The 57,671-nt window shown below is 62.7% G+C and carries 46 protein-coding genes and 2 pseudogenes (1 of these 48 cut by a window edge); 29 read left to right on the top strand and 19 right to left on the bottom strand.

What is annotated here, in order from left to right:
* The 4 genes from FS777_RS12205 to gap form a co-directional block, all read right to left on the bottom strand.
* On the bottom strand, positions 1-1,570 hold the 5' portion of the coding sequence (locus FS777_RS12205; RefSeq protein WP_058637533.1) for a TonB-dependent receptor. 1,019 nt of this gene lie to the left of the window's left edge; the window shows 1,570 of its 2,589 coding nt (coding positions 1-1,570); the start codon lies at positions 1,568-1,570; its stop codon lies beyond the left edge, outside the window.
* Positions 1,571-1,738: 168 nt separating this feature from the next.
* On the bottom strand, positions 1,739-2,701 hold the full coding sequence (locus FS777_RS12200) for a FecR domain-containing protein (protein ID WP_145255701.1): 963 nt from the start codon (positions 2,699-2,701) through the stop codon (positions 1,739-1,741).
* A gap of 79 nt (positions 2,702-2,780) precedes the next feature.
* Complete coding sequence (locus tag FS777_RS12195) at positions 2,781-3,296, bottom strand: RNA polymerase sigma factor (RefSeq protein ID WP_058637535.1); 516 nt, start codon at positions 3,294-3,296, stop codon at positions 2,781-2,783.
* Between the two features lie 203 nt (positions 3,297-3,499).
* The gene (gene gap / locus FS777_RS12190) at positions 3,500-4,501 is read right to left on the bottom strand and encodes a type I glyceraldehyde-3-phosphate dehydrogenase (RefSeq protein ID WP_027913781.1); all 1,002 of its coding nucleotides are present in this window, start codon (positions 4,499-4,501) and stop codon (positions 3,500-3,502) included.
* 263 nt (positions 4,502-4,764) lie between these two features.
* Here gap and edd point away from each other — a divergent pair, with 263 nt between their 5' ends.
* From edd to FS777_RS12135, 11 genes are all read left to right on the top strand, one after another.
* Positions 4,765-6,591: a phosphogluconate dehydratase gene (gene edd / locus FS777_RS12185; protein WP_145255698.1), complete on the top strand. Its 1,827-nt coding sequence runs from the start codon at positions 4,765-4,767 to the stop codon at positions 6,589-6,591.
* Positions 6,588-7,550, top strand: a complete 963-nt coding sequence (locus FS777_RS12180; RefSeq protein ID WP_145255695.1) for a glucokinase — start codon at positions 6,588-6,590, stop codon at positions 7,548-7,550. Before edd ends, FS777_RS12180 begins: the two co-directional genes overlap by 4 nt.
* Positions 7,551-7,622: 72 nt before the next feature.
* Entirely contained in the window at positions 7,623-8,348 is a 726-nt protein-coding gene (gene gltR / locus FS777_RS12175; protein WP_058604449.1) for a two-component system response regulator GltR, read from the top strand.
* Complete coding sequence (locus tag FS777_RS12170) at positions 8,329-9,783, top strand: ATP-binding protein (RefSeq protein WP_058637539.1); 1,455 nt, start codon at positions 8,329-8,331, stop codon at positions 9,781-9,783. The genes gltR and FS777_RS12170 overlap by 20 nt, the downstream gene beginning before the upstream one ends.
* A 141-nt stretch (positions 9,784-9,924) precedes the next feature.
* On the top strand, positions 9,925-11,175 hold the full coding sequence (locus FS777_RS12165; RefSeq protein ID WP_078479031.1) for an AGE family epimerase/isomerase: 1,251 nt from the start codon (positions 9,925-9,927) through the stop codon (positions 11,173-11,175).
* 103 nt (positions 11,176-11,278) lie between these two features.
* Positions 11,279-12,565: an ABC transporter substrate-binding protein gene (locus tag FS777_RS12160; RefSeq protein WP_078479030.1), complete on the top strand. Its 1,287-nt coding sequence runs from the start codon at positions 11,279-11,281 to the stop codon at positions 12,563-12,565.
* A 219-nt stretch (positions 12,566-12,784) separates the two neighbouring features.
* Positions 12,785-13,693: a carbohydrate ABC transporter permease gene (locus FS777_RS12155; RefSeq protein ID WP_058604453.1), complete on the top strand. Its 909-nt coding sequence runs from the start codon at positions 12,785-12,787 to the stop codon at positions 13,691-13,693.
* Complete coding sequence (locus FS777_RS12150) at positions 13,686-14,531, top strand: carbohydrate ABC transporter permease (protein WP_023533435.1); 846 nt, start codon at positions 13,686-13,688, stop codon at positions 14,529-14,531. Before FS777_RS12155 ends, FS777_RS12150 begins: the two co-directional genes overlap by 8 nt.
* 3 nt (positions 14,532-14,534) lie before the next feature.
* Positions 14,535-15,689 (top strand): ABC transporter ATP-binding protein, encoded by a 1,155-nt coding sequence (locus FS777_RS12145; protein ID WP_058637543.1) that lies wholly within the window; start codon positions 14,535-14,537, stop codon positions 15,687-15,689.
* 100 nt (positions 15,690-15,789) lie between these two features.
* Positions 15,790-17,082, top strand: coding sequence for a carbohydrate porin (locus tag FS777_RS12140; RefSeq protein ID WP_228385197.1), 1,293 nt, complete (start codon positions 15,790-15,792; stop codon positions 17,080-17,082).
* Between the two features lie 116 nt (positions 17,083-17,198).
* The gene (locus tag FS777_RS12135) at positions 17,199-18,053 is read left to right on the top strand and encodes a D-hexose-6-phosphate mutarotase (protein WP_058637544.1); all 855 of its coding nucleotides are present in this window, start codon (positions 17,199-17,201) and stop codon (positions 18,051-18,053) included.
* Here FS777_RS12135 and hexR read toward each other — a convergent pair.
* Complete coding sequence (hexR, locus tag FS777_RS12130; RefSeq protein ID WP_178091267.1) at positions 18,046-18,909, bottom strand: DNA-binding transcriptional regulator HexR; 864 nt, start codon at positions 18,907-18,909, stop codon at positions 18,046-18,048. The genes FS777_RS12135 and hexR overlap by 8 nt on opposite strands.
* Positions 18,910-19,120: 211 nt before the next feature.
* On the opposite strand from hexR, the gene zwf reads away from it, so the two are divergent.
* The 3 genes from zwf to FS777_RS12115 are packed head-to-tail and all read left to right on the top strand — an operon-like array spanning position 19,121 to position 22,000.
* On the top strand, positions 19,121-20,590 hold the full coding sequence (gene zwf, locus FS777_RS12125) for a glucose-6-phosphate dehydrogenase (RefSeq protein WP_058637545.1): 1,470 nt from the start codon (positions 19,121-19,123) through the stop codon (positions 20,588-20,590).
* A complete protein-coding gene (gene pgl, locus FS777_RS12120; protein ID WP_058637546.1) occupies positions 20,562-21,302 on the top strand; it encodes a 6-phosphogluconolactonase in 741 nt (246 codons plus the stop codon). Before zwf ends, pgl begins: the two co-directional genes overlap by 29 nt.
* A 17-nt stretch (positions 21,303-21,319) precedes the next feature.
* On the top strand, positions 21,320-22,000 hold the full coding sequence (locus FS777_RS12115) for a bifunctional 4-hydroxy-2-oxoglutarate aldolase/2-dehydro-3-deoxy-phosphogluconate aldolase (RefSeq protein ID WP_058637547.1): 681 nt from the start codon (positions 21,320-21,322) through the stop codon (positions 21,998-22,000).
* Positions 22,001-22,299: 299 nt separating this feature from the next.
* Here FS777_RS12115 and leuA read toward each other — a convergent pair whose 3' ends face one another.
* From leuA to FS777_RS12095, 4 genes are all read right to left on the bottom strand, one after another.
* Entirely contained in the window at positions 22,300-23,973 is a 1,674-nt protein-coding gene (gene leuA, locus FS777_RS12110; RefSeq protein WP_058638595.1) for a 2-isopropylmalate synthase, read from the bottom strand.
* A gap of 404 nt (positions 23,974-24,377) precedes the next feature.
* Positions 24,378-25,205, bottom strand: a complete 828-nt coding sequence (locus FS777_RS12105; RefSeq protein ID WP_145255692.1) for a M23 family metallopeptidase — start codon at positions 25,203-25,205, stop codon at positions 24,378-24,380.
* A gap of 3 nt (positions 25,206-25,208) precedes the next feature.
* The gene (gene xseA / locus FS777_RS12100) at positions 25,209-26,588 is read right to left on the bottom strand and encodes an exodeoxyribonuclease VII large subunit (protein WP_145255689.1); all 1,380 of its coding nucleotides are present in this window, start codon (positions 26,586-26,588) and stop codon (positions 25,209-25,211) included.
* A gap of 48 nt (positions 26,589-26,636) precedes the next feature.
* Positions 26,637-27,572 carry a LysR family transcriptional regulator gene (locus tag FS777_RS12095; protein ID WP_145255686.1) on the bottom strand — a complete coding sequence of 312 codons (936 nt, stop codon included), beginning with the start codon at positions 27,570-27,572 and terminating at the stop codon, positions 26,637-26,639.
* 100 nt (positions 27,573-27,672) lie between these two features.
* On the opposite strand from FS777_RS12095, the gene FS777_RS12090 reads away from it, so the two are divergent.
* The 4 genes from FS777_RS12090 (at position 27,673) to guaA (ending at position 32,325) form a co-directional block, all read left to right on the top strand.
* On the top strand, positions 27,673-28,434 hold the full coding sequence (locus FS777_RS12090) for a sulfite exporter TauE/SafE family protein (protein WP_058638593.1): 762 nt from the start codon (positions 27,673-27,675) through the stop codon (positions 28,432-28,434).
* Between the two features lie 47 nt (positions 28,435-28,481).
* A complete protein-coding gene (locus tag FS777_RS12085; protein WP_078479025.1) occupies positions 28,482-29,033 on the top strand; it encodes a sugar ABC transporter ATPase in 552 nt (183 codons plus the stop codon).
* Between the two features lie 134 nt (positions 29,034-29,167).
* Positions 29,168-30,637: an IMP dehydrogenase gene (guaB, locus tag FS777_RS12080; protein ID WP_058604466.1), complete on the top strand. Its 1,470-nt coding sequence runs from the start codon at positions 29,168-29,170 to the stop codon at positions 30,635-30,637.
* 110 nt (positions 30,638-30,747) lie between these two features.
* Positions 30,748-32,325, top strand: a complete 1,578-nt coding sequence (gene guaA / locus FS777_RS12075; protein ID WP_145255683.1) for a glutamine-hydrolyzing GMP synthase — start codon at positions 30,748-30,750, stop codon at positions 32,323-32,325.
* 169 nt (positions 32,326-32,494) lie between these two features.
* On the opposite strand, the gene FS777_RS12070 is transcribed toward guaA, so the two are convergent.
* Both FS777_RS12070 and FS777_RS12065 read right to left on the bottom strand, forming a co-directional pair.
* Positions 32,495-32,968: a DMT family transporter gene (locus FS777_RS12070; protein ID WP_058638591.1), complete on the bottom strand. Its 474-nt coding sequence runs from the start codon at positions 32,966-32,968 to the stop codon at positions 32,495-32,497.
* An 11-nt stretch (positions 32,969-32,979) separates the two neighbouring features.
* The gene (locus FS777_RS12065) at positions 32,980-34,380 is read right to left on the bottom strand and encodes an amidohydrolase family protein (protein WP_145255680.1); all 1,401 of its coding nucleotides are present in this window, start codon (positions 34,378-34,380) and stop codon (positions 32,980-32,982) included.
* 142 nt (positions 34,381-34,522) lie between these two features.
* On the opposite strand from FS777_RS12065, the gene FS777_RS12060 reads away from it, so the two are divergent.
* Positions 34,523-35,416 (top strand): LysR family transcriptional regulator, encoded by an 894-nt coding sequence (locus FS777_RS12060; protein WP_058638589.1) that lies wholly within the window; start codon positions 34,523-34,525, stop codon positions 35,414-35,416.
* A gap of 296 nt (positions 35,417-35,712) precedes the next feature.
* Here FS777_RS12060 and FS777_RS21920 read toward each other — a convergent pair whose 3' ends face one another.
* From FS777_RS21920 to FS777_RS12050, 3 genes and pseudogenes are all read right to left on the bottom strand, one after another.
* Positions 35,713-36,414 (bottom strand): methyl-accepting chemotaxis protein, encoded by a 702-nt coding sequence (locus tag FS777_RS21920; protein WP_371921573.1) that lies wholly within the window; start codon positions 36,412-36,414, stop codon positions 35,713-35,715.
* Between the two features lie 417 nt (positions 36,415-36,831).
* Positions 36,832-37,623 (bottom strand): annotated as a pseudogene (locus tag FS777_RS21915) (cache domain-containing protein); the annotation flags it as partial.
* A gap of 264 nt (positions 37,624-37,887) precedes the next feature.
* Positions 37,888-39,117, bottom strand: coding sequence for an FAD-dependent oxidoreductase (locus FS777_RS12050; RefSeq protein ID WP_058638597.1), 1,230 nt, complete (start codon positions 39,115-39,117; stop codon positions 37,888-37,890).
* Positions 39,118-39,255: 138 nt separating this feature from the next.
* On the opposite strand from FS777_RS12050, the gene FS777_RS12045 reads away from it, so the two are divergent.
* Entirely contained in the window at positions 39,256-40,188 is a 933-nt protein-coding gene (locus tag FS777_RS12045; RefSeq protein WP_078479021.1) for a LysR family transcriptional regulator, read from the top strand.
* Positions 40,189-40,244: 56 nt separating this feature from the next.
* On the opposite strand, the gene FS777_RS12040 is transcribed toward FS777_RS12045, so the two are convergent.
* Positions 40,245-42,191 carry a bifunctional diguanylate cyclase/phosphodiesterase gene (locus FS777_RS12040; protein ID WP_058638586.1) on the bottom strand — a complete coding sequence of 649 codons (1,947 nt, stop codon included), beginning with the start codon at positions 42,189-42,191 and terminating at the stop codon, positions 40,245-40,247.
* Positions 42,192-42,378: 187 nt separating this feature from the next.
* A complete protein-coding gene (locus FS777_RS12035) occupies positions 42,379-43,326 on the bottom strand; it encodes an AraC family transcriptional regulator (RefSeq protein ID WP_058638585.1) in 948 nt (315 codons plus the stop codon).
* A 175-nt stretch (positions 43,327-43,501) separates the two neighbouring features.
* Here FS777_RS12035 and FS777_RS12030 point away from each other — a divergent pair, with 175 nt between their 5' ends.
* The 6 genes from FS777_RS12030 to tadA all read left to right on the top strand — a co-directional run bounded on the left by FS777_RS12030 (position 43,502) and on the right by tadA (position 48,727).
* Positions 43,502-43,936, top strand: coding sequence for a hypothetical protein (locus tag FS777_RS12030; protein ID WP_145255673.1), 435 nt, complete (start codon positions 43,502-43,504; stop codon positions 43,934-43,936).
* 16 nt (positions 43,937-43,952) lie between these two features.
* Positions 43,953-44,612 (top strand): hypothetical protein, encoded by a 660-nt coding sequence (locus FS777_RS12025; protein ID WP_078479018.1) that lies wholly within the window; start codon positions 43,953-43,955, stop codon positions 44,610-44,612.
* Positions 44,605-45,282 carry a hypothetical protein gene (locus tag FS777_RS12020; RefSeq protein WP_145255670.1) on the top strand — a complete coding sequence of 226 codons (678 nt, stop codon included), beginning with the start codon at positions 44,605-44,607 and terminating at the stop codon, positions 45,280-45,282. The genes FS777_RS12025 and FS777_RS12020 overlap by 8 nt, the downstream gene beginning before the upstream one ends.
* Positions 45,279-46,739, top strand: coding sequence for a M48 family metallopeptidase (locus FS777_RS12015; RefSeq protein ID WP_145255669.1), 1,461 nt, complete (start codon positions 45,279-45,281; stop codon positions 46,737-46,739). The genes FS777_RS12020 and FS777_RS12015 overlap by 4 nt, the downstream gene beginning before the upstream one ends.
* A gap of 126 nt (positions 46,740-46,865) precedes the next feature.
* Entirely contained in the window at positions 46,866-48,248 is a 1,383-nt protein-coding gene (locus FS777_RS12010; RefSeq protein WP_145255665.1) for a multicopper oxidase family protein, read from the top strand.
* Positions 48,248-48,727, top strand: coding sequence for a tRNA adenosine(34) deaminase TadA (tadA, locus tag FS777_RS12005; protein WP_100852136.1), 480 nt, complete (start codon positions 48,248-48,250; stop codon positions 48,725-48,727). Before FS777_RS12010 ends, tadA begins: the two co-directional genes overlap by 1 nt.
* Positions 48,728-48,736: 9 nt before the next feature.
* Here tadA and mltF read toward each other — a convergent pair whose 3' ends face one another.
* On the bottom strand, positions 48,737-50,194 hold the full coding sequence (mltF, locus tag FS777_RS12000) for a membrane-bound lytic murein transglycosylase MltF (protein ID WP_058604478.1): 1,458 nt from the start codon (positions 50,192-50,194) through the stop codon (positions 48,737-48,739).
* Positions 50,195-50,550: 356 nt separating this feature from the next.
* Between mltF and purL the strand changes: the two genes are divergently transcribed.
* Together purL and FS777_RS11990 are read left to right on the top strand one after the other, a co-directional pair.
* Positions 50,551-54,450 (top strand): phosphoribosylformylglycinamidine synthase, encoded by a 3,900-nt coding sequence (purL, locus tag FS777_RS11995; protein ID WP_145255662.1) that lies wholly within the window; start codon positions 50,551-50,553, stop codon positions 54,448-54,450.
* Positions 54,451-54,453: 3 nt separating this feature from the next.
* Positions 54,454-54,765: a hypothetical protein gene (locus FS777_RS11990; protein WP_058638579.1), complete on the top strand. Its 312-nt coding sequence runs from the start codon at positions 54,454-54,456 to the stop codon at positions 54,763-54,765.
* Between the two features lie 151 nt (positions 54,766-54,916).
* Here FS777_RS11990 and FS777_RS11985 read toward each other — a convergent pair.
* Together FS777_RS11985 and FS777_RS11980 are read right to left on the bottom strand one after the other, a co-directional pair.
* A pseudogene (locus tag FS777_RS11985) lies at positions 54,917-55,186 on the bottom strand (alkaline phosphatase PhoX); the annotation flags it as partial.
* 134 nt (positions 55,187-55,320) lie between these two features.
* Positions 55,321-56,229, bottom strand: coding sequence for an RHS repeat-associated core domain-containing protein (locus tag FS777_RS11980; RefSeq protein ID WP_145255660.1), 909 nt, complete (start codon positions 56,227-56,229; stop codon positions 55,321-55,323).
* 322 nt (positions 56,230-56,551) lie between these two features.
* On the opposite strand from FS777_RS11980, the gene FS777_RS11975 reads away from it, so the two are divergent.
* Positions 56,552-57,505, top strand: coding sequence for an IS110 family transposase (locus tag FS777_RS11975; RefSeq protein ID WP_058638577.1), 954 nt, complete (start codon positions 56,552-56,554; stop codon positions 57,503-57,505).
* Positions 57,506-57,671 lie beyond the last annotated feature (166 nt).

The raw sequence follows: 57,671 nt of genomic DNA, 5'->3' as shown, positions 1-57,671 counted from the left end.
GGAAGTCGCTGACCAGCGCCTGGCCGTCGCGCGGGCTGTCCTGGCCGATACCCCGGCAAGTGCCGCCGATGTTCACGCACGTGCCAGTACCGCTGCGCGCCCCGGTGACGTTCTGGTGCTTGAGGGTGGTGCCATAGGTCAGCGAGTGATCGGTCTGGCCAAGGCTGAAGGCCTTCTCCAGCTGGGCATCGAAGATCCACTGGCGATCCTTGTAGGTGGTCTGGCGGTCGCGCAGTACCTGACGCCCCGACGCGACGTACAGCTCGTCGGTGCGCTGATCGGTCTTGGCGATCTGGTAGTTCAGGCTCCACTTGACCTCGTCCGCGAAAAGGCTGTCCAGGCCGAAACGGTGGTTCAGGCCGAAGCGCTCGCGGGTGATGGTGTCGTTGCCCTGGCGCATGCGGTACGAATTCCTGGCACCAAAACCCGGGATGAACGGCCCGCCTACTGCGCTGAGCAGGTTCTGGTCGCGGTCGTCCTTGAAGCGTTCGTAGGTCACGCCCAGCCGGGCGTCGTCGGCGTAGTCCCAGCCCAGCTTGGCCAGCACGTTGGTGGTGCGCGCATCCACCGGGTTGGCGCGGGTGCGTGCAAGGCCTACGCCGCCGTGATCGGCATGGCTCTGGGTTTCGTGACCGTTGCGCTGGCTCAGGTGCAGCAGGCCGTCCAGGCTGCCCTCACGACCAGCTACGGTGGCGGACGTCAGCCAACTGTCATCGGCTGAGCTGTAGCCGGTTTTCAGTCGTGCACCAGCGTCTCGGCCGGGCTTGATGATGTCTTCAGGATCAAGGGTGAAATAGCTCACCGCACCGCCGATGGCATTGCTACCGTAGAGCACCGAGGCTGGGCCGCGCAGGATTTCCACACGCTTGATGATTTCCGGGTCGACGTAATTGCGCTGGGTCTGGGCGTAGGGCCCGTAGAAGAAGCTGTCCGGGATGGCCACACCGTCGATTTGGGTGAGTATCCGTTCGCCGTCGATGCCGCGAATGTTGTAGCCGTTCAGGCCGCTACGCTGCCCGGTCCCCGCCACCGAGACGCCCGGCTCGTAGCGCACCAGGTCCTGGAGGGTGTTGACGTTCTGCCGGTCGAGTTGTTCTCGGGTCTGCACGCTGACCGTACTGGGGACCTGGCTCACGTCCTGGGCGCTGCGGGTAGCGCTGACGGTCACCTGTTGCAGGGCTATGGCCCCGCGACCTGACTGGCGCTCGAGCACCACGTTGCCGCGGCTGATGGTGCGCGGGACCAGGCCAGTACCCTGTAGCAGGTGTTTGAGTGCCTGCTCCGGGGGCAGTGCACCTTGTATGCCGGGGGAGGCGACCCCTTCGGCCAGGCGGGCGTCGAAGCCCACCTGCCAGCCCGTGACCTGGCTGAACGCATTGATGGCCGATACCAGCGGCTGTTGGGCGATGCCGAAGTGGTAAGCGCCCACGCGCGAGGTGCTCACCGACGCTGGCTCGGCCGCCAGCGTGGGGAGGGAGTAGGCGCCTGTGGTGAGCAAGGCGAGTGATAACAGGGACAGTTGCCCCTTCAGGCGGGGACGTAGGGTCGAACGGATAGGACTGGTGGGCATCGAAAGCGCTCCCTGACGCGCGAACTGTTCATAGGGTGTGCGTTCTTGATTGAACAAGAATCAATTGCATTGGCTATGACGAGACGGACAGGGGGGCGCTATCGCGTAAAAATAAATCGCCTGCGCCCAGCTGGGCGTGTGGCGCGCTGCCGCGCGTGGGCAGGCGCCTTAGTTCAGGATGACCAGCGCCGGATACTCATGCAGTTGTGCCGAGGTGATGTGGGCCAACGCACGTAGCGCCTCAAGCGGCTGGTCGAGGCGGTAGTTGCCGGTGACGGCGATCTTCTCCAGCCGCTCATTGCGATTGATGATCCAGCCGGGGTAATAGCGGCGCAGCTCGGCCAGCACCTGGCTCAAGGGGCAGTTTTCGAAGACCAGGCGCCCATCGACCCAGGCCAGGTCCTTGCGCATGTCCAGTTGCCTGCGTGCACCGAACCCGTCGGGCCCGACGCGAATACTCTCGCCGGCCTGCAAACGGATACGCTGATCGCGACCTCCTTGTACGTCGACGTCGCCGCGCTGCACCTTGACCCAAGCTTGGCCATCGAGCAGGCGGACGGCAAAATCAGTGTCGCGTGCCTGGGCGCGCAGTGGGCCGGCCTGCACCTCAAGCGGGGCCGGCGCGCCCTTGGCGACCTGGAAGTATGCCTCGCCTTGCAGCAGGCGGGCGATCTGTTGCCCGTCGCTGCGCTCGCTGGCTAACGCTGATTGGGTATTGAGCAGCACCCGGGCATCGTCCTGCAGTTCCACCCGGTGACGTTCACCCACGACCGTCAGGTGATCAGCTTGTAGGCGCACTGGCACGTTGCCGAACATGAACAGGCCTACCAGCAGCGCGGCGGCGGTGGCCAGCGGTTTCCAATGGCGACGCAGACGACCGGCGCGAGGGCGTAGTGGGTGGCCCTGCAGCTGTGCAGCGGCCTGCTTGAGCGCTGCACCGTTCCACAAGGCCTCGGCCTGCACGAACGCTTCAGCATTCTCAGGATTGGCGTGCAGCCAGGTTTCGAAGGCAAGGTGGTCGGCAGGCTCGGCGGTTTCAAGACGCACCAGCCATGCCAAGGCCTCGTCCGTGGCGCGACGACGCGCATCGGGCGTGGCAGGTGATGGAGGATGTTCGGGGCTGTCGGTCACGGTGAATCCTTGAGCGGGCGTGCGCAGATGATCAGGGCGCTGGCGTGATGTGGCAAGCAGGCCTCATCGCGGCGGCCCGTCAATCGTCCAGGCGCTGGGCAACACCCAGGCAGATACCCATGATCAACTTCAGTTCCTTTTGCACCGTGCTCGCAGAAACCCCCAGCTGCTGGGCGATTTCAAGATAGGTGGCGCCGTGCAGCCGGCTTAGCGTGAAGATCCTTTGCTGGCGCTGGGTCAGTTGCTTCAGGCTTTCGCTCAGGTGACGGAGCAGGTGCTCGGCATGCGCAGCCTCTTCGTTGCTGCTGGCGGGCACGGCGACATTGTTTACCACCTCGTCAGAGACGTCTTCGACCAGGGTTCGGGCCTGTACGCGGCGGGCACGCAAATGGTCGAGCGCAAGATTGCGCGCGGTCTGAAAGACGAAGGGTTCGATGTGCTGGACCGAGCGCTCGCCCAGTGCGCGTGAGACGCGCAGGTAGGTTTCCTGGAGCAGGTCTTCGGCGGTACAGCGGTTGCCGACCATGCGCTGGAGCGTGCGCAGCAAGATGGGCCTCTGGCTGAGGAATACGGAGTTGAACCGGGACTGACTCACGGAGCGACCTGACCTGACAAGCGGCCAATGATAATGCTTATCATCCCTGCTTGAGGTCAAGCTGCATTATGTAGGCAAATCGTAACGGCGCCGCGGGCCTCGCCGAAGCCGCGAAGCGGCTACGACGATACGGGCTATATACCCCAGCACTGAGTGCCAGCCGTGTGGCCCATTTCAGTGGCCAGCGCGTGCTGGCACAGCCGTTACTGAGCGCGACAGAGCGCCAGGCAGTTGTCCAGCATGCGGTTGGAGAAGCCCCACTCGTTGTCGTACCAGGCCAGCACCTTGAGCATGCGCCCGTTGGCCCGCGTGTGATTGGCATCGAAGATAGACGACAGCGGGTTGTGGTTGAAGTCGCACGAGACCAGGGGCAGGGCGTTGTAGCCCAGTACCCGCGAATGCTTGCTGGCCTCTAGGAACAGCTGGTTGACCTGTTCGGCCGTGGCTTCGCGCTTGAGGTTGACGGTGAGGTCCACCAGCGACACGTTGATCACCGGTACCCGCACGGCCATGCCAGTGAGCTTGCCAGCCAGTTCCGGCAATACCAGGCCCACGGCTTCGGCGGCGCCGGTCTTGCTCGGGATCATCGATTGGGTGGCCGAACGGGCGCGATAAGGGTCGCTGTGGTACACGTCGGTCAGCACCTGATCGTTGGTGTAGGCGTGGATGGTGGTCATCAGGCCTTGCTCGATACCGAACTCGCGGTGCAGCACCTGGGCGATGGGCGCCAGGCAGTTGGTGGTGCAGGAAGCGTTGGAGATGACCTGGTGCGAGGCGCGCAGCACGTCGTGGTTGACGCCATACACCACGGTAGCATCAGCGCCCTTGGCTGGCGCGGAGACGATCACCTTGCCAGCCCCGGCGGCGATGTGCGCAGCAGCCTTGTCGCGCTCGGTGAACAGCCCCGTGCATTCGAAGACCACATCGATCGCCAGGGCTTTCCAGGGCAGTTCGGCCGGGTTGCGAATGGCGCTGACCGCGATGCGGTCGCCGTTGACGGTGAGGCTTTCGTGGTCGGCTTCGACGCTGGCCTCGAAGGTACCGTGCACGCTGTCGTACTTGAGCAGGTGGGCGTTCATGGTGCTGTCGCCCAGGTCGTTGATGGCGACGACCTGCATGTCCTGGCGGTAGCCCTGGGTATAGAGTGCGCGCAGGACATTGCGCCCGATGCGGCCGAATCCGTTGATGGCGATGCGAAGGGTCATGGCGATACCTCTGGCAGTCCGAGTCAAACCTGTGGCACAAAGGTGCTTCACTGAAACGGTTTTGTTGTTGGAATTACAAGATTATTCAGTTGCAGATAGAAAACAAGCCTTTTTAGTGGCAGTATTTTGTTTAAACCTACAACGAGCGGTTCGATCGTGAGCCTTCCGAAGCAGTGCGCGCCTGTCCCTTTGAGCCTAGGCGGCAATCGGCAGGGCGCGGTCACTTGGTAAACCGCCCTTACAATTAGCCTGGAGTCCAGTACATGCACCCGCGCATCCTTGAGGTCACCCAACGGCTGGTCGAGCGTAGTCGCGCCACCCGCGAACGCTACCTGCAGCTGATCCGCGGGGCCGCCAGCGAGGGCCCGATGCGTGCCAGCCTGCAATGCGCCAACTTCGCCCATGGCGTGGCCGGTTGCGGCAGCGAGGACAAACAGACCCTGCGCCTGATGAACGCGGCCAACGTGGCCATCGTCTCGGCCTACAACGACATGCTGTCGGCCCATCAGCCCTACCTGCATTTTCCCGAACAGATCAAGCATGCCCTGCGCGAAGTCGGCTCGGTGGGCCAGTTCGCTGGCGGTGTGCCGGCCATGTGCGATGGCGTCACCCAGGGCGAGCCGGGCATGGAACTGGCCATCGCCAGCCGTGAAGTGATCGCCATGTCCACTGCCGTGGCGTTGTCCCACAACATGTTCGATGCGGCCCTGATGCTGGGCATTTGCGACAAGATCGTGCCAGGCCTGATGATGGGGGCCTTGCGCTTTGGCCACTTGCCCACGGTGTTCGTACCGGGCGGGCCGATGGTCTCGGGTATTTCCAACAAGCAGAAAGCCGATGTGCGCCAGCGTTATGCCGAAGGCAAGGCCAGCCGGGAGGAACTGCTGGAATCGGAAATGCAGTCCTACCACGGCCCTGGCACCTGCACCTTCTACGGCACGGCCAACACCAACCAGCTGGTGATGGAAGTGATGGGGCTGCACCTGCCGGGTGCCTCCTTCGTCAACCCCTACACGCCGCTGCGCGACGCACTGACCGCCGAGGCTGCACAACAGGTCACGCGCATGACGAAGGCCAGCGGCACCTTCATGCCCCTGGGCGAGATCGTCGACGAGAAGGCGCTGGTCAACTCGATCGTGGCCCTGCATGCCACAGGCGGCTCCACCAACCATACCCTGCACATTCCGGCCATCGCCCAGGCCGCCGGTATCCAACTGACCTGGCAGGACATGGCCGATCTGTCCGACGTGGTGCCGACCCTGTCCCACGTCTACCCCAACGGCAAGGCCGACATCAACCACTTCCAGGCCGCCGGCGGCATGGCCTTCCTGATCCGCGAGCTGCTCGATGCCGGCTTGCTGCACGAGGACGTCAACACCGTCGCCGGCCGCGGCCTGCGTCGTTATACCCAGGAGCCGTTCCTGGAGGACGGCAAGCTGGTCTGGCGCGAAGGGCCGCAGCAGAGCCTGGACGAAAGCATCCTGCGGCCCGTGGCGCGGCCATTCTCCGCCGAAGGGGGATTGCGGGTGATGGAAGGCAACCTGGGGCGTGGCGTGATGAAAGTCTCCGCCGTGGCACCGGAGCACCGTGTGGTCGAGGCGCCGACGCGCATCTTCCACGATCAGCAGTCATTGGCCGATGCCTTCAAGGCAGGCGAGCTGGAGCGGGACTTCGTCGCGGTGGTGCGCTTCCAGGGCCCGCGCTGCAACGGCATGCCTGAACTGCACAAACTCACCCCATTCCTTGGCGTGTTGCAGGATCGCGGTTACAAGGTAGCCCTGGTGACCGATGGGCGCATGTCCGGTGCATCGGGCAAGATACCCGCCGCCATTCATGTGTGCCCCGAAGCCTATGATGGCGGCCCGCTGGCACGGCTGCGCGATGGTGATATCGTGCGGGTCGATGGCGCTGAAGGTACGTTGCGGGTGATGGTACCGGCCGACGAGCTGACCCAGCGTGACCTGGCGACCGCGCCCCAGGGCAATGACCTGGGTTGCGGGCGCGAGCTGTTCGGTTTCATGCGCATGGCGTTCAGCCCGGCAGAGCAGGGCGCCAGCGCCTTTACCTCTGCCCTGGAGAACCTGAAATGAATGACCTGCTGGTTGGCGACATCGGCGGCACCAATGCCCGTTTTGCGTTATGGCGTGACAACCAGCTGCACGAGGTGAAGGTTTTCGCCACCGAGGACTACACAAGCCCCGAACAGGCCATCGAGGCGTATCTAGAAGCCCTGGCCATCCCCCGTGGTGGTATAGCCGCCGCTTGCCTGGCCGTAGCCGGCCCGGTCGATGGCGATGAGTTTCGCTTCACCAACAACCACTGGCGCCTGAGCCGGACCGCCTTTTGCCAGCGGTTACAGATCGGGCACCTGTTGCTGATCAATGACTTCACCGCAATGGCCCTTGGCATGACCCGCCTGCGCGAAGGTGAGTTTCGGGAAGTATGCCCAGGGCAGGCCGATCCGCTGCGCCCGGCGCTGGTCATCGGCCCGGGTACAGGCCTGGGTGTCGGCTCGCTGTTGCGCCTGGGGGGCAAGCACTGGCATGCCTTGCCAGGCGAGGGCGGGCACGTCGATCTGCCCGTGGGCAATGCCCGAGAGGCGGCGATCCACCAATACATCCATGGCCAGATCGGCCACGTCAGTGCCGAGACCGTGCTCAGCGGCGGCGGGCTCGTGCGCCTGTACCAGGCCATCTGCGCCCTGGATGGCGAAAACCCGCGGCACACTTCACCGGCGCAGATCACCGATGCAGCCCTGGGCGGCGAGCCGCGGGCGCGAGCGGTGATCGAGCAGTTCTGCCGGTTCCTGGGGCGGGTGGCGGGCAACAACGTGCTTACCCTGGGCGCGCGCGGTGGGGTATATATCGTCGGCGGCGTGATCCCGCGTTTTGCCGAGCTGTTCCTGCGCAGCGGTTTCACCGCCAGCTTCGGCGACAAAGGCTGCATGAGCGGTTACTTCGAAGGCGTGCCCGTGTGGCTGGTGACGGCCGAGTTTTCCGGGCTGCTGGGCGCTGGCGTGGCCTTGCAGCAAGCCTTGGATCAAGGCTAACCGCACGGGTACCCCTGCAAGGCGACACAGATCAGCGGGCAACAAGACCCGCCAGCACAAAAGGACATACCCTTGAGCACTGCCGGCAAATCCATCCTGATGGTTGACGACGATCAGGAAATTCGCGAATTGTTGCAAACCTACCTCAGCCGTTCGGGCTTTCAGGTCAATGCCCAGGCCGATGGCGCCGGGTTTCGTCATGCCCTTGACACCACAGCGTGTGACCTGGTGATCCTGGACGTCATGCTGCCGGACGAGGACGGTTTCAGCCTGTGCCGCTGGGTACGCCAGCACCCGCGCCAGGCGAGGGTACCCATCATCATGTTGACGGCAAGCTCGGACGAGACCGATCGGGTCATCGGGCTTGAGCTTGGCGCCGATGACTACCTGGGCAAGCCGTTCAGCCCGCGCGAGTTGCAGGCCCGCATCAAAGCCTTGCTACGCCGCGCCGAGTTCGGGCAGGCAGCGCCGGGCGGGGCGGTGCTGGCATTCGACGACTGGCGGCTCGACACGGTCAGCCATCGCCTGTTCCACCGCGATGGAGAGGAGGTGATTCTTTCGGGTGCGGACTTTGCGCTGCTCAAGCTATTCTTGGACCACCCCCAGCAGATTCTCGACCGCGATACCATCGGCAACGCCACCCGAGGGCGAGAGCCGATGCCGCTGGACCGCATCGTGGACATGGCCGTCAGCCGTCTGCGCCAGCGCTTGCGCGACACCGAAAAGCCACCCCGGCTGATCCGCACCGTGCGCGGCAGCGGCTACCTGCTGGCGACCCATGTCTGCACTGCACCCTGAGCGGCGCTGGCGCCTGCTGCCACGCTCGCTGCTGGGGCGCATGCTGCTGCTGACCTTGCTGGTGGTTCTGCTGGCGCAAGGATTGTCGAGCATCATCTGGGTGGCCCAGCTGCGCGCCAGCCAGTTGCAAGGGCTGCGTGCCAGTGCCAGCAGCCTGGCCCACTCCATGAGCGCCAGCGTCAGTTACTTTCGTTCACTGCCCGTGGCTTACCGGCCGATGGTGCTCGACCAGTTGCGCAGCATGGGGGGCACGCGGTTTTTTGTTTCGCTGAACGCCAAGCCGTTGGATATGCAGGTACTGCCTGTCACGCCGCGCAAGCAGGCCGTGGTGGAGGTGTTCCAGCAGGTGCTGCATGAGCGTCTCGGGCCGCAGATGGACATCTCCGTCGAATTCGTCGACCCCGATGAACTGCGCATCTTCAACAGTGGGCTCAAGCTCGACGAGTTGCCAAGGTCATGGGCGCATTACTCACTCACCCTCGAACCGCTCAACCCGCCGGTGCTGGTCACCCAGATTCGTCTGGCCGAAGGCGAATGGCTGTACATCGCCTCGTTGTTGCCCGAGCCCTACACCAGCCTGGAAGCCGAGCGTCTGCCGCGTCAGCAGATCGGCTTCATCGTCCTGACCACGGCGTTGTTGTTGCTGTTCATCGGGCTGCTGGTGCATTGGCAAAGCTGGCCGCTCAAGCGCCTGGCCCGTGCAGCGCGCGAGCTGTCACTGGGCGCCGATGTAGCGCCAGTGGCCGAAGGCGGCGGCAGCGAGGTGGTGGAGGTGGGCCGGGCCTTCAACAGCATGCGCGAACGCATCAGCCGTTACCTCACCGAGCGTAGCCAACTGTTCAGCGCCATCTCCCATGATCTGCGCACGCCCATCACCCGGCTTCGCCTGCGTGTCGAGCTGCTTGAAGACGAACACCTGCAAGCCAAGTTCAGCCAGGACCTGGACGAACTGGAGCTGCTGGTAAAGGGCGCGCTGCAATGCGTGAAGGACACCGACATTCACGAGAACATCGAGCCGGTGGACCTCAATCAGGTCCTCGAACTGCTGGCTGAGCCGTACCTGCGAGACGGTCGAATCACCCTCGAAGGGCATGCCCTGGCGCCGTATCCCGGCAAGCCGCTGGCATTGCGGCGCTGCATCGGCAACCTGATCGACAACGCCATCAAGTACGGCGAGCGGGCGCGGCTGCGCATCATCGACGGTGCGGCAGGCTTCGTGCTGCAGGTCGATGATCAAGGGCCGGGGGTGCCGCAACAGCAGATGGAGCAGGTGTTCGAGCCCCATGTGCGGCTGGCTGGTCATCAGCAAGGCTACGGGCTGGGGTTGGGCATTGCCCGCAATATCGCCCACAGCCACGGCGGCGAGGTCAGCCTGCTCAACCTGCGCGAAGGCGGCTTGCGGGTGACCTTGTACCTGCCACGGGGCGTGGATTGACGCACCTGCACGCGTTGAACGTGCAGCTGCGCGCAGATGGTCGAACGTCACAGGCACGTGACAATCATACCCGCGTTCGTGACATCCCCCGTGGCCTGGCTGGCTAGAATCGCCACACGACTGGCAAGGACCTCGCTGGCGATGAACAATGATCTTTCTTCACAGGTGTCCTGGCTCCAAGCGCCTGGGCACACTGCATGGCGCCTGGCCGAGGGGCAGCGGTTACTGGCCTTCGCCAGGGCTGCAAAGCTGGCAGAAGGGTTTGGTGACCTGGATGCGGCAGGCAGGCTTGCCGATGATGCAAGCGCCCAGACCCTGACCACTGCCCGGATGACCCACTGTTTCGCCCTGGCTCACCTTCAGGGCATACCGGGTTGTCTGGGGCTGGCTGCCCACGGTGTGACTGCCCTGCGTGGCCCCCTGAGGGATGCGCGCTACGGCGGCTGGTTTGCCCAGGCGGGCGGCTGCGAGGGAAGCGGCAAGGCAGCGTATCTGCATGCTTTCGTCGCCTTGGCGGCCAGCTCCGCCGTCGTGGCGGGCGTCGAGGGCGCCGAGGCATTGCTGACCGACGCCATCGGCGTCATCGAGCGGCATTTCTGGAGCGAAGAGGAAGGTGCGCTTCGCGAAGCCTATGATCGCGTCTGGCAGACGCCTGAGCCCTACCGCGGCGCCAACAGCAACATGCACGCGACCGAGGCGTTCCTGGCCCTGGCCGATGTAACCGGCAACCCTGTGTGGCTGCAACGCGCCCTGCGCATTGCCGAGCGCATCATCCATACCCACGCCGCTGCCAACGGCTATCGAGTGGTGGAACACTTCGACGTCGCCTGGCAGCCGCTCAAGGATTACAACCAAGCACACCCGGCCGACCACTTTCGCCCCTATGGCACGACGCCAGGGCATGCCTTCGAGTGGGCGAGGCTTTTGCTTCACCTGGAGGCCAGCCTGGCCCGCTGCGGGCACGCGCCCCCGCCCTGGCTGGTCGACAGTGCCCGCACCCTGTTCGACACCGCCTGCGAACAGGCGTGGGGCGTTGATGGCCAGCCTGGCCTCGTCTACACCCTTGGCTGGGATGACCGGCCGCGGGTTCGCGCGCGGCTGCACTGGGTTCACGCTGAAGCCTGCGCATGCGCAGCGGCCCTGTTGCAGCGCACGGGGCAGGCGCGCTTCGAGCAGTGGTACCGGCGCTGCTGGGACTTCATATCCGAGCATTTCATCGACCTTGCAGGCGGCAGCTGGCACCACGAACTCGATGTCGACAACCGTCCAGCCGGCACGATCTGGCCCGGCAAGCCCGACCTGTACCATGCCTACCAGGCCCTGGTGCTACCCGGCCTGCCCTTGGCACGCAGCCTGGCGACCGGTGTGGCCTTGAATGTAACCAAACGATGACATTCGCGCATCGCTTCGTTACCTGGCGGTGCGCGCACGCTGTTTAGACTCCATGCAACGCAAGCGCACGACTTGCACGGCATAACAACAATAAGGTGTAGAAATGACTTCCTACCTTCGTCTCGCTGCCGCGATCTCCCTGGCTTCCCTGTTCCCCCTGACTGCGCACGCTGCCGATGCCAAGGGCACCGTCGAAGTGGTGCACTGGTGGACGTCCGGTGGTGAAAAAGCGGCCGTCGATGTGCTCAAGGCCCAGGTCGAGAAAGACGGTTTCACCTGGAAGGACGGGGCCGTGGCCGGCGGTGGCGGCGCTACCGCCATGACCGTGCTCAAAAGCCGAGCGGTGGCTGGCAATCCGCCAGGCGTCGCACAGATCAAAGGCCCCGATATCCAGGACTGGGCCGCGACCGGCCTGCTCGACAGCGACGTGCTCAAGGAGGTGGCCAAGCAGGAAAAGTGGGATGCACTGCTGGATAAGAAAGTCGCCGACACCGTGAAGTACGACGGCGACTATGTAGCCGTTCCCGTCAACATCCACCGTACCAACTGGCTGTGGATCAACCCGGAAGCCTTCAAGAAGGCCGGGATCGACAAGGCGCCCGCCACCCTCGATGAGTTCTATGCCGCTGCCGACAAGCTCAAGGCCGCAGGCATCATCCCGCTCGCCCACGGTGGCCAGCCGTGGCAGGACAGCACGGTCTTTGAAAGCGTCGTGCTGTCGGTGATGGGTGTCGACGGTTACAAGAAAGCCCTGGTCGACCTGGACAACGACGCCCTGACCGGCCCCAACATGATCAGGGCCCTGACCGAACTCAAGCGAGTCGCCACGTACATGGACCCTGATGGCAAAGGCCAGGACTGGAACCTGGAAGCTGCCAAGGTCATCAACGGCAAGGCCGGCATGCAGATCATGGGCGACTGGGCCAAGAGCGAATGGACCTTGGCCAAGAAAACCGCCGGCAAGGACTACCAGTGCGTGCCGTTCCCCGGCACCGAGAAGGCCTTCCTGTACAACATCGATTCGCTGGTGGTGTTCAAGCAGAGCAATGAGGGCACTGCTGCCGGCCAGCAGGATATCGCCCGCAAGGTGCTGGGTGAGGAGTTCCAGAAGGTGTTCAGCACCAATAAGGGCTCGATCCCGGTGCGCAACGACATGCTCGCCGACATGGGCAAGTATGGGTTCGATGCGTGTGCCCAGACCTCGGCCAAGGACTTCCTCGCCGACGCCAAGACCGGCGGCCTGCAACCGAGCATGGCGCACAACATGGCCACGACGCTGGCCGTGCAGGGCGCTTTCTTCGATGTGGTGACCAACTACATCAACGACCCCAAGGCCGATCCGGCTGACGCTGCGAAGAAGCTGGCAGCCGCCATCCGAGCAGCCAAGTAGCCCACGGGCGGGCTAGTGCGGCTCGGTGCCGGGCGTGCCTGACGGGGTGCTGCGCCATCGGGCCCGACGTGAAAAGCAGGCTGCGGGGCCCTCCAAACGTTGGCTGCGTCACTCTCCCGCTGCCACCGACACGGCACCACGCAGCGCCCGAGGCGACCTTCAAACCTGAGCAAGACAGTCGCTGCCGCGCCATGCGCAGCAGCGCCTTCGAGGTGAACCATGACCACTACCACCGCCCGTCTGCGGGCCTCTCCCATGGATGCGCTACAGCGTTGGCTGCCCAAGCTGGTGCTGGCGCCGAGCATGTTCATCGTGTTGGTGGGCTTCTACGGCTACATCCTCTGGACCTTTGTGCTGTCCTTCACCACGTCCACGTTCCTGCCCACCTACAAATGGGCGGGGCTGGCGCAGTACATGCGTTTGTTCGACAACGACCGCTGGTGGGTGGCGAGCAAGAACCTGCTGGTGTTCGGCGGGCTGTTCATCACCATCAGCCTGGCGATCGGCGTGTTGCTGGCGGTGCTGCTGGACCAGCGCATTCGTCGCGAGGGGTTCATCCGCACCATCTACCTGTATCCCATGGCCCTGTCGATGATCGTGACCGGCACGGCCTGGAAGTGGCTGCTCAACCCAGGCATGGGGCTGGACAAACTGCTGCGTGACTGGGGCTGGGAGGGCTTTCGCCTGGACTGGCTGCTGGACCCGGACCGGGTGGTGTACTGCCTGGTGATCGCGGCGGTGTGGCAAGCATCGGGGTTCATCATGGCGATGTTCCTCGCCGGCCTGCGGGGCGTCGATCCATCGATCATCCGTGCCGCCCAGATCGACGGTGCCAGCCTGCCGCGCATCTACTGGCGCGTGGTGCTGCCCAGCTTGCGCCCGGTGTTCTTCAGCTCGGTGATGATCCTTTCGCACATTGCCATCAAGAGCTTCGACCTGGTCGCCGCGATGACGGCAGGCGGGCCTGGTTACTCCTCCGACCTGCCGGCGATGTTCATGTATGCCTTCACCTTCAGCCGGGGGCAAATGGGCATGGGCTCGGCCAGTGCCATCCTCATGCTGGGGGCGATCCTGGCCATCCTGGTGCCTTACCTGTATTCGGAGCTGCGGAGCAAACGCCATGCATAGCCCTGTCGACAAACCCGCGCTCAGCCCCAGCCGGCTTGCCATTCATGCCGTGCTGCTGATCGCCGTGGTGCTGTACTTGGTGCCACTGGTAGTCATGCTGCTGACCAGCTTCAAGACCCCCGAGGACATCAGTACCGGCAACCTGCTCAGCTGGCCGACAGCGATCACCGCCATTGGCTGGGTCAAGGCCTGGGGCACCGTCAGTGGCTACTTCTGGAACTCGATTCTGATCACTGTGCCTGCGGTGCTGATTTCTACCACCATTGGCGCGCTCAATGGCTACGTGCTGTCGATGTGGCGCTTCCGTGGCTCGCAGCTGTTCTTCGGTCTGCTGTTGTTCGGCTGCTTCCTGCCTTTCCAGACGGTGCTGCTGCCGGCCTCGTTCACCCTGGGCAAGCTGGGGTTGGCCAGTACCACCACTGGCCTGGTGCTGGTGCATGTGGTCTACGGCCTGGCCTTCACCACACTTTTCTTTCGCAACTTCTACGTCAGCATCCCCGATGCCCTGGTCAAGGCCGCACGGCTTGACGGGGCAGGGTTCTTCACCATCTTCCGGCGCATCATCCTGCCGATGTCCACGCCGATCATCATGGTCTGCCTGATCTGGCAGTTCACCCAGATCTGGAACGACTTCCTGTTTGGCGTGGTGTTCTCCAGTGGCGACTCGCAACCGATCACGGTGGCCTTGAACAACCTGGTCAATACCAGCACCGGGGCCAAGGAATACAACGTCGACATGGCCGCTGCGATGATCGCTGGCCTGCCGACCCTGCTGGTGTACGTAGTGGCAGGCAAATATTTCGTGCGCGGGCTCACAGCCGGCGCGGTAAAGGGGTAAGTCATGGCAACGCTCGAACTTCGCAACGTGAACAAAACCTACGGTGCCGGGCTGCCGGATACCCTCAAGGACATCCAGCTGTCGATCAAGGACGGTGAGTTCCTGATCCTGGTCGGCCCTTCGGGCTGCGGCAAGTCGACATTGATGAACTGCATCGCCGGCCTCGAGCAGATCACCGGCGGCGCTATTCTGATCGACCAGCAGGACGTCAGCGGCATGAGCCCCAAGGACCGTGACATCGCCATGGTGTTCCAGTCCTATGCGCTGTACCCGACCATGACCGTGCGCGAGAACATCGAATTTGGCCTGAAAATCCGCAAGATGCCCCAGGCCGCCATCGACGAGGAGGTGGCGCGGGTGGCCAAGCTGCTGCAGATCGAGCACCTGCTGGCGCGCAAGCCGGCGCAGCTGTCTGGCGGTCAGCAGCAGCGCGTGGCCATGGGCAGGGCGCTCGCGCGCCGACCGAAGATCTACCTGTTCGACGAACCCTTGTCCAACCTCGATGCCAAGTTGCGGGTCGAGATGCGGACCGAAATGAAACTGATGCACCAGCGCCTGAAAACCACCACCGTCTACGTCACCCATGATCAGATCGAGGCCATGACCCTGGGTGACAAGGTGGCGGTCATGAAAGACGGCATCATCCAGCAGTTCGGTACGCCACAGCAGATCTACAACGACCCGGCCAACCAGTTCGTCGCAAGCTTCATCGGCTCGCCGCCCATGAACTTCGTGCCGGCGCGGCTAGTGGCCCAGGGCGGTCAGCTGCATGCCGTGCTCGACAGTGGCCAGGCACGCTGCGAGCTGCCCCTGCCCGGCGCCGACCTGGGTCTGGAAGGGCGCGAAATCGTCCTGGGCATTCGACCCGAGCAGATTGCCCTGGGCGCGGGAGGCGGCAGCGGCGGGCCAAGCATTCGCGCGCAGGTACAGGTCACCGAGCCCACTGGTCCGGACATGCTGGTGTTCGTGACCCTCAACCAGACCAAAGTGTGCTGCCGACTGGCCCCTGACGTGGCCTGCCAGGTGGGCGACACCCTGGCCCTGCAATTGGACCCGGCACGGGTGCTGCTGTTCGATGCCCAGAGCGGCGAGCGCCTGCAGGCAAACCGTATCGCCACCACCGTCAAGGACAACATGGCCGCCCTCGGTGGCCGTTGAACCGTCTACACCATCAATAAGAAAAAGAGGACGCAACGCAATGGAACAGCGCAATCGTACTACCACCTGGGGCTCACTGGCGTTGCTTGCGCCGCTGGCGATGGCCGCCAGCAGTGGCCTACAGGCTGCCGAAGCTTTCTCCAGCGAGTCGAAATGGATGACCGGTGACTGGGGCGGTACCCGCACCGAGCTGCTGGAAAAAGGCTACGACTTCACCGTCGATTATGTCGGCGAAGTGGCCGGCAACCTTCATGGTGGCTACAACCACGACAAGACCGCCCGCTACAGCGACCAGTTCGCCCTGGGCGCGCACCTGGACCTGCAGAAGATCTTCGGCTGGCACGATGCCGAATTCAAGCTGGCCATCACCGAGCGAAGCGGTCGCAACCTGTCCAACGACCGCATCAGCGACCCACGCGCCGGGCAGTTCAGTTCGGTGCAAGAAGTGTGGGGGCGTGGCCAGACCTGGCGCCTGACCCAGATGTGGTTCAAGCAGAAGTATTTCGACGGCGCGCTGGACGTGAAATTCGGCCGCTTCGGGCCAGGCGAGGACTTCAACAGTTTCCCCTGTGACTTCCAGAACCTGGCGTTCTGCGGCTCGCAAGTAGGTAACTGGGTGGGTGGCATCTGGTACAACTGGCCCGTCAGCCAGTGGGCAACGCGGGTCAAGTACAACGTCACCCCCGAATTCTATGTACAAGTCGGTGCCTATGAGCAGAACCCGTCCAACCTGGAAACCGGCAATGGCTTCAAGCTGAGCGGCAGCGGCACCAAGGGCGCGATCCTGCCGGTGGAAATGGTCTGGACGCCGAAGCTCAATGGCCTGCCGGGCGAATACCGCCTGGGCTACTACTACAGCACCGCCGATGCCGAGGATGTATACAAGGACGTCAACGGCAACGCCCAGGGGCTCAGTGGTTCGGGCTTCAAATCCCACTCCAGCAAGCATGGCTGGTGGGTGGTGGCGCAACAGCAGGTCACGGCCCAGGCAGGCGACGTCAACCGCGGGCTGAGCCTGTTCGCCAACTTCACGGTGCACGACAAGGCCACCAACGTAGTGGACAACTACCAGCAGGTGGGCATGGTCTACAAAGGTGCCTTCGACGCCCGGCCAAAGGATGACATCGGTTTCGGCATCGCCCGCATCCATGTCAATGACGATGTGCGCAAGCGTGCGCGCCAACTCAACGACATGAGCGGGATCAACGACTACGACAACCCAGGCTTCGTCCCGCTGCAACGTACTGAGTACAACGCCGAGCTGTACTATGGTTTCCACGTCACCAATTGGCTGACCGTGCGGCCGAACCTTCAGTACATCAAGAGCCCCGGCGGCGTGGATGAAGTGGACAATGCCCTGGTGGCGGGCTTGAAGATTCAGTCGTCTTTCTAAGCCCATTTGTTGTAAATTTACGCCAATCCCGTTTGGCGCCCGGCAACCACTGACCTGCAGTGGTTGCCGTGGACAGGCCAAGACAGCGCTATCTCAAACAACAAGAGCCCTGCACCATGCCTGAGCATCCGCTCCATCGCTTCTTCGCCGCACGGCGGCCCCGGCCGACGTTCGAATGGGAGCGCTACCAGCAGCGCGATGTGCTGATCATCGATCACCCCCTGTGCCAGGCGGCGTTCAGTCGCCAGGGCGCGCAGTTGCTGCATTTCCAACCCACAGGTGAGCGGCCCTGGCTGTGGTGCGCCGAACAATGGCCACAGGTGGGCGCCATTCGCGGCGGCGTGCCGGTCTGCTGGCCCTGGTACGGGCGCCATCCCAGCGAAGACCTGTGGCCTGCCCATGGTTGGGCCCGCCTGCTGGACTGGAAGCTGATGGACAGCCATGAAGACGCGCAGGGCGTGGTGCTCAAGTGGCGCCTGGAACTGTGCGACTGGCAGGTCGACCTGGAGGCGCGGCTCGGCAGCCGCATGGAGTTGAGCCTGAGCACCGAGCACCAGGACAGCGAACCGTGCCAGTTGAGTCACGCCTTGTTGGCCTACTGGCGCATCAGTGACGTCTCGGAGGTAGCGCTGTCTGGCCTTGAAGACATCGAGGGGTACGACCACCTCAACCGTCAGGCATGCCGCCAGGAAGGGGCGCTCAAGCCCAAGGGCGGCTGTCAGCGGGTCTATTCAGGCATTCCCGGTGTGCAACTGCATGATCCGGCCTGGCAGCGCCAACTATGTATCGACACCGGCGACAGCGACGACACGGTCGTGTGGCACCCCGGCAGCCGACCGCTACTGGGGGTTACCGGGCGCGAATGCCAGCGTTTCGTGTGTGTGGAGGCCGCCAGCGGCAGCGACGACGGCCTGAGCCTGGCACCGGGGCAGCGCGCGCATCTGAGTCTGCAGGCGCACCGGCTCAGCTGAGTTCGTCGTCCTCGATGGGGTAGCGACTGGCGTTGAGGCTTTCCTTGATCTTGCGCAGGTGTGGCTGGAAATCCACACCCCGGCGCAGGGTCATGCCGGTCGCCAGCACATCGAGCACGGTCAGCTGGATGATGCGCGAGGTCATCGGCATGTAGATATCGGTGTCTTCGGGCAGAGGAATGTGCAGGCTAAGGCTGCAGGCGTTGGCCAGCGGCGACCCGGCCGCTGTCAGACCCAGCACCGAGGCGCCGTTTTCCCTGGCCAGGCGAGCCACTTCCACCAGCTCGCGTGTACGCCCGGTGTAGGAAATGATCACGAACAGGTCGCCGGTATGGGCCACCGACGCCAGCATGCGTTGCATCAGTACGTCGGCGTGCGCTGACACGGCCAGGTTGAAGCGGAAGAACTTGTGCTGGGCATCCAGCGCTACCGGTGCAGAGGCGCCCAGGCCAAAGAAATGAATCTGGCGGGCCTGGATCATCATGTCGACCGCGCGGCTGACCTGCTGGGGGTCGAGCTGCTGGCAGGCACTGTCGAGCGAGGCGATGGCGCTGGCGAAGATCTTCTGGGTGTAGGCCGCCGGATCGTCGTCGGCCTCCACCGCGCGGCTCACGTAGGCCGCGCCGCTGGCCAGGCTCTGCGCCAGTTGCAGTTTCAGCTCTGGGTAACCGCTCACGCCGAAGGAGCGGCAGAAGCGGTTGACGGTCGGTTCGCTGACCTTGGCCGCCTGGGCCAGCGCCGCGATGCTGAAGCGTGTGGCTTGTTGCGGGTTGAGCAGGATGACTTCGGCGACTTTGCGTTCGGCCTTGTTCAGCTCGTCGAGGCGTCCCTGGATTTGTTCCAGGAGGTTTCTCACGCGGTCCATGGGGTGTCCTTGGGTCGGGAAGGCAGCCGGCTGAGGGAGCAGCAGGCCTGTTTACAGGGTCGTCTATCGTACTGGCGGCGCCGGTTGCGCACCACTTGTCTGTCATACATCCGACTAATGTTATGGTTTTTACTACATTTGTCCTTGAAAACCCTAACTGAAAACGGTATTTCTAAATCAACTTTAGGAAAGAACCAACATCATGGCTGCAATCAGTGTCGAACCTTGCACATTTGCCCTGTTTGGCGCCCTGGGCGACCTGGCCTTGCGCAAGCTGTTCCCTGCGCTCTACCAGCTCGACCGCGCCGGGCTATTGCACGCACAGACGCGCCTGCTGGCGCTGGCGCGGGAGGCCGGCAGTGCCCAGGAGCACCTGAACAGCATCGAGGCCCATTTGCGTAAGCATGTGCCCGAGGCTGACATCGAGGCCGCGGCCCTCGAGCGCTTCCTGGCAAGGCTCGATTACCAGCATCTGGATTTTCTGCAGCCAGAAGGCTACCAGGCACTGGCCGCGCAAGTGCCCGACGGGCACCCCCTGATCGCCTATTTCGCCACGGCCGCCGCCGTGTATGGTGCCATCAGCGAAAACCTCGACAAGGTGGGCCTGAGCGAGCGCACCCGTGTAGTGCTGGAAAAGCCGATCGGTCATGACCTTGAGTCTTCACGCCGGGTCAACGATGCCGTGGCGCGATTCTTTCCCGAAAGCCGCGTCTATCGCATCGACCACTACCTGGGCAAGGAGACGGTGCAGAACCTGATCGCCCTGCGCTTTGCCAACAGCCTGTTCGAAACCCAATGGAACCAGAACTCCATCTCCCACGTGGAAATCACGGTGGCGGAGAAGGTGGGTATCGAGGGTCGCTGGGGCTACTTCGACAAGGCCGGTCAGTTGCGCGACATGATCCAGAACCACCTGTTGCAGTTGCTGTGCCTGATTGCCATGGACCCGCCGAGCGAGCTGTCGGCCGACGCCATCCGCGACGAGAAGGTCAAGGTACTCAAGGCGCTGGCCCCGATCACCGGAGACGGGCTGAGCACGCGGGTGGTGCGCGGGCAGTACATTGCCGGCTACAGCGATGGCAAGCCGGTTCCGGGTTACCTTGAAGAAGACAATGCCAATAGCCAGAGCGACACCGAGACCTTCGTCGCCCTGCGCGCCGACATCCGCAACTGGCGCTGGTCGGGTGTGCCTTTCTACTTGCGCACCGGCAAGCGCATGCCGCAAAAGCTGTCGCAGATCGTCATTCACTTCAAGGAAACGCCGCATTACATCTTTGCCCCGGAACAGCGTCTGCAAGTGGGCAACAAGCTGATCATTCGCCTGCAGCCGGACGAAGGTATCTCCTTGCGCGTGATGACCAAGGAGCAAGGCCTGGACAAGGGCATGCAACTGCGCAGTGGCCCGCTGCAACTGAATTTTTCCGACGCCTGGCGTAGCGCGCGGATTCCGGATGCCTATGAACGCTTGCTGCTCGAAGTGATGCGGGGCAACCAGAACCTGTTCGTGCGCAAGGACGAAATCGAGTACGCCTGGAAGTGGTGTGACCAGCTGATTGCCGGTTGGCGCAACACGGGCGACGCCCCCAAGCCCTATGCTGCGGGCAGCTGGGGGCCAATGAGCTCGATTGCATTGATCACCCGCGATGGGAGGGCCTGGTATGGCGACATCTGAAGCATTGTCCGAATTGCAGTTTCCGGCGAGCACCGAGGTGCATCAACTGCCCGATGCCAGCACGTTGGCTGGCACATTGGCCAAGGATGTGAGTGAGCGCCTGCGTGCAGCCATCGACGATAAAGGCCAGGCCTGCGTCGTGCTGTCCGGTGGGCGCAGCCCGGTGCCTTTTCTCGAGCAACTGGCCAAGCAGGACCTGGACTGGAGCAAGGTGACGGTCAGTCTTGCCGATGAGCGCTGGGTGCCGGTGGAGCACGCCGACAGCAATGCCGGTCTGTTGGCTCAGCATCTGCTCAAAGGGCAGGCCGCCAAGGCGCGTTTCATCGGGTTGTACCAGCAGGCGCCTTCGCTGAAAGAGGCCGCCGAAGAAGCTGACCGCGCCCTGGCCGATCTGCCGCCCATCGACGTGCTGGTACTGGGCATGGGTGACGATGGCCACACGGCCTCACTGTTCCCAGCCAGTCCTAACCTGGCCGAGGGCCTGGATCCGAACACGCCTCGCCGTTGCCTACCGCTAATGGCGCCAACCGTTCCCCATCAGCGCCTTTCCATGACCCGAGCGCTGCTGGCCACCGCAGGGTTCACCGCATTGTCCGTGCAAGGGCCAGGCAAACTCGCTACTCTGCGCGCCGCGCTGGCGGATGACGACCTCGCCGAAATGCCCATTCGCGCTTTTCTTCACGCACCCCTGGACATCTACTGGTGCCCATGAGCCAAGGATCCACAGTAATGATCACCCTCGAACGTCCACAGCCCAAGCTCTCGATGGCCGACAAGGCCGCCCGGGTCGACGCCATCTGCGAAGCGGCGCGCATCCTGCCGGTGATCACCATCGCCCGCGAACAGGACATCCTGCCCCTGGCCGACGCCCTGGCGGCCGGCGGCATCCGCACGCTGGAAGTGACCCTGCGTTCACAGCATGGCCTGAAGGCCATTGAAGTGCTGCGTGAGCAGCGCCCCGAGCTGTGCGTAGGCGCCGGGACAGTGCTCGACCGCACCATGTTCGCAGCCGTCGAGGCCGCAGGCGCCCAGTTCGTCGTCACACCCGGCATTACCCAGGATGTGCTGCAAGCGGGCGTGGAGAGCGAGATCCCCTTGCTGCCGGGTATCAGCACCCCATCCGAAATCATGATGGGCTACGCGCTGGGTTACCGCCGTTTCAAGCTGTTCCCCGCCGAAATCAGCGGAGGCGTGGCGGCGATCAAAGCGTTTGCTGGCCCGTTCGGCGACATCCGTTTCTGCCCAACCGGCGGCGTCAACCCGGCCAACGTGCGCAACTACATGGCACTGGCCAATGTGATGTGTGTAGGGGGCACCTGGATGCTCGACAGCAGCTGGATCAAGAATGGCGACTGGGCCCGCATCGAGGCCTGCAGTGCCGAGGCCATGGCGCTGGTGGACGGTCACTGAATTTCGTTGTGTGCTTTACGGCTTTTTGGGCGCTTGGTCGGCGCCCATTTTTTTGCCTGGTGATTGGCGTTTGCGGGTTATGTGCGCGTATACGAAGGGTAAGCGCGCCCTTAGGTCGTTGGGGCCGCTTTGCGGCCCATCGCGGCGCGAGGCCGCTCCCACAAATGACCGCGTGAGGCCTGGGCTGACAGGCTCAAGCAGTGTGGGAGCGGCCTCGCGCCGCGATGGGCCGCAAGGCGGCCCCAACAATCTCAAGTCAACAGCATCAGCTAAAGAGGCCGCTTTCTCCCTAACGGTACTCAGGCCGCCTTGGCCTCTTGCTGGCTCAGCGAACGGTTCAGCGCACTGAACAGGGCCTTGAAGCTGGCTGTGGTGATGTTTTCATCGATGCCCACACCATGCACAGGACGCCCGCCGGCTACACGCAGTTCGATATAGGCCGCTGCCTTGGCGTTGGTGCCCGCGCCGATGGCGTGTTCGTTGTAGTCCATGATTTCGACGGCAATCGGCAGGCCGGCCACCAGGGCTTCCAGGGCGCCATTGCCCTTGCCGCGCCAGTGCAGCGTGGTCTCGCCTTCGCCGGCTACTTCCACTTCTACGGCACTGTGACCGTTTTCTTCCTGCAGGCGATGGCTGACCAGCGCGTACGGTGCGTTGGCTTGCAGGTATTCCTTGTGCAGCAAGCTGTAGATCTGCTGGGCAGTCATTTCCAGGCCCAGGCGGTCGGTTTCGCCCTGTACGACCTGGCTGAATTCGATTTGCATGCGGCGCGGCAGGCTGATGCCGTATTCCTGCTCGAGCAGGTAGGTGATGCCGCCTTTGCCGGACTGGCTGTTGACGCGAATCACGGCCTCGTAGCTGCGGCCGATGTCGGCCGGGTCGATCGGCAGGTACGGCACTTCCCACAACTCGCCTTCCTGCTGCTTGGCCAGGCCCTTACGAATGGCATCCTGGTGCGAGCCGGAGAAGGCTGTGTGCACCAAGTCACCTACGTACGGGTGGCGCGGGTGCACCGGCAGCTGATTGCATTCTTCGACGACCTTGCGCACACCGTCGATGTCGGAGAAATCCAGGCCCGGGTCGATGCCCTGGGTGTACAGGTTCAAGGCCAGGGTCACCAGGTCGACGTTACCAGTACGCTCACCATTGCCGAACAGGCAGCCCTCAGCACGGTCGGCGCCGGCCATCAGGCCCAGCTCGGTGGCGGCGATGCCGGTTCCCCGGTCGTTGTGGCAGTGCAGGCTGATGATCACGCTGTCACGGCGATTGATGTTACGGCAGAACCATTCGATCTGGTCGGCGTACACGTTGGGCGTGGCGACCTCGACGGTGGCCGGCAGGTTGAGGATGATCTTGTGCTCGGGCGTGGGGTTCCACACCTCGATGACCGCATCGCACACTTCCTTGGCGAATTCCATCTCGGTAGCGCTGAAGGTTTCGGGCGAGTACTGGAATGTCCAGTGCGTATCGGGCTGCTGTGCGGCGTATTTGACGAACAGCTTGGCTGCATTGACCGCGATGTCCTTGACGCCCTGCTTGTCCTGGTTGAAGACGATGCGGCGGAAGGCCGGGCAGGTGGCGTTGTACAGGTGAACGATGGCCTTCTTGGCCCCGCGCAGGGACTCGAAGGTCCGGGCGATCAGGTCTTCACGCGCCTGGGTCAGCACCTGGATGGTGGTGTCCTCTGGAATATGACCGTCTTCGATCAAGGTGCGGACAAAGTCGAAGTCGGTTTGCGAGGCCGAAGGGAAGGAGGCTTCGATTTCCTTCACGCCCACTTGCACCAAGGTCTTCCAGAACCGCAGCTTCTTCTGCGCATCCATCGGCTCGATCAGCGACTGGTTGCCGTCACGCAGGTCCGAGCTGCACCAGATCGGCGCCTCGGTGATGGTCTTGGACGGCCAGGTACGGTCAGGCAGATCGATGGTAGGGAAGGCGCGGTATTTCTTCGACGGGTCTTTGAGCATGGTCATGGAAGCAATCCTTTTATGTGCGGCCGAGATCGGGCCTGCCGAGCAGTAACGAGGTGGGGGCGAGGCGACGCGATTCAGCCTGGTAGTCGAGCGCTGACCAGGCAGAGGCTGCGATGTTGTCGGAGCAAGATGAGGGTGCTGAAGGTTTTCATGGCCTCAACCCTAACCAGTGGACTGTGGGTTGGCAAGCGTTGAAAAAAAATTGAGAGGAATGCTTAAAAAAAGTGATATGGCGAGATCTACTTGTTGATACCAGTAAAATACTTAGGTTTTGTTGCGCGGTATTTTTCTTTGGCGCAATGGTGTGTCAGTCGCGTGAGGACCTCCTGGGCCCTGCGTTGTGGCAAGCGCCGCCCGTATTGCGGGGCGGCCCAAACGTCACTCAACGAAGTGTCAACCCTGCCTCAGGGCTGAAAGGCACCGATGAAGATCGCCGGGTCAACACGCGCATCGTTCAAGCTGACGTTCCAGTGCATGTGCGGCCCGGTAGCGCGCCCCGTTGAGCCCACGCGCCCGACCACATCACCACGGCGCAGCGACTGCCCGTTCTGCACGTCGATACGGGACATATGGCAGAACATGCTGATAAAGCCCCGCCCGTGATCAACGAACACCGTGCGGCCATTGAAGAAGTAATCGCCCACCAGAATCACCTTGCCGTTGGCAGGCGTCTTGATCGGCGTCCCCGCCGGTACGGCAAAATCCAGCCCCGCATGGGGGTTGCGTTCCTCGCCATTGAAGAACCGGCGCACGCCGAACTTGCTCGACAGCGGCCCGTTGACCGGCTTGTCGAGGATCAGGTTGCTCGGCAATGCCGGGCTGAAGCTGCGGTAGGCCTTGATCTGCTCGGCCAGTTCGCGATCGATGCGCTTGAGGTCGGCCGGATTGGGGTTGACCTGGCGGGTGTTCTTCAAGGTGATGCGCTGTTCGGGGTACTGCTTGTGCCCCACGGTGAAAGGCAGGCTTCGGCTGCCCTGCTGCACCACCGCCTGCCCAGGCTTCTGAGTCAGGGGGATGCCAACGATGGCCAGCCAGTTGTCCTGTTCCTTGACCACCAGCACGGGCTTGCCATCGAAGCGTGCGCTGGGAGCACTGGCTGCCGGCCCCAGGTCGACCACGGCAACGCCGCCAGGCACCGGTTTGTTCAGCGTGCGCGTGATGTAGCTGGCCTGGGCTGTGGCGCTCAGGACGGTGAAGGCGAGGGCGAGCAGTGACGCGAGCAAGCGGGGCATGTGTCAGTCCAGAAGTGAGAGCGTGACCGGAGTCAGGTGATTGTCTTCGACCCGCACCTGCAGCTCGCCTTCGTTCAGGCGTGCAGTCAGGCGCTGGCCGTTGCGCGTCTGTTCGGCGCTGCGGATGGCCTGGCCTTGTTCGTCGAGCAGGATGCTGTAGCCGCGCGCCAGCGTCGCCAGCGGGCTGACGATCTGCAGGGTCTGCAACTGGACCTGGAAGCGCTGGCGCCGGTCCTTGAGCACGTCACGCATGGCCCGGGGCAGTCGCTCGGCCAGGCTGTCCAGGCGCTGGCCCAGCAAAGCCAGAGTACGCCCGGGATGTTGCGCGGCCAGACGTGTCTCCAGGCGCACCAGGCGCTCGCGGCGTTGATTGAGGTTATGCAGGAAGGCACGGCGCAGGCGCATGTCCAGGTCATCCAGGCGCTGAGCCTGCTGACGCAGGCGCTCGCCCGGATGGCGCAGGCGGCGAATCAGGGACTCCAGGCGCAGGCGATCATGCACCAACCGGTTCTGCATGCGCAGGGTCAGGCGCCGTTGCAGGCCGTCCAGGCGGTGCTGCAGGCCGCTGTTGTCGGGCGCAAGCAGCTCGGCCGCAGCAGACGGGGTCGGGGCCCGCACGTCGGCCACGAAGTCGCTGATCGACACGTCGGTTTCATGGCCCACGGCGCTCACGATCGGCGTCTTGCACGCGGCCACGGCACGCGCCACGGCTTCCTCGTTGAAGCACCACAGGTCTTCCAGTGAACCGCCGCCGCGGGCCAGTATCAAGGCGTCGAAACCGCGGCTGTCGGCCAGGCGAATGGCCCGCACGATCTGGGCGATGGCTTCGCGGCCCTGCACGGCGGTGGGGATCAGGTTCAACTCCACCTGGGGCGCACGGCGGGCGAACACACTGATGATGTCGCGGATCACGGCCCCGGTCGGGGAGGTGATGATGCCGATACGCTGGGGGTGCGCAGGCAGCGCTCGCTTGCTGTCGGTGCTGAACAGGCCCTCGGCGCCAAGCTTTTCCTTGAGCGCCTCGAAGGCCAGGCGCAGCGCACCATCGCCGGCGGGCTCCACGGTATCGAGGATCAGCTGGTAGTCGCCACGGCCTTCGAACAGGGATACCTTGCCACGCACCCGTACCGCCAGGCCGTCACGCAGCGCCTGGCGCACCCGCGTGGCGCTCTGCCGGAAGAGGGCGCAGCGCACCTGGGCACCGCTGTCCTTGAGGGTGAAGTACATGTGGCCGGAGGCCGGCCGGGCCAGGTTGGAAATCTCGCCCTCCACCCATACGCTGCGGAACACGTCTTCCAGCAGCACCCGGGCGCGGCCATTGAGTTGGCTGACGGTGAGCACATCACGGTCAAGGCCGAGGCGTTCGAAAGGGTCTTTGATCATGGGAAGGCACTATAAAGGATGAGGGGGCCGGGTGTCGTGCCCGGTCGATCAGGAGCTGGCCTGGGTCGCCGGTGCCTGCCCTGGCGTACCGATTGCCGACGCTGCGCAGGTCATGTGCTCGATGAACTGCCTCACCAGTGGCCCGGCATCGCGGCGGTGGGCGATGGCGACGGTGCTGACGCAGCCGGGGTCCATCAGCGGGATGAACCGCAGCGCCGCAGGGGCGATGTCCTGCATGCAGCGTGGCAGCAAGGCCACCCCGAACCCCGCCTGGATCAGCTGCAACTGTGTGGTCTTGCGCGACACCACCCGCGCAGGCTGGGGAAAGAACCCCGCCGCCATGCACAGCTCGGCAGACAGGTAGCTCAGGCCACCGCGTTGGTGGTGGGGAATGGAGATGAACGGCTGGCTGGAAAGCTCCGCCAAGGCAATGCAATCGCGCCCCGCCAGTTCATGGGTAGGGGCGAGCGCCAGCAACAGGGGCTCTTCGAACAACGGCTCGATGCTCAACCCATCGTGCTGGCGCAGCACCGGCAGCCTCAGCAGCCCGATGTCCAGGCGACCTTCGGCCAGTGCTGCAAGCTGCCCTTCGGAGGACAACTGGGCGATCTCCATGCTCACATCAGGGTTTGTCCGCAGGTAATCACCCAGGTGCTCGAGCAGCCGACCGGTCAGCGGCACCGTGCTGGAGTGGCTGATGTTCAGGCTGCCGCACAGGCCCTGGCCGACGGCTCGGGCCAACTCGCCAGCCTTGTCCAGGTCCAGCAGCAGGTTGCGCGCGCGCGGCAGGAACGCCCGGCCCGCATCGGTCAGGCGAGGCAACCTGGCCGTGCGCTCGAACAACGCGGTGTCCAGCTGCAGTTCGAGCTCGCGCACCTGGCGACTGAGGGCGGACTGGGCGACATACAGTCGTTCGGCGGCGGCGCTGAAGCTGCCACATTCGGCGATTTCCACGAAGTAACGCAGCTGGCGGGTCGAGATCATGAGCGATGCCATTTCGAGATGGATCAGGGCGAGATTGCATATTAGCCGGGATAGCGCGGGTTTGGTTATGGTGCGCTGAACCTTCAAGGACAATGCGCCAATGCTCGCTGACCTCGCTATACCGTTCTCGGGGCTTGACTGGCTACCCATCGTGTTGGGTACCGCGGCGGCCTATGTGGTGTTCGGCATCGCCGGCTTCGGCACGGCGTTGGTGGCAGGCCCGGTGCTGATCCATTTCATGCCGCTGTCGCAGATCATTCCCTTGCTGGTGTTACTCGATTTCGTAGCAGCGTTCGGCAACCTGTTGCCCTCACGGCGCGATGTGGTACGGGGCGAACTGCTGCGCCTGCTGCCGTTCATGGCGCTGGGGTGCACCCTGGGCGTTGCGTTCCTGCTGCAGCTCAAGTCGGACCTGCTGATGCTGCTGATGGGCCTGTTCATCACGGCCTATGCCCTCTATAGCCTGGCGCTGAAGGTACGCCCGGCGTCGCTTGCCGGGTGGTGGGCGGCACCGATGGGTACCGTGGGCGGGTTGTTCGGCGCCTTGTTCGGCAGCGGCGGGTTTCTCTACGCCCTTTACCTGAGCGCTCGCCTGCCCGACAAGGAGCAGGTACGCGCCACCCAGAGCGCGTTGATCAGTTGCAGCACCTTGGTGCGCCTGACGCTGTTCCTTGTCGCCGGTGTCTACGCCGATCGACAACTGCTGCTGATGGCGGCCTGCCTGCTGCCGGTGATGGTCATCGGTCTATGGGCTGGGCGCAGGCTCACGCACAGGCTGTCACGCGAGGCCTTCGTCCGGTTGGTCACCTGGTTGGTGTTGGCCAGCGGCCTGGCGCTCATCGCTCGCTATGTGAGCGCTTGAGCAGGGGTTAGAATTGGCCGACTACCCGATCCAAGGCTTGTCCGCTCATGAATACCCAAAGCATCATCGTTCCCAGGCAGTCCACCGTCCCGGTGCACGAGGCCCGCGCCCGCGCCATCCTGCGCTGGCTGGTCCGCGAAAAGATCGTGCAAGAGCAGCTGACCACCTGCGGGCGTACCGGCAACCGTATGGCCCATGCCCTTGGGCCAGGTGCCCGCCAAGTGGCGCTGCATCCCGAAAAACTGCCCTTCGATACGCCGGTCAACGGCCTTGAGGTGATGCTCAAGCGCTGCATCTATACGCCCACCGAAGGCTTCAAGGAAGAGGCGGGCTGCCCGCAGTGCCGGCGGGAAGTGGGCGAGCCGTTGTTCGACAGCCTGGAAGAGTGGATGCCCGGGGTCAGTGACAACTTCACCTGCCCGCTGTGCGGGTTCGAAGACGACATCAACGGTTTTTTGTTCCTGCAACCCTGCGCCTTCTCCAACCTGGGCTTCATCTTCAACAACTGGGGCGATGCCGGGTTCACCCAGGCCTTCATCGACAGCTTCGCCGACTGGCTGGACCAACCGGTGGCCGTGGTGCAGGTCCGGCTCGCCTGACGAGGGCGGAGCAGGGCTTTGGTGCGCAGGGCGGCAACGGCCACTTGTAACTTCAGGCTTGATTTACATTGAGTGGCAGGGCACGCATGAGTATAATGGCGCGCTTCCATTTTTCCCGCCCGGGAGCCCCCGCGATGTTGCGTATCAGCCAAGAAGCCCTGACCTTCGACGATATTCTCCTTGTACCTGGTTATTCCGAGGTACTGCCCAATGAAGTCAGTCTCAAGACCCGTTTGACCCGTGGCATCGAGCTGAACATCCCGCTGGTCTCCGCTGCCATGGACACCGTCACCGAAGCGCGCCTGGCCATCGCCATGGCCCAGGAAGGCGGCATCGGCATCATCCACAAGAACATGACCATCGAGCAGCAGGCCGGCGAAGTGCGCAAGGTCAAGAAGTTCGAGGCTGGCGTGGTCAAGGACCCGATCACCATCGAGGCCGACGCCACCGTGCGCGACCTGTTCGACCTGACGCGCCTGAACAACATTTCCGGCGTGCCTGTGCTGGAAAACGGTGACCTGGTCGGTATCGTGACCTCCCGCGACGTGCGCTTCGAAAGCCGCCTGGACGCCAAGGTCCGCGAAGTGATGACGCCCAAGGAACGCCTGGTCACCGTCCGCGAGGGCGCGGACAAGAACGAGGTGCGCGAGCTGCTGCACAAGCACCGCCTCGAGAAAGTGCTGATCGTCGACGAGCACTTCAGCCTCAAGGGCATGATGACCGTCAAGGACATCGAGAAGGCCAAGGCCTACCCACTGGCCAGCAAGGACGACCAGGGTCGTCTGCGCGTTGGCGCTGCAGTCGGCACCGGCAAGGACACCGGCGAGCGTGTTGCCGCCCTGGTAGCCGCTGGCGTTGACGTGGTCGTGGTCGACACCGCTCACGGGCACTCCAAAGGCGTGATCGAGCGCGTGCGCTGGGTCAAGCAAACCTACCCGCAGGTGCAGGTGATTGGCGGCAACATCGCCACCGGCGCTGCTGCCAAGGCCTTGGCCGAGGCGGGCGCTGATGCGGTCAAGGTCGGTATCGGCCCTGGCTCGATCTGCACCACCCGTATCGTAGCCGGCGTCGGCGTGCCGCAGATCAGCGCCATCGCCAACGTCGCCGCTGCCCTGGAAGGCACCGGTGTGCCACTGATTGCCGACGGCGGTATCCGCTTCTCTGGTGACCTGTCCAAGGCCATCGTCGCCGGTGCCAGTTGCGTGATGATGGGTTCGATGTTCGCCGGTACCGAAGAAGCCCCGGGCGAAGTCGAACTGTTCCAGGGCCGCTCCTACAAGGCCTACCGTGGCATGGGTTCGCTGGGCGCCATGGCGCAGTCGCAAGGCTCCTCCGACCGTTACTTCCAGGACTCCTCGGCCGGTGCCGAGAAGCTGGTCCCCGAAGGTATCGAAGGCCGTGTGCCGTACAAAGGCGCACTGGCTGCGATCATTCACCAGCTGATGGGCGGCCTGCGTTCGTCCATGGGCTACACCGGCAGTGCCACCATCGACGAGATGCGCACCAAGCCGGAGTTCGTGCGCATCACGGGCGCCGGCATGGCCGAATCCCACGTTCACGACGTGCAGATCACCAAAGAAGCCCCCAACTACCGGGTTGGCTGATAGCTCAGCGGTAAGCTCCAGACGGTGGCTGCGTTCGCGCAGCCACTGCGTTTTCCCCGATCAACTTGCAGCTTGCAGCTTCAAGCTCGCAGCTGAATCAGAGATTCCCCATGGCCCTCGATATTCACGCTCACCGGATCCTCATCCTCGATTTCGGCTCCCAGTACACCCAGCTGATCGCCCGCCGCGTGCGCGAGATCGGCGTGTATTGCGAACTGCACCCGTTCGACATGGACGATGAAGCGATCCGCGAATTCAACCCGCGCGGCATCATCCTCGCCGGTGGCCCCGAGTCGGTTCACGAAGCCAACAGCCCCCGTGCACCCCAGGCCGTGTTCGACCTGAATGTGCCTGTGCTGGGCATCTGCTACGGCATGCAGACCATGTCCGAACAGATGGGCGGCAAGGTCGAAAGGTCTGACCTGCGTGAGTTCGGTTATGCCCGCGTGGACGTGGTCGGCAAGAGCCGCCTGCTCGACGGCATCGAGGACCATATCGACGCCGACGGCGTACTGGGCCTGGACGTGTGGATGAGCCACGGTGACAAGGTCACCCAACTGCCGACCGGTTTCCACGTACTGGCCAGCACCCCGAGCTGCCCGATCGCTGGCATGTTCGACGACACACGCGGCTACTACGGCGTGCAGTTCCACCCGGAAGTGACCCACACCAAGCAGGGCGGTCGCATCCTGTCCCGTTTCGTGCAGGACATCTGCGGCTGTGAAGCCCTGTGGACCCCGTCCAACATCGTCGAGGACGCCATCGCCCAGGTGCGTGAGCAAGTGGGTTCGGCCAACGTCCTGCTGGGCCTCTCCGGCGGCGTGGACAGCTCGGTGGTCGCGGCCCTCTTGCACCGGGCCATCGGCGACCAGCTGACCTGCGTCTTCGTCGACAACGGCCTGCTGCGCCTGCACGAGGGTGACCAGGTGATGGCCATGTTCAAGGAGAACATGGGCGTTAAGGTGATCCGTGCCGACGCTGAAAAGCAGTTCCTCGACAACCTGGCCGGCGAAGCCGACCCGGAGAAGAAGCGCAAGATCATCGGCCGCACCTTCATCGACATCTTCGATGCCGAGGCCAGCAAGCTGCCGAACATCCAGTTCCTCGCCCAGGGCACCATCTACCCGGACGTGATCGAATCGGCCGGCGCCAAGAGCGGCAAGGCCCACGTGATCAAGTCCCACCACAACGTCGGTGGCCTGCCGGAGGAAATGAACCTCAAGCTGGTCGAACCGCTGCGTGAGTTGTTCAAGGACGAAGTGCGCAAGATCGGTCTGGAGCTCGGCCTGCCTTACGACATGGTCTACCGCCACCCGTTCCCAGGCCCGGGCCTGGGTGTGCGCATCCTGGGTGAAGTGAAGAAAGAGTACGCCGACATCCTGCGTCGCGCGGACCACATCTTCATCGAAGAACTGCGCAAGGCTGATTGGTACCACAAGACCAGCCAGGCCTTCGTGGTGTTCCAGCCGGTGAAATCGGTCGGTGTGGTCGGTGACGGCCGTCGCTACGCCTGGGTCGTCGCATTGCGCGCCGTCGAAACCGTAGATTTCATGACTGCTCGTTGGGCTCATCTGCCTTACGAACTGCTGGAAACCGTCAGTGGCCGGATCATCAACGAGATTGACGGTATCTCGCGGGTGACCTACGACGTGTCGAGCAAGCCGCCGGCGACGATTGAGTGGGAATGATCCCGCGTCCGGCACTGCCCGGTACGATCTAGCAAAAAATGCCCTGAAGCCCGCGTAATTGCGGGCTTTTGGCTTTTTGGGTCTGGCAAGTACAGGCAATGTTTCCCAGCATCAGCATGATTTTTTGGCATGGTGCGGGTACCAGCTGGATCCGGCGTAATCAAGACGCTCAGTGAGAGAAAACCGCTGACCACCTGTCACCGAACAACGCGATAGCCAAGCCTGCGAGCATCACCACCGCCCCAGCCAACTTGATGGGAGACACTGGCCTTTCCAATGCCCCCATCAAGCCGAAATGATCGATGACCAGTGATGAAACGATTTGCCCGGCGATAGCGAGGCCGAGCAGGGCGGACAGGCCTATCTTCGGTGCAAGCACCACATAGCTAAGCAGCGCACTCGCCCCCAGCAAACCGCCCAGCAGGCTCCACAGGGGCTGGGCAGGAATCGCGGCCAGTGAGGCCGCTATTCCTCCGCGCATCAATGCGTAAATGCACAGGCACACTGCGCCGGCAGTGAACGAGAACAGTGCCGCCGCAACGGAGTCTCCACCTACACCTTTAGCGAGCTGGCCGTTGAGTGTGGTCTGCAGCGTAATGCCGAGCCCCGCAGCGATGGCCAACACATAGTAGGCTACGTTCATCTCGTGCCCTCTTAGTTGGCTGAGTCGAACGGGAGGAACGTCTCGGCAAACATATCCGGCGCATAGCCTGCTGCAGCGAATAGATGCTCACGTGACTCATCGATCGCCGCACGCAGCCTCTCACTGTCCACACCCAATACCTTGCCGTCGCGTTTGACGATTCGCCCGCCAATCATGACCGTATCGACATTGCTGCGCTCGGCGGCATGTACCACGGTGCCGAAAGCATTACCTACAGGATAGAGGTTGATGTCCTGTGCGTTGATCAGGATCAGGTCTGCCTGTTTACCCGCAACCAGGCTGCCGACTTTGTCCTGTAAGCCGGCACAGAAGGCGCCGTCGATAGTCGCGGATTTGAGCAGACTGTGGGCGGGCAGCGTCACCACCGGATGATGGTCCTCACCGCAGCAACGTTGCTGGTGCATGCCCATGACACGTTGCAGGTAGAACGCCACCCGCATTTCCATGAACATGTCGCCGCTGTAGGAGGTTTCGTTGTCAACACTCAGTCCCGGGCTGATGCCGTGACGCTGGGCCGACTGCATGGCGAACATTCCATCTTCAATGCCGTAATGGGCATCTGAGCGTGGGCATACGTTGACTCGCACCCCAGCTTCGCGAAGGATTTCCCAGCCGGCGTCCGGCAGCGCGGTGCAGTGGTTGAAGATGTTATCGGATCGCAGCAGACCTTTACGATGCAATTCTGGCAATTGCGCCGCCATGTCCCCACCAAAAAACTCGGTGATGATCGGCAGCCCCAGGCGTCTGGCTTCAGCCCACAGCTCAGGTGCCAGCTGCGCCATCACCGCCAGCGAAAGCAACGGGTTATCACCGTGCTTGATGTATTTTTCCTGCAAACGCTCCAGGTTGCCCGGCCAGTGGGCTTTATCCCACTCACCCGCCACCGGCGCCCCGGAGGCATGTACCGCGCGTATACCTGCATCAAGCAGCGCCTCGACGGCGGCGTCGGAGTGTGCACCGGTGCGGCTGTTATGCGAGTTGTCCACCAAGGTCGTGATGCCGGCATCGATGCACCCTAACGCACTCAGCAAGTTGCCGATGTACATGTCCGCCGGGCGATAGTATTTGGCGAACGAGAAGTGAGTGGCGTTGCAGTAGTCCTCCAATGTGGCTGCGTTGGGATTGATCCGGCGCAGTTGCCCTTCCCACGAGTGGCGGTGCGTGTCGACCATGCCGGGCATGGCGATCATGCCGGATGCATCGATCACCATAGCGTCGCCAACTTCGAGATGTTCACCAATGGCCTTGATGGTGCTGCCTTCGATGAGAATGTCGCCGCGTACCAGATTGCCGATGTCGCCATCCATACTCAGTACAGTGGCGCCTTGGATGAGTGTGCGGGCAACCGGTGCGGTCTGCGCCTGTACGATGCCGCGATTGTATTCAGCCATTGAGGTACACCTCTTCAAATGTGATTGCAAGAAATGTACGCAGGGCAACACTGCGGGAAAAAGATGGATAAACTGTTTTTATTATTCAATTCGAACGAATAATAAGGCCGTCCCTGATCACTGTTTGAGGTTATCAACCGTCGTGGATCGAATTCAGGCGATGCAGATTTTCGTACGCGTAGCGCAAGCGGGAAGCTTTACCCAAGCGGCGCAGACGCTCTCCTTACCCGCTTCGACTGTGACCAGCAGTGTCAAGAACCTGGAAAAGTACTTGCAGGTGCGTCTGCTCAACCGAACAACGCGGCGGGTCAGCCTTACACCTGAAGGCGCACAATATCTGGCGCAATGCCGGGAGATTCTTGAACTGATCGAACACACGGAGAGCAGCCTGGCGGATTCCGTAAAACGGCCGCAGGGGCGTTTGCGCGTCGACATGCCTGGTGGCGTTGCGCACTCCATTGTCATGCCGAACCTGCGCGACTTTTATCGGCGCTATCCGGATATCTATCTGATGATCGGCGTGAACGATCGACAGGTTGATCTGCTTCAGGAGGGTATCGATTGCGTTATTCGTACAGGTGAGCTCCATGACTCAACCTTGGTCGCGCGCCCACTTGGCCGATTTCGTTGGGTGACCTGTGCGTCAGCCGCCTACCTCAAGGAAAACGGCATCCCGCAAACACCCCATGACTTATCGCACCACCGAGCTATTCACTACTTTTCGAGCGGCGCGAAACACGCAGGTGAAATGCGCTTCGCACGCGATACGGAAAAGATCTCGGTTTTGGTAAGCGGTACGGCCGCCGTCAACGAGACCGGGCTCTACATCAAAATGTGCCTTGATGGGTTCGGGTTGATTCAGCTCGCCGAGAACGTGGTGAGCGAGCATCTGCAGCAAGGGCGGTTGATTGAAGTGCTCGCCGATTGGCAGCCGGCTCCGGTGCAGGTGAGCCTGCTATACCCACACCAGCGATTTCTTTCGCCCGCTGTGAGTTCGTTCGCTGATTGGATAGGTGGGCTGATCGGAAACAAATGAGTGATTGCCCCTTCACAGTACCCTGAGTCCTGCAGTCGTCTTGCCGAGTTGCTGCTTTGCCCGCTATGGGAGGCTCGAGCTACGGTCTCGAGAACGTATTCTGAATCTGCCGGGCTCAGGCAGATGACATGCAGTGGTCGGTGCCGGCAGTTAGCTTCATTGGCAGCGGTAGTTTGTCCGAGCCCTATTCAGAATGGAAAGGGCCGCTTGGCGACCCTGTTCACGTATACCTGGCAGCGCCTGAGCACTGCGCGGTAGGCTAGCGCCCTCAACGCCTGACGGTCAGGCCCTAGGCCCTAACGACCACCTCGACTCAACCCGCCCAGCCGCGCCGAAATCGACTGCATCCCCTTGCCCAATTCCCTGAGCGCACTTGCATCCCGGGCACCTTCCTCGCTGGCTGCATGGATCCGTACCGCCAGCTCGTTGATTTCCTGTGTCACGTGGCTCTGCTCCTGGGCGGCGACGGCGATCTGCTGGGCGCGCTGGACGATGTCGTCGAAACTGCCCACTGTGGTGCCCAGGGTAGTGGCCACGCCCACGGCTTGCTGCACCGACTCGCGGGTGCGCTGCGCGCCGTTCTGCATGGTGGTGACGGCAGCGTTCGATGCCTCGCGTAGCTGAGTGATCATTTCCTGGATTTCGTTGGCAGACGTCTGCGTGCGCCCGGCAAGCGTGCGCACCTCATCGGCTACCACCGCAAAGCCGCGACCTTGTTCGCCAGCGCGTGCGGCCTCGATGGCAGCGTTGAGCGCCAAGAGATTGGTCTGCTGGGAGATCGACTTGATGACCTCCAGCACGCCGCCTACACGCTCGATGTCTTCGCCCAGCTGGGTAATCGCTGTGGCCGCGCCCGAGATGTCGGTCGCCAGGCTTTCGATGGATTCACCGTTGCGGTTGACCTGGTCCTGACTCTTCTGCGCTTCGACCAATGAGCTGCGGGCTGTGTCCGAGCAGTCCGTTGTGTTGCGCGCGACCTCATTTGCGCTGGCCGACATTTCGGTGATGGCGGTAGCGAGCAGGGTATTGTCCACCCGTTGCGCCTCCGCCCGATCGGCCAGGCCGGTGGACAGTTGCGCCAGCTCGTTGGCTCGCTCTTCCAGTGACACCGACTCCTCGGCAATGTGACGGAGCATGGCCTGCAGAGAGCCTGCATACTGGTTGACGGCCGTGCGCAGCGCGCCCAGTTCGTCATTGCGCATAACCTCCAGTTGAGCACCCGCCTGGCCGCCTTGACCCAGGTTCTCGATTTGCGCCGTGGTTTCCTCTATCTGGGTGAGCAGCCGTTTGCCAGCCAGCCATGCCAGCCCCAGCAAAACGGCCAGCAATGGCAGCAGGAACAGCAGGATCTGGCCAGTGAGCTTGTTCGCCAGGCCGACCACACGGGCCTCGGGGGTGACCAGACCAATGCGCCAGCCCGTACCTTCCATGGTGGCCAATGTGACGTAGGCCGGCCCATCGAGGCGCGCATCGTTATCCAGGTAGAGGGTGGTGGTGCCAGCCGGCTTGCTCGTCAGGCTATCGGCCACTGGCTTGAACCACGGTTGTTCCTGGCTCAGGCCGGCAAGGGTCTGCAAGCCCTTGGCGCTCTTTGCATCAGGGAAGAACAGCAAATTACCGGACGCGTCCACCGCAAAGGCGTAGCCACCGGTGACATTGCCGTTGGCTTTGAGGAAGGCGGCAAGACCGTCGAGCTTCAGGTCAATGGTGGCGACCCCGGCAAACGCGCCCTGGGCGTGGTAGGGCACGCTGCAGGTCGTCATGGCTACGCCGCTGACCGGGTCCTGATACCCGTCCGACCAGACACAGCGACCCAATGGCGCGGCTTTGGCGCCGGTGTACCACGACTCAGCCTGATACGGCGCCGTTTGCGCAGCGTTGTACTCGTCCGAGTAATTCAACCCGTTGCTGGCGTTGCGTGCCCAGAAGAAACTGCGGCGTTCGGTACCGGCAACGAAGCCGTTGGGCTCTGGCCACAGCCCGCCGCCTGCGATGGCGGTATCACCTTGGCTGTCGATCACATTAGGCAGGTTGGCCTTGATCAGGTTTTCGTCGCGGGGCAGGGTCTCGGCCAGGTGCGCCATGGCCGTCGTGGTGCCCTCGATGCGGTTCACCTGCATGGCCAGCTGGCGGGTGATGGCGCTGGCCGACTGTTCCGCCGCCTCGGTGCCGGCTGCCACCAACTCAGGTTTGCCGCCCAGGGTCATGACTGAATAGATCGCCAAGGCGGTGAGTGCCAGCAACGTCAGGATTCCCAGCGTCATGCGCCCGGAGATGCGATTGGGAAGTAGCGACATGCTGAAGCTCCACAAAATTTAGGTTGGCTCTCAATGATTACGGCAGCCCGGCCCGATAGTTGAGTTGCTACATCATGTTTCGCATGAGCGGACGACCGATGGTGACAAAAAGGCGATGAATCGAGGGGGAATCAGCCAAATCCGCGCACACCTCCTGATGTGCATCAAGCATCGTCATCCTCTCAAACGATAAACGCTGTCCCGGCCGTCTTCCGTCAATGGCGTATTGAGCATCCCTCCTGCCATCGGCAAACCCTGCGCCCACCCCGCAGCCAATACCTGCACGTCCCGCGCTGGGTCGCACGCACTGACCCTCGCATCACGCAACCGACACGTTTCGGCGTCCGTCGCGAACAAGGCACGTGCAAAGCCCCGGCCCTGTTCCGAAAGCCGTGCGGTTTTAGGGGCGCGCGTCCTGGTAAATACCTCAAAAGCCTCGGTGGGTTCGTTGCCGGCACCGGCCAGGCAGCGAGCCAGGTGCCAGGCGTCTTCCAGGGCCTGGCAAGCGCCTTGCCCGGAGGTGGGCAATGGCGCATGCGCAGCGTCGCCGATCAACAGCACGTTCGCGCGGCTCCACGTGTGCAGCGGTTCCAGGTCGTGGACCGCGATGCGCCGGATGGCCTGTTCGGAGGTTGCCCGAATGATGCGTGAAACGGGCTCGGGCCATTGGGCGAACCTGTGCTCGACCTGCGCCCGATCATCGGCTCGGCCAGCCCCTTCGTTCAACGGGCATGCTTGCGCTGCGGCCCAATACACCAGGTCCGGTCGAACTGCCACCGCACCAAAGCGCTGCCCCGTTCCCCAGTAATCCTGGATCGACACATCGTCCACCAGCGCCCCCGACCCTTGTGCCACGCCGATCCAGTTCACGAACCCTTGATAGCGCGGGGTATTGTCACCCGCGACGAACTGGCGCGTCACCGAGGCCATGCGTCCGTCTGCACCGATCAGCACCTCCGGGCAGATGCGTGTACCCGTCTCGAAGCGTGCCACCGCCTTGCCCTGGGCATCCAGGTCGATGGCCATTACCTGGTGCCCGAATTCGACTGCAATCCCCATCCGTCGTGCATGGGCGAGCAACACGTCCTGCAAATCCCGGCGCAGCACCGTAACGGTGGGGTAGCCCATGGTTCGGTCCAGCAATTCGATGTCCAGGCCTCCCAACGCATTGCCGGCTGCATCGTACCGGCGCATGGCAAGGGGCCTGCCGCCAACGGCCTGGATGTCCTGCAACACGCCGAGCTGCTCCAGCACAAAGCTGGCATTGGGCCAAAGCGTCACACCGGCGCCTCCGGCTGCTGGCATCCTACGGCGCTCAAAGACCCGCGGGCTGAAGCCCTGCTTGCGCAACGCCAACGCTGCGCTCAGCCCTGCAATGCCTGCACCCACTATCGCAATGTCCACGTTCCAGCCCTCCTTGTTCATCCGCTGCCCCGCGCCAGGTCACTGGACGCCTGGGGCAAAGGACCATCGTAGATTTCCCCTTCCCAGATCACTAGCGTGCAAAAATGGGACGTTTTCATACCTCAGGTGGGATAGTCAGTGCGCAATGAGCTCGATCTGAATGCGGTCCGTGTCTATGCAGCGGTGGTGGATGAGCAGAGCTTTGTCGGCGCCTCGCGTGCGCTGGCCATGCCGTCTTCCAATGTCAGTCGCCATGTCGCTTCACTGGAGCGACAGCTCGGTACGCGCCTGCTTGAGCGCAGCACCCGGCATCTGCGCATGACCGAAGCGGGGCGGCTGTTGTACGCGCGAGCCAAGCCCTTGCTCGACGCCTTGCACTGCACCCAGGAAGAACTCGGTGCTGTACAGCGCGAGCTGCGAGGGCCACTGAAGCTGTGCATGCCAGGTGAGGCCCCCAGGCTATTGGCGCCCATCCTGGCCGAATTCTGCAGCCTGCACCCTGGCATCGAGCTTGAGTGCGATACCCGGGTGACTGGGCTGGAAGTGCTGCGTGAGGACGTGGACCTGTGCATCCTCTTTCACCGTGGCCGCCAGGAAGACAGCGAGTTCATCACCTGCCAGCTCGCCTGCTTACCGAGCATCGTGGTCGCTGCCCCGTCTCTGCTCGCGCGCACGGGTATCCCGCAGCACGTGCGAGCGTTGAAGTCGCTGCCTTGCATCACCACGCTCAGCGCGCTCGGAGGTCAGCCCTGGCAGTTTCAGGGCGCCAGGGGCGAAACCGTCAAGGTGCCGGTGCGCAGCCGTTACCGCGTCAACAGCGGTGAGTTGGCCGTGGCAGGCGCGCGGCAGGGGATAGGCTTTGCGATTGTGGCGGCTCATCCGTGCCAGGAGGATCTGACGGCTGGCCGGTTGCAGGAGGTGGTGCTGGACCTGTGCCCGGCACCCTTGCAGTTGCTGGCGGCATACAGCCACCGCCATTCAGTGACGGCGCGGGTGCGAGCCCTGCTGGCGTTCATTCAGGAGCGGTTGGAGGCGTTGCACAGCTCGCCAAGCGGTTCTACCAGCGCTTGATCAAGGCTGGACGCGCGGTTACATCGGCAGGCTGTCACGGCCCAAAGCGCGGTCAGTCAGATCGCCTGCACCCTGGCCAATTGCTCGGCCTCAAGCCACGCCCCGATCGCGTTGGGGCGCATGGGCTTTGAGAACAGGTAGCCTTGCGCCCAGGTGCAGCCCAGGGTTTTCAGAGTGCTGAGTTCTGCTGCGGTTTCCACGCCCTCGACGATGCATTCCAGTTGCATGTCCTGGCACAGCGCAATCAGCGACTTGACGATCTTCAAGCTGGCCGGGTTGAGCTGGATGCCGGTGACGAAGGAGCGGTCCACCTTCAGCTTGGTCAGCGACAGCGCATGGATCTGGCTGAGGCTGGAGTAGCCGGTGCCAAAGTCGTCCAGGGAAATGCCGCAGCCCAGCTCACGCAGGCGGCTGATGGCGCGCTGGGCCTGCGGCAGGTCCTGGATGGCCGCGGTTTCGGTGATTTCCAGGTCCAGGCACGTGGGGTCGAACCGGCTGCTCTTGATCAGCTCGACGATCTGCTGGGCGGCCTCTTCCGAGCCACAGTCATGGGTGGAGAGGTTGAAGGACAGGCGCATGCCTGCTGGCCAACTGGCAGCCGTGTCCAGTGCCTTGGTCAGCAGAGGCAGGGTGAGACGATTGACCATGCCGATGCGCTCGGCGATCGGGATGAAGTCACTGGGTGGCACATTACCCAATTCTGGGCTTTCCCAGCGCGCCAGTGCCTCGAACGCAACGGTTCGCTCGCTGCGGACATCCACGATGGGTTGGAACACCATGTGAAACTCGCGATCCAGGTCCGCCCTGCGCAGGGCCTGCTCGGTCAGCCCTTGTCGATTGAGTTGCTGGCGATGGGCAGCGCTGAACAGGCACGCCGTGCCAGGGCGATGACGCTTGCTCTGGTACAGCGCGTAGTCGGCATATTCGTACGCTTGCGTGGCTGACGAAGCCTGATCTGGAAAGGTGGCGATGCCCAGCGACGCGCTGATCTGAATGGGGATGTCCACCAGCACGAACGGCTCGCGCATGCGCGTGCAAAGCTTCTCGCCAAAGGCACGTAGCTGCTCGTCATCCAGGGCCTGGGTGATGATCAGGCCGAACTCGTCGCCCCCCAGCCGGCTCAGGTGCACACCCTGGTCGAGCATCTCGGTGAGGCGCTGACCGACCTGATACAGCAACCTGTCGCCCACACTGTGGCCATACAGGTCGTTGACTGGCTTGAAGCCATCCAGGTCTATCAGCCCGACGGCCAGGCGAGTGTCCTGCTCGCCGGCATGGGGCAACAGCGTGTCGAGGCGGGAGAAGAACTGCCGGCGATTGGCAAGCCCGGTCAGGCTGTCCAGGTTGGCCAGTTGCAGATTTTCCTCGCTGAGCCTGGCCGTCTGCGCCTGCATGTTCACCAGCCGGGTGAAATCGGTGTATTGCGCCTTGAGGATGACTAGCATGGCGATCGATACCAGCAGCACATCGAGCGCGGTGGCAATGAACGTGATGATGGAGGTGGAGGCGAAAAACACCACGAACGCCGTGTTGACCACGGCGGTAGTGGCCAAGGCCGCTGGCAACAGGTGCATCATGCAGAAAATACAGCCGATCACGGTGATGGCCATGTAGAAAGCGACATGGGCCTGGGTGTAGCTGTCGCCATAGGGGAACAGCGCCAGGGACCAGGCCGTGAAGGCAACAGCAACGAAGGGGGCGAGCGTGTTGGTGCGCTTGAGTGCCATGACCATTTGGGCCGGGCTGCGCACGCGCCTGCGGGTACGTATCCACTCCACGCCTCGGACCAGGCCGAACAACGTCATGATCATCGGGCAGTACACCACTAGCCAGCGCGGCGCCACCGTGAAGTGGGTGCCCGCCAGCATCAGCGTGTTGATCAGCAGGATGAAGTACATCATGGGCAGCTGGCGCGACAGCGCGATGTATTGCGCCTTGACCAAGTCGGGGTTGTCCTTGGGTACGGACATCAAAGCTCGCACGCCGAGCAGTGTTTTTTTCATCAGGCGACGCTCTGAAAATACAACCAGATAAATAACCGAACGGATTGCCTTTTTCAGCTCGAACCGAGCAGGACAGAACGCTGCTCTCACGGACCGTATCGGCCGAGCTTCTGGTTGCTGCAATCGTTCAGACTGGTGGCACTTTGATTTCGTTCCCGCCTGGCAACGCCACGGTGAGCAGCGCCGGTCATTCCGTGCCGGGGGTGTGCCCGAAATAGGCCTTGTAGGCATGGCAGAAGTTCGCCGGGTTGGCATAGCCGACGTGATAGGCGATCTGCGAAATCTGCCATTTGCGCTCCAGTACCAGGATGCGCGCAAGCTCAAGGCGCTGTTGGCGAATGTACTGCAGGATCGAACAGCCAAACTGCTGGCTGAAGGCTCGGCGCAGCGTGGTCTCGCTCACCTTCAGCTGCTTGGCCAGGGCGGCGACGGACGGCGGGGCAGTGGGGCTAGTGTCCAGCAGCCGACGCGTTTCCAGGGCCAGGTCACGGCGGCCACGGTCTTGCTGCGGCTCAGGTGTCAGGGCCTGGCCTGACAGATGGCTGGCCAGCTCCAGTACGATCCCCAGGCTCAGGCTTTCATAGTGCAGGCGGCGCAAGCTACCGCTGTAGGGTGAGCGATAGAGCTGCTGGAACAGGCGGCTGAGCGAGGGACACTGGGGCAACTGGTCGAAGTGCATGCCATCGGCCAGCAATGCCAGCAACGGATGAAACTGCGGATCGTCCTGGGCCAGCTCGCGCAATGCGTCACCGGCAATGCGCACGCCGGCCATGCGCGCATGGCTGTCGACCGGCAACTGGTCCTGGGCTTCAAGGCTCTCGCTCAGGCCAAGCACGTGCAGCCGACCGGTATCGTACTGGTTCAGCCTGCCATCGACCTTGTGCTGCCAGGCGCCGTCGAACACCTGCACGATGCACAGGCTCTCGGGCAGCACCTTGTCGATGCGCAGGGGCTCTGGAAAGTGCAGGTGGCAATCGAAGTACTGCAGGCCCTGGCGCACGGTCTGTGCCCGATAATGCCCCGTGGCACTGCCCATGACATGGGCGGCACGCGCATCCAGCACGCCTGCCTGGGCCAGGGAGCCAGGGCTGTCGAAACAGAAGGCGGTATCCAGGTAGGGGGTTAGCGATTGCATGCAGACTCGGTTTCTCGGTGGGGCAGCGTCGGCCGGAAATGGTAACGCGCGCACATTTTCGACAACAGTCGTTGTGACCAACCCGCTGTTTGTTGTGATGAACGGGCAACTGGGTTGGCAGCCTGCCTATTGAGTCCTTCAATACGCGTTTTGTTGCAGATCAGGAAACAAAATCATGTTCGCTTATCGGAAATGGGCCGCCTTGCTGGTTGCCGCGCTCACACTGTGTATCGGTCAGGCCCTGGCCGAGGATCGCCCGGAAGTAGCGAAGAACGTCGTCGCCTACCTGGGCACTGAAGGGGTCAAGGTGTGGACGCTGCGCATCGGCGATCGCGCGGCCAACGAGGCACTGGTGCAGGTCGAAGGCGTCGATCACGACTGGGATATGCGCATCCAGAAAATGCACGTCGAGAAGACCGCCAAAGATACCCGCTACTGGACCGACGTCGACGGCAAGAAATTCGTCGTGCTGATCATCCAGGGCATGTGGGGAGGTGAGCTGTACCTGCCGGGCGAGGCGCAGCCGCGTCAGGTCGGCTACTCGGAAGGTCTGTCGCACCAAGGCAATGCCGAGGCGTTCCTGACCGATTACCTGGCTGCCAAGAAATAACCGAGGGGTATCGATCATGAGTGAACATACCGATCCATTGGCCGACTTGTCCGGGTCGCTGGGCAATGACTACGACCAGTCGCGCACGGCCCAGCGCGAGCATGTCATTGCCGAGCTTCGGCAAGTGATTGAACGTGTGCCGGAGCAGAGCGAGTTCACCAACTCTCGTCGTTATCGCGTGTGGGGGCCAGTATTGCTGGTCGGTGCCCTGATTCTGTTCGGAATCGGCATCAGCATGCAGCGCACCGGGCCGATCGTGGCCACCGCCTTCATTGTGCTCATCGCCGCTGCCGTGACCTGGCAGCACCGCAACGCCGGTACCCAGGTGTTCATGCGCCTGACGCGCCGACAACTGTTCGTCGACACGTTGGACGCGCCGGTGGACTTGGCGCAGGTGCAGGATATCTCGGTCAAGGATGAAGGGCTGGTGATGGTGCAGACGCTGGAGATGAGCAGCGATGCCGTACTGCCTACCCACCGAGTGGTGAAGCTGCAGTTCTTCGGTAACCAGGCCATGGTGCTGAAGAAGCCGCGCCCCCAGGTTCGCATCATGTCGGCGGGGCTTGCGCAAAACGGGCGCAAGCTGTCCAACGAAGAAGTGCTGGCCGTACTGACGGCCTACTGCGATGCCGCCCACGCCCAGCGTCAGCTTGAGCTGCTGCAGGCCAATGGATAATACCGGCGCCAATGCCGACCTGACCTACCTGCAGGTAAATGCCGTCGGCCCCGATGAGTCGTTCGAGCTGCATGAACACTCGCTGGGCAAGACACTTTCGTGTGCAGTCATCGGGTTGGTGGCGATTGGGCTCGGTGGCTGGCTTGCGAGCCTGCCCATGCTCTTCGGTCCGCAGACCGCCAGCACAGTGAAGGTGCTGCTGTGGGCATTCGGCGCAGGGTTGGTCGGCATCGGGCTGGTGGCCCTGGTCAGTGCCTGGGCGCTGTACCAGCGCCATGGGCGGTGCGCACTGGCGGTGACCCGTGACACGGTCGCTTTCGCCAACGCCTTGGCCCCAGTGCCATGGGAAGCGTTCGAAGGCTTCGATGTCGAACAGCGGCGGCTCAGTACGCACCTGGTATTCAGCCTCGCCGCGTTCAGCGCCGCGCCTGTCCTCAAGGCCCCAGGTTTCAAGGCGCTCGCAGCACCTGATGCTCAGCTGATCGCCGGTGGCCTGCGGCTCAAGGTGTGGGCCTGCAACTTCACCCGGGCGGGGCGCAAGCTCGCGCTGGCAGAACTGGTGGACGTACTCTACCCCTACCTGCAGGCAGCACAGGCCAGGCGCACCTTGGCACAGTTGTTCCCGGCCGTGGCTCGCCAAGGCGATGCCTTGCGGCGGGCTGCGCCATGAGCAACGAGGCCATACGGCTGTTCAGGCGCGTAGGCTGGGGCTTGGCCCTGCTGTTGTTGCCGCTGCTGGTGCTGGGGTGGAGCCAGGTGCAACTCTGGCGCGTCGAGGTGGCCCAGGCGCAGGCACAGGCGATACGTCAGTGGCTGGATGCGCCAAGCGACACGCTTTTGCAGGCCCTGCCCAAGGCCGAGCGTAACCCCTACATCCCCCAAGCAGACCGACGTGAGCGGCTTCAACGTGAGCTTGACCGTTATGAGGCGGGCCTTGGCGGGCAGTCTCTGCGCAAGGTCCTGGCCGTCACGAGCGGGCTGCTGGCGGTTCTGGCCTTGCTGACTGCGGTCGGGGCATGGCTCAGGCTCAGGCTGGACGCCTGGCGGGCGCTGCGCTCAATTGAGTTCTTGCAGCGGCACATGACCCAGCGTTGGCGTGCCCTGGGCAAGTGGCTGGTACTGCATCTGGGCTTGCTGGCTGCTGCGTTGAGCCTGGCCTTGCTGTACGAGCTGAGCGTTGCGACCAGCCGGGTGGCGGAGGGTGGGTTGACGGTGCTGTTCATCGTGCTGCCGCTGGCCTCGTGCGTGCTGGTCTGCCTGCAACTGGCCAGGCGGTTGCATCGACGCTGGCCGCTGGTGCTCGATCAGAGCACATCCTTTCTGGGCAGGGCGCTTGATCGGGACAGTGCACCCGGCATATGGCGCTGGGTCGAAGGCCTGGCGGCGCAGCTTCAGGCACCGGTCCCCGACAACATCGTGGTCGGGCTCGACCAGGGCTTTTTCGTCACCAGCGTGCCGATTCTGCTTCAGCCTGCCGGCTTGCCGCTGACGGGCCGCACGCTGTATTTGCCGCTGCCCTACCTGGGCATACTCAGCCAGGCGGAAGCTGGCGCGGTCATTGGACACGAACTGGGTCATTTCCGGCATCAGGACACCGAACGCGCGAGCCAGACCAACGCACAGTTCAGCATGATGCTTGCCCATTTCTCGGCGCTGGTCGGCCACGACGAGCCCGCGCCCTGGACGCAGCGTCCAACGCTGTGGATGGCCTGGCAGTTCCTGCACCATTTCCAGCGTGCGGTGCTGCATTGGGGGCGGTCGCAGGAGCTGCTGGCGGACCAGGCAGGCGCTGCAGTCGGCGGGCAACGGCTGTTCGCACAGACCCTGCTGCGCATCATTGCGCTGCAGCCTGCGGTCGATACGGTGCTGGCGACGTGTGGCGGGCAAGGCGTCGATCGAGCCTTGCCTGGCTACCTCGAGCGTCACCCGTTGCAGGTCGGTGACGAGGTGCTGAGTGCTGTCCTGGCGCACCCGTTCGACACTCACCCTGCAGCCGCTTCCCGCCTGCAGGCATTGAATGTGGCGCCCGACCCGGCGCTGCTGGGCGCCGCTACCCGGGCGCCGGGCGTCGAGGAACGTCACTGGTTCGGCCAACTGTGCAAAGCGCCGCACGCACAAGCCGATTGAGCGCGACAGGGCACATTGGGGCGATCATTCACTTAATCTTTCCCATTTGCAGGTGTATCGTATTCGCCCTTCCTCATCAGCGCCCGCTGGTGAACTGTTTGTGCCGAACACGAGGTACCCGCTGCGATGTCCTTCACCCGTCGACAAATGCTCAAGGGCCTGACTGGCCTGGTTGTGGTTGGCCTGGGCGCGGGGGGCGCCGCGCGGTACTGGCTGGGCAAGGTCGAAGATGACAATGCCGGCCATGACTACGAGCTGATCGCAGCGCCGCTGGACGTCGAACTGGTCCCTGGACATACAACCGAAGCCTGGGCGTTCGGGCCCAGTGCCCCTGGGACCGAGCTGCGCGTGCGGCAGGGCACTTGGTTGCGCGTGCGCTTCATCAACCACCTGCCGATCGAGACCACCATCCACTGGCATGGCATCCGCCTGCCGCTGGAAATGGATGGCGTGCCGTATGTGTCGCAGTTGCCGGTCAAGCCAGGGGAGTATTTCGACTACAAGTTCCGGGTGCCCGATGCCGGCAGCTACTGGTACCACCCCCACGTCAGCAGCTCCGAGGAGCTGGGCCGAGGCCTGGTAGGCCCGCTGATCGTCGAGGAGCGCGAACCCACCGGTTTCAAGCATGAGCGCACGCTCAACCTCAAGACCTGGCATGTGGACGAGCAGGGGGGCTGGATGCCGTTCAGCATCCCGCGCGAGGCGGCGCGCAATGGCACCGCAGGGCGGCTGATCACCATCAACGGCCAGGCTGATGCCGTGACCGAGCTACCGGCAGGGCAGGTGGTGCGCGTGCGCCTGCTGAACCTGGACAACACCTGGACGTACCGCATCAACCTCAAGGGCAACTGCGAAGCGCGGATCTACGCGCTCGATGGCAACCCCATCACCCCCCGGCCATTGGAAGATGACTACTGGCTGGGGCCTGGCATGCGCATTTGCCTGGCGATCCGCATTCCCAACGCCGGTGAAGAGATTTCCCTGCGCGACGGCTTCGTGCGCCTGGGCACCCTGCGCGCGGTGGCCAACCCGGATGCGCCCAGCGACTGGCCAGCGGCGCTGCCGCCCAACCCCATCGCCGAGCCGGACCTGGAAAACGCCGAGAAGCTCAACTTCAACTTCGAGTGGGCAGGTAAAGTGTCGGTCGGCACCGACCAGGGCAAGCCGCCGAGCCTGTGGCAGATCAACGGCCAGGCCTGGGACATCACCGACAAGACCTGCGCAGATCGCCCAATTGCAACGCTGACCAGGGGCAAGAGCTACATTTTCGAATTGAAGAACATGACCCAGTACCAGCACCCCATCCACTTGCACGGCATGAGCTTCAAAGTGATTGGTTCCAACCGGCATGACATCAAGGAGCCGTGGTTCACCGACACCTACCTGCTGGGCAAGAACGAGCGCGCCCAGGTTGCGCTGGTCGCCGATAACCCGGGCACCTGGATGTTCCACTGCCACGTCATCGACCACATGGAAACCGGCCTGATGGCCGCGATCGCGGTGGTCTGATGCGACCGCAGATCATCGACCGCAGCCACGACCAGACCTACATGCGCATGGCGTTGGCATTGGCCGCCGAGGGCGCACAGCTGGGGGAAGTACCGGTGGGCGCCGTGCTGGTGCAGGACGGCCAGGTCATCGGCCAGGGCTTCAACCGCCCGATCACCGACAGCGACCCCAGTGCCCATGCCGAGATGGTGGCGATCCGCGCCGCAGCTCGCGCGGTCGGCAACTACCGCCTGCCAGGCAGCACGTTGTACGTGACCCTTGAACCCTGCAGCATGTGCGCCGGTTTGATCGTGCATGCGCGGGTGATGCGCGTGGTTTTCGGCGCACTGGAACCCAAGGCGGGGATCGTGCAGAGCCAGGGCCAGTTCTTCGGGCAGGGCTTTCTGAACCACCGTGTGCTGGTGGAGGGTGGCGTGATGGCCGAGGCGTGCGGGCAAGTGCTCAGTGACTTCTTCAGGGCTCGCCGGTCCAAGCCGTGACGTGACCGGCTACAGCGGCGGTGACTGCTCTGCCGGTTTAGCCTTGTTCACACCCGGGACATGCAGGTTGCCCTCTGCCACCTGGCCTTCGAGCTGAGGCTGGGTAACCCAGGTGAGAATGTCGTAGTAGCGGCGGATGTTGGCGACAAAGTGCACCGGTTCGCCGCCCCGTGCATAGCCGTACTTGGTCTGGCGGTACCATTGCTTCTGCGCCAGGCGCGGCAGCATCTTCTTCACATCCAGCCACTTGTTGGGGTTGAGCTTCTCGCGCTTGGCCAGGGTGCGCGCGTCTTCCAGGTGGCCGCTGCCGACGTTGTAGGCGGCCAGCGCGAACCAGGTGCGGTCGGGCTCCTGGATGCTGTCGTCCAGCTCGGCCTTGATCTTCATGAAGTACTTGGCGCCACCCTTGATGCTTTGCTTGGGGTCCAGGCGGTTGGAGACGCCCATGGCCTGTGCGGTGCGCTGGGTCAGCATCATCAGGCCGCGCACGCCGGTCTTGGAGGTGACTTCCGGCTGCCACATGGACTCCTGGTAGCCGATGGCGGCCAACAGGCGCCAGTCCACCTGCTCGACCTTGGCATAGCTCTTGAAATGCTTCTCGTACTTGGGCAAACGTTGCTGCAGGTGCTGGGCGAAGGTGTAGGCGCCCACATAGCCCAGTACATCGACATGCCCGTAATAACGGTCCTTCAGGCGCTGCAGGGTGCCGTTCTTCTGGGACTTGTCGAGGAATTCGTTCACCTCGTTCAGCAGGCTGTTGTCCTCGCCTGCGGCGACAGCCCAGCGCTGGTCGCGGGACTCGCCCAGGTCGAAGGCCACGCGCACGTTGGGGAAGTACACCTGGTTCATGGCCAGTTCGTTGGAATCCACCAGGGTGAGGTCGATCTGCCCCTCGTCGACCATGCGCAGCAAGTCCACCACTTCCACGGCATCGGATTCTTCGTATTGCAGGCCCGGGTACTGTTTTTTCAGCTCGGCCAGTTGATCGGCGTGGCTGCTGCCCTTGAGCACCATGATCTTCTTGCCGACCAGGCCTTGGGCGTTGGTCGGGCGCGAGCGGCCATTGCGGTAGATGACCTGAGGCGTCACCTCCAGGTAGGGGTGTGAAAACTTCGCCTGGGCCTGGCGCCGTTCGCTGCTGACAAGGCCGGCGGCTGCCAGCACCGGGCCGGACGGCTTGCCAAGGTCGTCAAACAGCTCGTCGAGGTTGTCGGCGGTCTCGATTTCCAGCTTCACGCCCAGGTCGTCGGCAAAATGCTTGACCAGTTCGTACTCGAAGCCGGTCTCACCGTTGCGATCCTGGAAATAAGTGGCCGGGCTGTTGCGGGTGATCACGCGCAGCACGCCGTCCTCCTTCACGCGCTCGAGGGTACTGGGTTTTTCAACGCAGCCACCAAGCAGCAGAAAGAGTCCGGTTGCGAAAAGCCATCTGGCGCAACGCTGGCGCAAAGCAGTGTGGGTGAACATAGGTTGCAGTATACGCAAAGGACTGGCCGTGCCATATCTCGACAACGGTTAGCTTGTCTGATAGCGCTTTTCAGGCGTTTGCTGTCTGATCGTGCCGTCCAGCGCTGTGTGCCAAGCCCGGTTGATGGGGTAAACCCTGTAACAGAGCACTCGGACCTCATTGTGCAAAGCCTGGACGGAGGTTGCCTGTGGGGCTGTATCAGCGTCTGGGCAAGGTGCATGAACCCCCGGAAATTTTGACCCGCAGGTCCGGTTCCGCCGCCCGGCAGCCCTGCGCTACAGCGGGTGCCGCAAGCGAACGAATTAGGCTAGAATGCACGGCCTCCAAGCACACCCCTTCTGAGGCTGTCCCGACGATGTTGATCCTGCGCGGCGCTCCTGCCCTTTCTGCCTTTCGCCACGGTAAGTTACTCGAGCAACTGAGCCAGAAAGTCCCCGCTGTTACTGGTTTGTATGCCGAATTTGCCCACTTTGCCGATACCGACGGCGAGTTGACCGCCGACCAGCAGCAGGTGCTGGGCCGTCTGCTCAAGTACGGCCCGAGCGTACCGGTGCAGGAGCCCGCCGGTCGCCTGTTCCTGGTCGTGCCGCGCCTGGGCACTATTTCGCCCTGGGCCAGCAAGGCCAGCGACATCGCCCACAACTGCGGCCTGCAGTCGATCCAGCGCCTGGAGCGCGGTATTGCGTACTACGTTGCCGGTGACCTCAGCGACGCCGATGCCGAGCAGGTGTCGGCGCAGTTGCACGACCGCATGACCCAGCGCGTGCTGGGCCAGCTGGAGCAGGCCGCCGACATGTTCAGCCACGCCCAGCCAAGGCCCATGACGTCGGTGGACATCCTAGCCGGCGGCCGCGACGCCCTGGCCCAGGCCAACATCGACCTGGGCCTGGCACTGGCCGAGGACGAAGTGGACTACCTGGTCACCGCGTTCCAGGGCCTCAAGCGCAACCCCAACGACATCGAACTGATGATGTTCGCCCAGGCCAACTCCGAGCACTGTCGCCACAAGATCTTCAACGCCAGTTGGGACATCGACGGCCAGGCGCAGGACAAGAGCCTGTTCGGCATGATCAAGAACACCTACCAGATGCACAGCGAAGGTGTGCTGTCGGCGTACAAGGACAACGCTTCGGTCATCGTCGGCAACGTTGCAGGTCGTTTCTACCCGAACCCTGAAACCCGCCAGTACGGTGCGGTGCAGGAGCCGGTACACATCCTGATGAAGGTGGAAACCCACAACCACCCGACCGCCATCGCACCTTTCTCCGGTGCCTCGACCGGTTCGGGCGGCGAAATCCGTGACGAAGGTGCCACCGGCCGCGGCGCCAAGCCCAAGGCCGGCCTGACCGGCTTCACCGTGTCCAACCTGCGCATCCCAGGCTTCGAGCAGCCCTGGGAGCAGGCCTACGGCAAGCCTGAGCGCATCGTGGACGCCCTCGACATCATGATCGAAGGCCCGCTGGGCGGCGCGGCCTTCAACAACGAATTCGGTCGCCCGGCCCTGACCGGTTACTTCCGTACCTTCGAGCAGTCCATCAACACCCCGCACGGTGAAGAAGTGCGCGGCTACCACAAGCCGATCATGCTCGCCGGCGGCATGGGCAACATCCGTGAAGACCACGTGCAGAAGGGCGAGATCACCGTCGGCGCCAAGCTGATCGTGCTCGGCGGCCCGGCCATGCTGATCGGCCTGGGCGGCGGCGCTGCCTCCTCGGTAGCCACCGGTGCCAGCTCGGCTGACCTGGACTTCGCCTCGGTACAGCGCGAAAACCCGGAGATGGAGCGCCGTTGCCAGGAAGTCATCGACCGCTGCTGGCAGCTGGGCGACGCCAACCCGATCGCCTTCATCCATGACGTCGGCGCCGGCGGCATCTCCAACGCCTTCCCGGAACTGGTCAACGACGGTGGCCGCGGTGGTCGCTTCGAGCTGCGCAATGTGCCCAACGACGAGCCGGGCATGGCCCCGCACGAAATCTGGAGCAACGAATCGCAGGAGCGTTACGTGCTGGCCGTCAGCGCTGTCGACTTCGAGCGCTTCAAGGCCATCTGCGAGCGTGAGCGCTGCCCGTTCGCCGTGGTCGGCGAAGCCACCGAAGAACAGCACCTGACCGTCACCGACAGCCACTTCGACAACACTCCGGTCGACATGCCGCTCGACGTGTTGCTGGGCAAGCCGCCACGCATGCACCGCTCGGTCACCCGCGAAGCCGAGCTGGGCGATGATTTCGACCCGAGCGAGCTGGACCTGGACACCGCTGTACAGCGCGTGCTGAGCCACCCGGCCGTGGCCAGCAAGAGCTTCCTGATCACCATCGGCGACCGCACCATCACCGGCCTGGTCGCCCGCGACCAGATGGTCGGCCCTTGGCAGGTACCGGTGGCCGACTGCGCCGTCACCGCCACCAGCTTCGATGTCTACACCGGCGAAGCCATGGCCATGGGCGAGCGTACTCCGCTTGCACTGCTGGATGCCCCGGCATCCGGGCGCATGGCCATCGGCGAAACCATCACCAACTTGGCCGCTTCGCACATCGACAAGCTGTCTGACATCAAGCTGTCGGCCAACTGGATGTCCGCTGCCGGCCACCCAGGTGAAGACGCGCGCCTGTACGACACCGTCAAGGCTGTCGGCATGGAGCTGTGCCCTGAGCTGGGCATCACCATCCCGGTCGGCAAAGACTCGATGTCGATGAAGACTAAGTGGAGCGAAGAGGGCATCGAGAAGAGCGTCACCTCGCCGATGTCGCTGATCATCACAGGCTTCGCCCCGGTCACTGACATCCGCAAGACCCTGACCCCGCAACTGCGCATGGACAAGGGCGAGACCGACCTCATCCTGATCGACCTGGGCCGTGGCAAGAACCGCATGGGTGCCTCGATCCTGGCCCAGACCTACGGCAAGATCGCAGCCCAGGCGCCGGACGTCGACGACGCCGAAGACCTCAAGGCGTTCTTCGCCGTGATCCAGGGTCTTAACGCCGACGGTCACTTGCTGGCCTACCACGACCGTTCCGATGGCGGCCTGGTCACCACCGTGCTGGAAATGGCCTTCGCTGGCCACTGCGGCCTGGACTTGCACCTCGATCCGCTGACCGACAGCAAGGCCGACATCCCGGCGATCCTCTTCAACGAAGAGCTGGGCGCGGTCATCCAGGTGCGCCAGGACGCTACCCCGGACGTACTGGTCCAGTTCAGCGCCGCAGGCCTGGGTGAGCAGTGCGTGGCGGTGATCGGCAAGCCGGTCAACAACGCCGAAATCTCCATCAGCCTGAACGGCGAAGTGCTGTTCGATGACGACCGCCGCATGCTGCAGCGCCAGTGGGCTGAAACCAGTTACCAGATCCAGCGCCTGCGCGACAACGCCGATTGCGCCGATCAGGAATTCGACCTGCTGCTCGAAGAAGACAACCCAGGGCTGTCGGTCAAGCTTGGCTTCGATGTCAACGATGACATCGCCGCGCCCTACATCAAGAAGGGCGTGCGTCCGCAAGTGGCCATCCTGCGCGAGCAGGGCGTCAACGGCCAGGTCGAAATGGCGGCTGCCTTCGACCGTGCCGGGTTCGCGGCCATCGACGTGCACATGAGCGACATTCTTGCCGGTCGCGTGGACTTCGAGGCCTTCAAGGGCCTGGTCGCCTGTGGCGGTTTCTCCTACGGCGACGTGTTGGGTGCCGGCGAGGGCTGGGCCAAGTCAGCCCTGTTCAACAGCCGTGCGCGTGATGCCTTCCAGGCGTTCTTCGAGCGCAACGACAGCTTCGCCCTGGGCGTGTGCAACGGTTGCCAGATGATGTCCAATCTGCATGAGCTGATCCCGGGTACCGAGTACTGGCCGCACTTCGTGCGTAACCGCTCCGAGCAGTTCGAGGCGCGGGTGGCCATGGTCGAGGTGCAGAAGTCCAACTCGATCTTCCTGCAGGGCATGGCCGGTTCGCGCATGCCGATCGCCATCGCCCACGGCGAGGGCCATGCCGAGTTCGCCAGTGAAGAGGCCTTGCTGGAGGCTGATGTGTCCGGTTGCGTGGCGCTGCGTTACGTGGACAACCACGGCAAGGTCACCGAGGCCTACCCGGCCAACCCCAACGGCTCGCCTCGCGGTATCACCGGGCTCACCAGCCGCGACGGCCGCGTGACCATCATGATGCCGCACCCGGAGCGTGTGTTCCGTGCCGTACAGAACTCGTGGCGCCCGGATGAGTGGCAGGAAGATGCGGCGGTGATGCGCATGTTCCGTAATGCGCGGGTGTGGGTGAACTAAGGCGTGTACAAGCTCGCCTTCTTTGTTCCTGCCAGCCATGTTGAGGTGGTCAAGGCTGCTGTGTTCGCCGCGGGTGGTGGGCACATGGGTGATTATGACCACTGCGCCTGGCAGACCTTGGGCCAGGGCCAGTTTCGTCCGTTGGACGGCAGTTCGCCGTTTCTCGGACGGGCGGGTCAGGTCGAGGTGGTGGAAGAGTGGAAGGTGGAGCTGGTGGTGGCTGACGATCTAGTTGCCCAGGTCGTCGCAGCGCTCAGGCAAAGCCACCCGTACGAGACGCCAGCCTATGAGGTTTGGCGGCTCGCCGAGTTCTAGAGCGTAGCAAGGGTGCTCGCGGCGGTTCGACGCCTCGACACGCCCGCTCCCACTCGTATTTCACAGGTCCTGAACCTTGTGAGATCGCGTACCCCCTGCAGGAGCCTTGTGCCGCGAATGGGCAGCAAAGCGGCCCCTGTACGCTGGACGATCAGGCAGTCCCGATCTCCCCGCCATCATTGCGCTGAATCACCACCGTCGAAGCCCGCCGTCTCACCTTGGCCGCAGCCGGGGTAGCATCTGTAGCCTTGTCGGTATATGGCCAGTTCCCCGGGTGCTGAATGTTGACGAACAGCGTCTTGTTGTCCGGGGTAATGGCAATCCCGGTCACCTCGCAATCATTCGGCCCGACCAAGAAGCGGCGCAGGTCCACCTGATTCTGCGTATTCATCGGCATTCGCTTGTCGCTGGCTGCTACCAGGGAAGCAGTATGATTTCACTCGAACTGTCGTGGAAGTGTTTTTGCTGAGCGATGCGTTCTTGGACGAAGCGCGTCCCAAGACTACGTCACTGCGCTAATCTGCTTGACAGCGCCACTGGATTGAAAAATTAAGTTTAGTGACGGATATAGTCATAAGGATCAGGTTGAATAGGTGTAACTCGAACCTCCCCGATAGTGTCTCTGATAAGTCTTCTTTCAAGGTAACTATGGGTTGCCAGCTGGGCGGCAACGCCGAGAGTAAGTGTGTTCGTCGCTTGATAGGTTAAAAGATTAGCTGCGGCTGCAATGGCTGCATTTTCTGCGCGGTTAATTATTAGGCTGGATAGGGGTTCTAGTACTTCGGCACTGTTAATAATCCTATTTCCAACACCTGCGACAAACTCGACGTCACCGATATCTACAGATACATGATATGAGTTCGGTGCTGGTGTGTGCCCGGCTCTATGCAGGATAAGTGTTAAATTTGGGCTCTGAGTGCGTTCGCCGCCGATACGTAGCTGTGCTCTATCCACAGAAATAGTTGGACGTTGACCAACAAGCCAATTTACTCCGCGCTTGATCCATTCCCACATTTTTCCACTAGGGTCATGCCGGTTGATGGGATCGTTCTGGCAATAGCAGTAGCCGTTAGGCCCGCCTTTGCCGAATGGAGACATAGTGTCAGCCTGGAGAAATCGCCTCGATCTGCTACTGTAGAGCCGGCGTCCATTGCCGAGAACATAACAGTCCAGCATTGTATCGAGCCGCTGCCCGCTGAACGTAATAAGATGTGTTGATGGGGCTGCGTGCAGAAAACCATAGGGTGAAAAGTTCTGTTGAGTGCCTGCAGGAATACCGCGCAATGCGGTGTTTGAATTGTCAGATTGCAAGAGTTGACTGCTTGTTGTTATTGCATCTGATTCGGCTAATGCAATGCCATTGGCCCAGAGCAGGCGACGTGGGCTGTCACTTACTTCGCAAGCCAGTTTAGGGCCTTGGAAGAAAAATTTTTTCTTTTTTGTCGGGAGCACTGTCGAACGCATATACGTAGCCCGTGGCGAAGTATGTGACTGGATGATTTACTACTGGCTCGCCTACGTCTACTAGCAGATTTATCAGGTGGTTTGACTGCTTCCAATGGAACTGCAGTTTCGAGGGGAAATGAAAGGGAGGCGCTCGCGAAGAATCCAACGCGGTGTATATGGCATCGGCTGTGTCGGTGTTCGCGGGCTGGCCCGCTTGTATGGTTAGACTTGAAGGGGTGGTGGGACGCTAAAGCCGATTCTGACTGTCAGCAGCAGTACAGCTGTGGGAGACATCGTCCCACCCCTTCAAGCCCTAGAACCATAACGTGAGGAGCCACCCATGGCAATGCAGGTAGATCGGTTAATCGTGGGTGTAGATGTCGCAAAAGCGGAGCTGGTTATTCATCACGACGACCGCGATGAAATTATCAAGATTAAAAACGCTAAGCCAGAAATCAAGAAGTGGCTCAAACAGCAAGCGGCCCACACGGCGATCGCCGTTGAGGCTACCAATGTCTACCACTTGGACTTGGTTGAACTAGCCCACGGGATGGGTTTTCAGGTTTATGTCGTCGACGGATTCCAGTTAAGCAACTACAGAAAAGGTGTCGGGGGACGTGTAAAAACTGATCCATCTGATGCTCGACTACTATCCCGTTTCCTTAGGAACGAAGGCAACGAACTCCGGCCCTGGAGCCCCCCGCCGGCCGTCTACGGCAAGCTCCAGAGCCTGCTGCGGCGCCGGGCGGCTTTGGTGACTGCGCGCACTGCGATGACCCAAAGTTGGGCCAACGAAAATCTGCTTAGAGCCGCCTTCGAGACCTTTGTGAAGTCGATTGATCGGCTGGACCAGTTGATCCAAAAGAAACTGAAAGAAGTGCTGCGCGAGGCTGGATTGCAGGAGCAAGTTGCGCGCTGCCAGGCAGTGGAAGGAATCGGTTTTCTCACCGCCACCGCATTGGTAATGGCATTTGTGAGAGGTGAATTTAAGAGCAGCGACTCATACATCGCCTTTTTGGGGATGGACTTGAGAGTGAGCGATTCTGGGCAGAAGAATGGACGTCGCCGTCTTACCAAGCGCGGCTGCTCGGAGATCCGTCGTCTGCTTCATAACGCTGCGATGGCAGCCAGCCGATCGGCGGCATGGAAAGAACTTTATGAGAAACAGCGCACGGCAGGAAAAGCGACGACCCAAGCACTGGTGATTTTGGCTAGGAAACTTGCGCGGGTGGCGTTCGCCCTGATGAAAAATCAGGACGAATATGTCACCAGAAAGGGGAAACTGGCTTGCTGAAAACCATAGAATCTCCCACTTGGATGTAGAATGATATTCAAAAGGTGTATACGCTTTACATAAATATATCGAGTGTATAACTTGTTGCTGTTGCTGTTGCTGTTGCTGTTGCTGTTGCTGTTGCTGTTGCTGTTGCTGTTGCTGTTGCTGTTGCTGTTGCTGTTGG

The sequence above is a fragment of the Pseudomonas sp. DE0157 genome (assembly GCF_007678615.1).
Taxonomy (GTDB): Bacteria; Pseudomonadota; Gammaproteobacteria; order Pseudomonadales; family Pseudomonadaceae; genus Aquipseudomonas; species Aquipseudomonas parafulva_B.
This window is presented reverse-complemented; position numbering and strand designations above follow the sequence as displayed.

Excerpts from the sequence above, each read along its gene's own strand:
- FS777_RS11975 (WP_058638577.1), top strand. The coding sequence starts at position 56,552 with ATGGCAATGCAGGTAGATCGGTTAATCGTGGGTGTAGATGTCGCAAAA.
- pgl (WP_058637546.1), top strand. The coding sequence starts at position 20,562 with ATGGGAGGGCCTGGTATGGCGACATCTGAAGCATTGTCCGAATTGCAG.
- FS777_RS12090 (WP_058638593.1), top strand. The coding sequence starts at position 27,673 with ATGCTCGCTGACCTCGCTATACCGTTCTCGGGGCTTGACTGGCTACCC.
- FS777_RS12035 (WP_058638585.1), bottom strand. The coding sequence starts at position 43,326 with ATGCAATCGCTAACCCCCTACCTGGATACCGCCTTCTGTTTCGACAGC.
- FS777_RS12165 (WP_078479031.1), top strand. The coding sequence starts at position 9,925 with ATGAACAATGATCTTTCTTCACAGGTGTCCTGGCTCCAAGCGCCTGGG.
- guaA (WP_145255683.1), top strand. The coding sequence starts at position 30,748 with ATGGCCCTCGATATTCACGCTCACCGGATCCTCATCCTCGATTTCGGC.
- FS777_RS12155 (WP_058604453.1), top strand. The coding sequence starts at position 12,785 with ATGACCACTACCACCGCCCGTCTGCGGGCCTCTCCCATGGATGCGCTA.
- xseA (WP_145255689.1), bottom strand. The coding sequence starts at position 26,588 with ATGATCAAAGACCCTTTCGAACGCCTCGGCCTTGACCGTGATGTGCTC.
- FS777_RS12160 (WP_078479030.1), top strand. The coding sequence starts at position 11,279 with ATGACTTCCTACCTTCGTCTCGCTGCCGCGATCTCCCTGGCTTCCCTG.
- FS777_RS12170 (WP_058637539.1), top strand. The coding sequence starts at position 8,329 with ATGTCTGCACTGCACCCTGAGCGGCGCTGGCGCCTGCTGCCACGCTCG.
- FS777_RS12115 (WP_058637547.1), top strand. The coding sequence starts at position 21,320 with ATGATCACCCTCGAACGTCCACAGCCCAAGCTCTCGATGGCCGACAAG.
- FS777_RS12140 (WP_228385197.1), top strand. The coding sequence starts at position 15,790 with ATGGCCGCCAGCAGTGGCCTACAGGCTGCCGAAGCTTTCTCCAGCGAG.
- FS777_RS12145 (WP_058637543.1), top strand. The coding sequence starts at position 14,535 with ATGGCAACGCTCGAACTTCGCAACGTGAACAAAACCTACGGTGCCGGG.
- FS777_RS12180 (WP_145255695.1), top strand. The coding sequence starts at position 6,588 with ATGAATGACCTGCTGGTTGGCGACATCGGCGGCACCAATGCCCGTTTT.
- FS777_RS12025 (WP_078479018.1), top strand. The coding sequence starts at position 43,953 with ATGAGTGAACATACCGATCCATTGGCCGACTTGTCCGGGTCGCTGGGC.
- FS777_RS12030 (WP_145255673.1), top strand. The coding sequence starts at position 43,502 with ATGTTCGCTTATCGGAAATGGGCCGCCTTGCTGGTTGCCGCGCTCACA.
- purL (WP_145255662.1), top strand. The coding sequence starts at position 50,551 with ATGTTGATCCTGCGCGGCGCTCCTGCCCTTTCTGCCTTTCGCCACGGT.
- FS777_RS12135 (WP_058637544.1), top strand. The coding sequence starts at position 17,199 with ATGCCTGAGCATCCGCTCCATCGCTTCTTCGCCGCACGGCGGCCCCGG.
- mltF (WP_058604478.1), bottom strand. The coding sequence starts at position 50,194 with ATGTTCACCCACACTGCTTTGCGCCAGCGTTGCGCCAGATGGCTTTTC.
- FS777_RS12040 (WP_058638586.1), bottom strand. The coding sequence starts at position 42,191 with ATGAAAAAAACACTGCTCGGCGTGCGAGCTTTGATGTCCGTACCCAAG.
- gap (WP_027913781.1), bottom strand. The coding sequence starts at position 4,501 with ATGACCCTTCGCATCGCCATCAACGGATTCGGCCGCATCGGGCGCAAT.
- FS777_RS12085 (WP_078479025.1), top strand. The coding sequence starts at position 28,482 with ATGAATACCCAAAGCATCATCGTTCCCAGGCAGTCCACCGTCCCGGTG.
- FS777_RS12065 (WP_145255680.1), bottom strand. The coding sequence starts at position 34,380 with ATGGCTGAATACAATCGCGGCATCGTACAGGCGCAGACCGCACCGGTT.
- FS777_RS21920 (WP_371921573.1), bottom strand. The coding sequence starts at position 36,414 with ATGTCGGCCAGCGCAAATGAGGTCGCGCGCAACACAACGGACTGCTCG.
- FS777_RS12020 (WP_145255670.1), top strand. The coding sequence starts at position 44,605 with ATGGATAATACCGGCGCCAATGCCGACCTGACCTACCTGCAGGTAAAT.
- tadA (WP_100852136.1), top strand. The coding sequence starts at position 48,248 with ATGCGACCGCAGATCATCGACCGCAGCCACGACCAGACCTACATGCGC.
- FS777_RS11980 (WP_145255660.1), bottom strand. The coding sequence starts at position 56,229 with ATGCGTTCGACAGTGCTCCCGACAAAAAAGAAAAAATTTTTCTTCCAA.
- FS777_RS12105 (WP_145255692.1), bottom strand. The coding sequence starts at position 25,205 with ATGCCCCGCTTGCTCGCGTCACTGCTCGCCCTCGCCTTCACCGTCCTG.
- zwf (WP_058637545.1), top strand. The coding sequence starts at position 19,121 with ATGGCTGCAATCAGTGTCGAACCTTGCACATTTGCCCTGTTTGGCGCC.
- FS777_RS12150 (WP_023533435.1), top strand. The coding sequence starts at position 13,686 with ATGCATAGCCCTGTCGACAAACCCGCGCTCAGCCCCAGCCGGCTTGCC.
- leuA (WP_058638595.1), bottom strand. The coding sequence starts at position 23,973 with ATGACCATGCTCAAAGACCCGTCGAAGAAATACCGCGCCTTCCCTACC.
- guaB (WP_058604466.1), top strand. The coding sequence starts at position 29,168 with ATGTTGCGTATCAGCCAAGAAGCCCTGACCTTCGACGATATTCTCCTT.
- FS777_RS12015 (WP_145255669.1), top strand. The coding sequence starts at position 45,279 with ATGAGCAACGAGGCCATACGGCTGTTCAGGCGCGTAGGCTGGGGCTTG.
- FS777_RS12070 (WP_058638591.1), bottom strand. The coding sequence starts at position 32,968 with ATGAACGTAGCCTACTATGTGTTGGCCATCGCTGCGGGGCTCGGCATT.
- edd (WP_145255698.1), top strand. The coding sequence starts at position 4,765 with ATGCACCCGCGCATCCTTGAGGTCACCCAACGGCTGGTCGAGCGTAGT.
- FS777_RS12095 (WP_145255686.1), bottom strand. The coding sequence starts at position 27,572 with ATGATCTCGACCCGCCAGCTGCGTTACTTCGTGGAAATCGCCGAATGT.
- FS777_RS12010 (WP_145255665.1), top strand. The coding sequence starts at position 46,866 with ATGTCCTTCACCCGTCGACAAATGCTCAAGGGCCTGACTGGCCTGGTT.